Origin of the sequence: Methylobacterium sp. Leaf100 (assembly GCF_001422845.1) — a bacterium.
Classification (GTDB): domain Bacteria; phylum Pseudomonadota; class Alphaproteobacteria; order Rhizobiales; family Beijerinckiaceae; genus Methylobacterium.
In genome coordinates, this window is record NZ_LMMW01000005.1 from 1 (window position 1) to 55,998 (window position 55,998).

Genomic DNA, 55,998 nt, shown 5'->3' on the forward strand with positions numbered 1-55,998 from the left:
CCGCCCAGGCCGGGCGACGCTCAATCAGCGCAGGGCGCTCGTCTCAATCCGAAACCCTCGAAGCTGCCACCCATCCCGCGCAAGCGGGTTCGTTCATCCGCCCGACTCAGCCGTTCCATACGGTGAAGCTGGTCGGGTTTCGACCCTACGCGACCGCCCCGAATGCCTCGCAGCGAAAGGCCCCGTAATCGCGGCGGGCGAGGCGCTCGGCGAGCGCCGGCAGGAACAGCATCGCCTCCTCGGCGAGGGTCCAGGGCGGGTTGATCACGATGAGGCCGTTCCCGTTGAGCCGCGTCGGGTCGGGCTCGCTGACCAGCAGGTCGAGGCGCAGGGCCGGGCGGTTCAGGGCGCCGTGGAGGTCGGCCACCATGGCGTCCACCAGGGCCACGTCCTTGATCGGGTACCAGCCGAGGTAGGTGCCCGTCGGCCACTTCGCCACGGCCCTGGTCAGGGCCGCCCCAAGGCGGTCGATCTCGCCGAGTTCCTCGTAGGGCGGGTCGATGAGCACGACGCCGCGCCGCTCGGGCGGCGGGATCAGAGAGCCCAAAGCCGTCCAGCCGTCGAGATGCATCACCTTGGTGCGCGAATCCTGGTTGTAGCGGTCACGCAGGATTTCGGCGTCGGCGGGGTGCAGCTCGACGAACACCCCCTTGTCGGTGGGGCGCAGGAACTCGCGGATGAGGGCGGGCGAGCCCGGATAGGTGGTGGCGCCGTGGCGGGCCTGAACCGCCGCCACCGCCGCCCGGTAGGGGCCGAGCAGGCTCTCGACGGCCTCCGGGAACGGCGTGTCGAGGCGGCCCCAGCCCTCGGCCGCCTCGCCCGTGCGCCCGGCCTCGTCGCCCGTCAGGTCGTAGAAGCCGAGGCCCGCATGGGTGTCGATGGCCCGGAACGGCGTCGCCTTGGCCTGGAGATGCGTCAGCACCCGCGTCAGGACGAGGTGCTTGAGGACGTCGGCGAAGTTCCCGGCGTGGAAGGCGTGGCGGTAGTTCACGGGAGCACCTTCAGCGCGCTGCGTCGATGGCGACCTCGCCGGCCCGGCAATTCTGGCGCGCCACCTCGGGGCAGGGGGTGAAGCCGCGCAGATCCTTGGAGAAGCAGATCCGCACCTCCTGCAGCCGGCCGCGCACGCAAGCCACCGACATCATGTCGGGGCGCAGACCCCGGTTGGCCATCACGAACTGCCGGGCGATCTCGATGGGCGCGGCGCGGGTGTCGGCGCCGGGCTTCTGGAACGCGTCGGGGATCGTCACCGCCTCGCGCGCCGTGCGGGCCGCGCGAAAATAGGCCGCCGGATCGAGGCCCGAGCAGGTGCCGTGGCGGCGCCACTCGTGGCGGGCGAGGCCCTCGCTCGGATAGACGTCGCCGGCCGCCTCCATGGCCTGCCGGGTCGGGGACCGCTCGACGCTGGAGCAGTTCAAGGGGTAGCCCCGGGTGTATTGCGGCCACAGGCCGTGGACGACGAAGCCGAGGCCCCGGCCCGGACGGCACTGCCCGTCGGCCTCGCGCCGCGCGCCGTCCCCGTCGCAATAGGTCGGCGACCACGACAGGGCGAGGACGTAGAAGTCGAACGCCCCCGGCGTGCCGCGCTGGTCGTAGCCCTGGGCCTGGGCCGCCGTGGCGCTGCCCGCGAGCAGGGCCAGGGCCAGAACGGCCTTGCGAAAGAAGGTCACGGGCGGGCTTCGCGGCAGGCCGTGGCGTAGGCGTAGGCGAGGTTGCGGTCGAGGCCGTGGACGCAGAACTCGATGCCCCAGTCGGCGCCGATGATCCCGAGCCCGTCGCGCACGGAATAGTCGACCTTGCGCCGGACACCGTCCGAGGTGGTGGCCACCGCGCTGCAGTAGCGCCGGGGTACGAAGTCGAGGCCCCAGGGGCGCCAGGCCGTGCGCTCGATGCGCTCGTAGCTCACGATGGTGAGCGACGAGTTCCAGAACTTCGCCTCCTTCTCGGCGAAGTTCGTCGAGAGCCGCTCCAGCACCTCGGAGGCCTGGCAGCCGGGGATGTTGGCGTCGTAGTTGAACTCGCGCTCCTCGGCGGGGGTGATCTCCTCGCGGCCCGAGCGGGCCAACGCCGGCTGCAGGGTCGCGGCCAGGACGAGGCCGAGGGCGAAGGTCGTGAAGGATCGATTCGGGCGCATGCCGGCAATCTTTTGCTGGAGTCCGTACGGTTGCGCGGAACGATGGCCGCTGCCCCGTCGGAGTCAAGCTTGCCCGCCGCGCCGGCCGTCGGTTTCACGCCCCCTGGGGTACGGGGGGCACAGTCGCGGACCCGCCGGGTCGTCGGGGTTCAGTAGATCGGGCCGGACAGGCCGGGGGCCTGCAGCGACAGGGGCTCGCGCGCGAATCCCGTGGCCGGCTCGTCCAGGGGGCGCGTGGTGGCGAGGCGGGGCCGGGGGGCCGGCGCGGCGACGTAGGCGGACGGCGCGGACCGGGCGTGTGACGGGGCCTCCACCGGCGCACGGGCCAGATGTGACGGCGCGGCGCGCGGCGCATTCCGGTTCTGCGGCGTGGCCTGGGACAGGGGGGTAACGCCGTAGGGATCGTCCTCTTCTACGTCCACCGGAGCCTGGGGCGGCGCCGGCAGGCGCTCGACGGGACGCGGCCGCGCGACCGGCCGGGCCGTGGATTCGCCGCCGAGCTGGGGGGTGAACTTGATCAGCGGCTGGCAGATCCGGCGCAGGCCGCGTGGGTCGTGGCGCGCGAGATCGACGTGGATGTGGTCGTAGTGAAACACGTTGGAGCCGGGCGCCAGAACCGTCGAGAACCGCGCGCAGGCGCCCAAAAACACTTCGCGCAGAAAGCCTTGCTCGGCTTCCGTGCCGCGCCAGCCACCCTTGACGGTGATGACGTAGCCGTCGGCGAGCTTGAACGACATGATGTCGAGGGCATTGCCGAAGGAGTGCTCCGAAAGCTTGGCGCCGACCTGGTTGTTGCGGCCGCGGCAGGCGTAGGTGCCGGCGTTGATCTCGGCCACGGGCTGGCCGAAATACAGGGCGGCCGCCGGCTGGATCGTGTCGGCGAGCCAGGCTTCGGCCTCCGCCAGCGCCGGGCAGGCCAGGGTCATGCGCTGCTTGAGGGCGACGCTGCCCCCGCCCATCCGGGTGACCCGGTAGGGCTGCAGCATGCCGCAGACGCCCGGCCCCTCGATGGCCTTCACCTGGGTGATGAACTCGCCGGTCTCGACCAAGCGCTTGGCGTTGCAGGCCTGTTCGGTCTGGTCGCGCCAGGGCTCGCGCTGCTCAAACTTGTTGAGCGCACAGCCGGTGAGCCCCGCGCCGAACAGCGCAAGGGCGGAGAACGCGAGAACGCTACGCCACATGATGAGGACGATGCGCGACTTTGCGTAAACGCTCCGTCAACGCTGCGGATCGGAAGATCGGGATGTGGATACGTGTTGACAGATCGCGCGGCGGATCGGACTCCAGGGGCATGCAGTCCCTCGTCGACCTTCGCACCCGGCTCGGTGCCGGCACCCTCGATCCGCACGGCGCCATCGCCCGCGCGCGTGAAGCCATCGCGGCGCGCGAGCCGGGCCTCGGCGCCCTCGCGCACATCGCCGCCGATCCGGCGATCGTTCGGGATGGCCCCCTCGCGGGCATCGCGGTCGGCCTGAAGGACATCATCGACACCGCCGACATGCCGACGGAAATGGGCTCGGCCATCTATGCCGGCTGGCGGCCCAAGGCCGACGCCGCCATCGTCTCCCGCCTGCGGGCCCTCGGCGCCGTGCCGCTCGCCAAGACCGTGACCTGCCCCTTCGCCAGCCGCGACCCGTCCGCCACGGTGAACCCGCACGCGTCCGGCCACACCCCGGGCGGCTCCTCGTCGGGGTCGGCGGCGGCGGTGGCCGCCGGCCTCGTGCCACTGGCACTGGGCACCCAGACGGCGGGCTCGGTGATCCGCCCCGCCGCCTTCTGCGGGGTCGCGGCCATCAAGCCGTCGTTCCGCCTGCTGCCCACGGTGGGCGTGAAGACCTTCTCGTGGGCCCTCGACACCCTCGGGCTGTTCGGCGCCGGCATCCGCGATGTCGCCCACGCCCTCGCGCTCCTGGCCGATCGCCCTGGCATCGATCTGGCGGAGGGCGGCCTCGCGGCACCCCGCATCGGCCTCGTGCGCCAGGATTTCGCCGGGCCCGCCGACCCGGACGCCGTGGCGGCCCTGGATCGTGCGGCCCGCGCGGCGGAGGCCGCCGGGGCTACCGTCACCGATCTCGTCCTGCCAGGAGCCCTCGCCGAAGCCTGGGCGGTCCAGGCGATCATCCAGGCCTTCGAGGCACGCCAGGCCCTCGCCTGGGAATACGCCCATCACCGCGACGCCCTCGGGCCCGGGCTGCGGGCCGAACTCGACGGCGCCCAGGCCCTCACGGCCGACGCTTACGACGGGGCCCGCCGCACGGCGCACCGCGCCCGGCGCGTCCTCAAGGACGTGTTCTCGGAGTTCGACGCGCTGCTGACGTTCTCGGCCCCGGGTCGCGCTCCGGCTGGCCTCGCCAGCACCGGCGACCCGCGCTTCAACCGCCTCTGGACCCTCATGGGCGTGCCCTGCGTCAACCTGCCGGTCCCGGGCGACGGGCTGCCCCTGGGCGTGCAGATCATCGCCCGCTTCGGTGACGATGGACGGGCGCTCGCCGTGGCGCGGATGATCGAGGGTGCGCTGGACGAGTGAGGCCCGGGAAGGCGGCCCACTGTCGGCGCGTCGCTTGAGCCGGAACCGCCCGACGGCTATCGCCACGACTCACCCGATCCTGGAGTTCAGCCCTCGGCCCCGATGCGTTCCTGGAAGCAGGCTGTGGCCCGGGCCTTCGACGGGGCCGAGGGCTATGATGCCGCCGCCGGCATTCAGGCGCGGGTGGCCGAGGGCTTGGCCGCGCGCATCGCGGCCCTGCCCCTGGCGCCCGCGCCGCGGGTGCTGGAGGTCGGCTGCGGCACGGGTCTCCTCACGGCGGCCCTGCACCGCCGGATCGTGCCGGGCCCGTACCTCGCCACCGACATCGCGCCCGCCATGGCCCTGCGCTGCCGCGCCCGGCTCGGGCCGGGGCCCGGCTTCGTGGTCATGGACGGGGAACGGCCCTGCCTCACGCCCGGCTTCGACCTCGTCTGCTCGAGTCTGGCGGCGCAGTGGTTCGAGGACCTGTCCGGCTCCCTGGCGCGGCTCGCCGGACTGCTCGCGCCCGGAGGGCACCTCGCCGTGGCGACCCTGGCCTCGGGCACCTTCGCCGAGTGGCGCCGGGCGCACGCCGACCTCGACTTCGAGGCCGCGACGCCGGCCTATCCCACCGTGGCGGCCCTCGCCGCCCTGCGCATCCCGGGCTGCACCGTGGCGGTCTCGGACGAGCCCGTGGTCGAGGCCCATGCGGACGGGCGCGCCTTCCTCGCGGCCCTGCGCGCCATCGGCGCCGGCACGCCGGAGGGACGGCCGCCGCTGACGCCCGGGGGGTTGCGGCGGGTGCTGCGCCGGTTCGATGCCGGCGGAGCCCGGGTGACCTACGCCGTCGCGACTCTGACGATCCGGCGCATCTGATCCATCATCCGATCCACCATCCCTTGCATCATCCCTTGCCGACGCCCGAGGGCGGCTTCCAGGGCCGCGCGGGTCGGTGCCCGCAGGGGCGCCTCGTCGAGATGGTGGTCGCGCCCCCCTGCGCCTGCGATGAAGCGCGGCGCCACCGTCCCGTCGGGACCGAGCAGGGCATCGAACAGCGCGACGAAGCCGAAGCCCTCGCGCGCACACAGGGCGGACAGGCGGTCGTTGAAGGCACGGTGCAGGCGGGTGCGCTCGGCGAGGGACGGGACCTCCAGGGCCGCCACGGCCGCAGCCGTGGCGGTGCGGTCGCCCGCCACGCCTTCCAGGGCGAGGACGTGGGCGTTGCAGTATCCGTCCGCCCAGGATTCGTCCGACAGGGCCGGCGGGAACACCGACAGGACATGGACCGGGCCGAGGCCCGAGAACCAGCGGACGAGGAAGGCGCCGTAAGCCGCCGCCGTGCGGTCGCAGAAGGTTTCGAACCCCGTCTCGTCGAAAGCATGCTCCCCGTTCGCGATGCGCCGGAAGGCCGCGACGAACTCGATGTCGACCTGCCCGAACTGGAACAGGATCGGCAGGCCGCGGGCGGCCGGCACGCGGGCGAGGGCATCGGCCAGGCGTGCGAGGCGCGCGCCGTAGCCCGAGCGCGAGGCCGGGTTGTCCAGTCCCGCCGCCGAGCCCGCCGTGCACAGGACGTGGATCGGCAGGATCGGCCCGGACCGTTGCAGCCCCACCCGCCGGTAGAGCCGCGAGTGACTGTCTCCGACGAGAAGGTACGGCCGGCCGACGCGGGCGAGGGCCGGCAGGATTTCGGCCCAGAAATCCGGGTCCGCGACGACGTCGGGCCGTTGGGCGAGGTGGGCGTTCACGAGGCTCGCCGCGAGGCGGGCCCGCCCGCGCCGATGCCACAGGCGGCTGCGCGTCAGGGTGTCGAGCCCGGTCGGATCGAGGCGCAGCGGGTAGGTGACCTGCTCGTCGCCGCAGAAGCTCAGGAGGTGGAGTACGGCCGTGCGCGCATCCGGCACCGCCGCACCGAGGGCCGGCGATTGCGCGCGATACGCGTCGGGCGAGAACCCCGCCCCGGTCACCAGGGCGCAGAGGGCCTCGACCTGCCTCGGGTCGAGGTCGGGCGGCAGGAAGCGCAGGGCGGAGGGGGTCAAGGCCGCCAGGGCGGCGGCCTGGCCCCCGAACCACCGCCTCACGGGCATGGCGTGGGGGTCACGAGACCCGCGGGCGGGAGAACCATCGGCCGACCCGCTGCACGGCGTCGCTGCGCAGGGGCGCGGTGATCCGCCAGGACAGGGAGGCGCGCAGGCGCTCCACCCGGTCCTTGTGGTAGGCGAGTTCCGCCTGGGCCTCGGCGAGTTGCGAGCGGTGGGCCTCATGGCCGCCGGCCACGCGCTTGGCCCGGTCCGTCGCCTCGGAAACGAAGTCCGGATCGATCGGGGCTCCGCCGACGACGTTGCGCATGGGCTCCCGCGTGCGGATGTCGATGGGTTCACGGAACAGGATGTTGCCGTGGAACGGGTCCGAGAAGAACGGCGTGTAGTAGGCGCACCCGTCGAAGAAGTAGTGCGTCACCTGTGACCACCGGGTCCGGTCCGGATTGGTCTGGCGCGCGCCGCCGTGGAGGATGTTGGCGACCCAGATGAGCGCCTGCCCCTTTCGGGCGAGGAAGGTCTTGGGCTCGCGCTTGTGGGCGGAGAGGAGGGCGTTCCAGGTCGCATCGTAGGCGTTGCCGGGCTTCCAGGCGTTGCCGTTCTGGAAGTGCAGGGCCGTGACGCCGAGGTGCTCGTTGTTGATCACCGGCCACTTGTGCGTGCCGGGATAGTAGATCAGCGGCCCGGCATCGGCCTCGATGTCCTCCAGGGCGACCCAGACGCCGCACATGAACTTCTCCGGCACCGAGCTGAAATGCGAGGCGTCCGAATGGGTCTGCTGCTGGGTGCCGACGGGGAAGTTGAGGGTCTGGAACGGCTTGGCCTCGCGCCCGAACACCGCCGTCAGGAGATCGAGGACCGCGGGGTTGGCCGCGAGCGCCATCACGTCGGGCTGGGTCTTCCAGGCGTCCTGAACCCGCAATCCCTCGTTGGCGGCAAAGCCCGTGGCGCGCCACCGCGCCCAGTCGAAGCCTCCGTCCAGGGCGGCGCGGATCGCGGCGGCGCGGGCGTCGAAATCGGCGTCGGGAAAGTCGATGACCGCATAACCCTGCTCGCGCAGCTGGCGCGCGACGGACAGGTGCTCCGGGCTCATCGCCGGGACGAAGCCGTCGCAATCCAGGAACGGCGACTCGAAGGTGGGAATTCCGGGCAGGAGGGTGACGGCCCCCGCCGACGTCAAGGCCGCGTCGTATCCCATGGCTCTCCTCCTTGAATCGGGCCGCGCGGACGCGGGGCCACGGCTTTCACGGTTGCGGGGGCGTCTCGCCGGCGTCCAGGCTCAGCAGGAACACGCCTTGTGCGCCGATGAGGTTCCACACCCACCACGGCATGGAAAAACGCATGGGCCGGCCGCGCGCGTCGAGGGCCGTGGCCTTCTCGATCCGCGCGCCCACCGTCCGGCACAGGCCGACGAAGTCCCGGATGGTGCAGTGGTGGATGTTCTGGGTCTCGTACCACTCTTCCGGCATCAGGGCGGTGACAGGCATGCGGCCACGAAAGGCCAACTCCGCACGCACCCGCCAATGTCCGAAATTCGGGAAGGAGATCACCACCTGCCGGCCTATGCGCAAGAGGTGCTCGAGGACGATGCGCGGGTTGCGCGTCGCCTGGATGGTCTGTGACAGGACCACCACGTCGAAGGCGTCGTCGGGGTAGTTCGCCAGATCGGTGTCGGCGTCGCCCTGGATCACCGGCAGCCCGCGCGCGAGGCAGGCGTTGACGCCCTCGCGCGAGAGTTCGATGCCGCGCCCGTCGATGCCGCGCCGGTCGCGCAGGAGCGCCAGCAGGGTGCCGTCGCCGCAACCGATGTCGAGGACCCGGGCACCCGGGGCCACGAGGCTGAGCACCACGAGGTGATCGACCCGCGCGCTCCCGAGGTCGCCGCGCGGCAGGGAGGCTGCGGCATCCCACGGGGCCGGGGCGACGACGCGGTGGGACTTCACAGCGAGGTTCTCATAGACCGCGCGCCCGGGCGGCGGCGTCGATGAAGCCGCGCGCCGCGCCGAACATCACCGGCTCGTCGAGGAGGAATGCGTCGTGCCCCTTGTCGCTCTCGACCTCCACGAAGGCCACCGCCGCCGAAGCCGCGTTGAGGGCATGCACGATGGCGCGGGAATCGGCCGTGGGAAACAGCCAGTCGGAGGTGAAGGACATGACGCAGAAACGGGTCTTCGTACCCCGGAAGGCGTTGGCGAGCACGCCGCCATGGTCGGCGGCGAGATCGAAATAGTCCATGGCGCGCGTGAGATACAGGTACGCATTGGCGTCGAAACGCTCGACGAAGCTCAGGCCCTGGTGGCGCAGATAGCTCTCGATCTGGAAATCGGCGTTGAACGAGAAGGTGGGCGCCGACCCGCCCTGGAAGCGCCGTCCGAACTTCCGGTGCAGGGCCGGTTCCGACAGGTAGGTGATGTGCGCGCCCATGCGGGCGACGCCGAGGCCCTTGGCGGGACGGGTGCCGGCCTCGAGGTAGCGCCCCTCGGCCCAGGCCGGATCGGCCATGATCGCCTGCCGGCCGACCTCGTGGAAGGCGATGTTCTGGGCCGAGTGCCGTGCCCCCGTGGCGATGGGCATCGCGGCGAACACCCGCTCGGGGTAGAGGGCCGCCCATTGCAGCACCTGCATACCGCCCATGGAGCCGCCGATACACAGGAACAGGTTCTCGATGCCGAGGCGGTCGAGGAGCATCGCCTGCGCGCGGACCATGTCGCGGATGGTCACCAGGGGAAAATCGAGGCCGTAGGCCCGGCCCGTCGTCGGTTCGATGGAGGCCGGGCCCGTCGAGCCCATGCACGAGCCGACGACGTTGGAACAGACGACGAAGTACCGATCCGTGTCGACGGGCTTGCCCGGCCCGACGAGGGTCTCCCACCAGCCGCGCTTGCCCGTCACCGGATGGGTGTGGGCGAAATGCTGGTCGCCCGTCAGCGCGTGGCAGATGAGCACGGCGTTGGAGCGGTCGGCGTTGAGGGTACCCGCAGTCTGGTAGGCGATCTGGAACGGTGCGAGGGCCACGCCGGCATCCGTCGCCAGGGGCTCGTCCAGGCCGAATTGCGCCAGATGCCCCTGGGTGGCCTGCGCCTTGGCCTCGATCACCGGGGGGCCGTCCGTATCGGTCGCCTCGGCTCGGGTCTGGGTGGGAGGATCGAGCGACATGGTCATGAGGGGGAGATCTGACGGGGGAGGTCGCGGGACGAAGTGGGCGGTCGCCATGCGGAGGAGGGGAGGCGACATCCCGGCGGCGTGCGGAGCCGTCGCGTCGCAGATGGAGGTAGTGTGCGCCTCGCCGAGCGTCAACGAAACCATGCGTCATCGGGGTGTGCGTCATCGGGGGATGGACGCGCGTCGAACCCGCATACCGCGTCGAAACGGTGTAGACGTGAATCGACATCCTGCCAGGTCGAGGGGGTGTCGTCGTTGCGAAGAGATGTCTCGGCGTCGTCCACCCGACGAAGCGGTGAAGCGTTTTACGGCGGACGTCTTCGTCTCCGCTGCAACGCGCCGCCCTGTCCAAGGAATTCAAACCGTTGCCCGAGCCCGTGAACGCCCTGCCCGACGCTCTGATCGCCCTGGGCTGGTCCCCGTTCTTCGCCGATCAGATCGCCGACAGGCCGGGTATGCCGGCCCGCATCGGCATGGTCCATCGCTCGCGCATGAGCGCCATCGGGCCGGAGGGCTCCGTCAAGCTCGCCCTGGACCACAACACCAACACCGGCGCCTACGCCGTGGGCGACTGGGTGCTCATCGATCCCGCCGCCCGCACCCTCCTGAGCCGACTGGAGCGGCGAACGTTGCTGGCGCGCCGCGTCGAAGGCTCGAAGGTCCCGCAGCTCGCAGCGGCCAACGTCGACACCCTGTTCATCGTCACCTCGTGCAACGCCGACTTCAATCCGGCCCGGCTGGAGCGCTACCTGGCGCTGGCCAACCAGGCCGGGACCGAACCGGTGATCCTCCTGACGAAGGCCGACACGGCCGCCGACGCCGAGACCTACCGCCGCGCGGCCGAGGCCCTCCAGCGCGACCTGCCCGTGGTGATGATCAACCCCCGCGAGCCGGACGCCATCGCGGCCCTGGCGCCGTGGTGCGGGCCCGGCCGGACCGTGGCGCTCGTCGGCTCCTCCGGGGTGGGCAAGTCGACCCTGGTCAACACCCTGGCGGGCGACGGCGTGGAGGAGCCCCAGCTCACCGGGGGCATCCGCGAGCACGACGCCAAAGGCCGCCACACCACCACGGCGCGCTCGCTCCACGCCATCGCGGCCGGCGGCTGGGTCATCGATACGCCGGGAATGCGCACCCTTCACGTCAGCGACGCGGCGGACGGGATCGAGACCCTGTTCGCGGAGATCGTCGAACTGGCGCCACTGTGCCGGTTTCGCGACTGCACCCACGCGCACGAGCCCGGCTGCGCCGTCCAGGCGGCGGTGACCGAAGGCCGTCTCGATCCCGAGCGCCTGTCGCGCTGGCGCAAGCTCCTGGACGAGAACCGGGTGAACACGCCCGTTCTGACCGGCCCGCGCGGCAACAAGAAGCGCTGAGCCGCCCGTGAGCGCGTGGCCTCCCCTCGACCGGGACCGGTTCGCCAAGTGCCGGGCACTGATGGAGCGCGGTGCGACGCCGGGCGAGCGTGCGGCCGGCCGGGCCGCCGCCGCCCGCATCGCCGCCGCCGCCGGTCTGACCCTGGCGCAGGCGGAGGCGTTCGACGCACCGAGGACGCGGCCGGCGCCCTCCTATGCCTGGCGCGCATCCAAGACCGCCTCCACGACTGCGCCTGAGCCGAAGGCTCCGCCCGCCCCGATCACCGTGGAGGAGTTGCAGGCCCAGAAGCGTGCCGCCGAGGCGCGTCGGCGCAAGCTGGCGGCGCGGGAGGCCCGGCGCCTGCGGGCGCTTCATGCCGAGCAGGAACGGCAGAGCGCCGCAATCCGGACCGCGCAGGGCGAGCGCGACCGGGCCTGGGCGGAGGCACGAGCCGGCGGACCGACAAACGAAACCCATCCTGTAACCGGATCGCATCTTGGCTAGCCGCTACGGCCTCGAGATCCGTGCCACGAGCGCCGCCGATGCGCCCGGCCTCGCCGTGCTGCTCGCCGAGATCGGGCTTGCGATGCCGGCCGAAGCCCTGGCCGAGCGCCTGGAAGCGATACGGACCGGGCCGAGTGTCGCGCTCGTCGCACAGGAATGGGGGCCGCCGAGCGGCCTCGTGGTGCTGCACTGGTACCGGAGCGTCGCCGAGGCCCGTCCCGTCGCCCAGATCACCACCCTGTTCGTGGGAGCCGAGCAGCGCCGGCGCGGCATCGGACGGCTCCTGCTCAAGGCCGCTTCGCAGGCAGCCCGCATGGCCGAGTGCGACACCCTTCAGGTCGTGGCGTCGGCCGACTCCGCCGACCTTGCCGATTTCTGCCGCGCCACGGGCTTCACCCCGGGCGGCCCCGGCTTCGTCCGACCCCTGCGCAAGGGCCGCTGAACCGCGGCCTCGCCTCGTCAAGCCCGGCAAGCTTTGTTAGACGGTGCCCCTCGCGATCACCCCGGCCCGTTCCATGTCCTCCGCCCTGTCCCCCGAGACCCCCGTCTCCACCCGCCCGGTGCCCCGCCCGGGCGTCCTCGCCATCGAGGCCTATGTGCCTGGCAAGAGCGGCGTGCCGGGGGCGCACAAGATCCACAAGCTCTCGTCCAACGAAACGCCCCTGGGGCCGAGCCCGCTGGCCCTGGCCGCCCTGCGGGAAGCGTCGGGCAAGCTCGAACTCTATCCGGACGGCACCTCGGCGCGCCTGCGCGATGCCATCGGCCGGCGCTACGGCCTCGATCCCGCCCGCATCGTCTGCGGCGCCGGGTCGGACGAACTCCTGTCCTTCCTCGCCTACGCCTATCTGGGGCCGGGCGACGAGGGGATCTTCTGCGCCCACGGCTTCCTCGTCTACCGCATCGCCATCCTGGCCGCCGGCGCCACGCCCGTCGTGGTGCCGGAGCGCGACCTCACGGCCGATGTCGACGCGATGCTGGCCGCCGTCACCTCGCGCACGAAGATCGTCTACCTTGCCAACCCCAACAACCCGACCGGCACCTACCTGCCGTTCGACGAGGTCCGTCGCCTGCACGCGGGCCTGCCGCCGCACGTGCTTCTCGTCCTCGACGGGGCCTATGCCGAGTATGTCCGCGCCAACGATTACAGTGCCGGCCTCGACCTCGTGCTCGAATCCCAGAATGTGGTGATGACCCGGACCTTCTCGAAGATCCACGGTCTGGCCGCCTTGCGCATCGGCTGGATGGTCGCCCCGGGCGAGGTCGCCGACGCGGTCAACCGCATCCGCGGGCCGTTCAACCTGTCCGGCCCCGGCATCGCCGCGGGGGCGGCGGCCATCGCCGACGAGGTGCACGTGGCGGGGGCGATCGCCCACAACGACACGTGGCTCGCCCGGCTCGTCGAGGGTGTGACAACCCTGGGACTCACCGTGACGCCGAGCGTCGCCAACTTCGTGCTGGTGCACTTCCCCGATGAAGCCGGCCGCTCGGCGGCGGAGGCCGACGCGTTCCTGACCGCCCGGGGGATCATCACCCGGCGGGTCTCGTCCTACGGCCTGCCCCATGCCCTGCGCGTGACCGTCGGCAGCGCCGAGGCCAACGCGGCCTTCCTCGCCGCGCTCACCGACTTCCTCGGGGCCGCCCCACGTGCCTGAGCTCGCCACACCCGTCGTCGACACCCTCGCCATCGTGGGGCTCGGGCTGATCGGCTCGTCCATCGCCCGGGGCGCACGCCAGTACGGCCTCGCCCGGACCATCGTGGCCATCGACGGCAATCCGGGCGTGCTGGAGCGCGTTCGGGCCCTCGGCCTCGCCGATACGGCCACGGACGACGTCGCGGCCGGCGTGACGGGGGCGGACCTCGTGATCCTGTGCGTGCCGGTGGGCGCCGTCGGGGCCGTGGCCGAGGCCATGGGCGGCGCTCTGAAGCCCGGCGCCATCGTGTCCGATGTCGGGTCCGTGAAGGCCTCGGTGGTCGCGGCCGTGGCGCCGCACATTCCCGAGGGCGTCGCCTTCGTGCCGGCCCATCCGGTGGCGGGCACCGAGTATTCCGGGCCCGATGCCGGGTTCTCGACCCTGTTCTCGGGGCGCTGGTGCATCCTCACCCCGCCCGAAGACACGGACCCTGCGGCCACCGCGCGGGTTCAGGCCTTCTGGGAAGGGCTCGGCGCCATCGTCGAGTCCATGACGCCCGAGCACCACGACCTCGTGCTCGCCATCACCAGCCACGTGCCGCACCTCATCGCCTACAACATCGTTGGCACGGCCGCCGACCTCGAGGCCGTGACGCAGTCCGAGGTGATCAAGTTCTCGGCCGGCGGGTTCCGCGATTTCACCCGCATCGCCGCCTCCGATCCGACCATGTGGCGGGATGTGTTCCTGACCAACAAGGACGCGGTGCTGGAGATGCTTGGGCGTTTCAACGAGGATCTCGCCGCGCTCGCCCGCGCCATCCGCTGGGGCGACGGCGACGCCCTGCACGAGCTGTTCACCCGAACCCGCACCATCCGAAAAGGCATCGTCGCCATGGGCCAGGAGACGGCCGAAGCCGATTTCGGCCGTGCCCGGCCGGGGCCGGCACCCGAGAAGGTGCCGCCCGCCGCCTGAGGCTTCAGCCCGGGAAGGGCGGGCTCACACGAGCCCGAGCTTCTGCGCCAGGCCGATGCGCTGGAGCTTGCCGGTCGCACCCTTGGGGATCTCGTCCAGGATGAGGATCTTGGCCGGCACCTTGAAGGCCGCGAGACGTTCGAGGGCGAAGCCCCGCAGATCCTTCTCCGCCAGCGTCTGGCCTTCGCGCAGGACGATGGCGGCCGCGACATCCTCGCCGAGCTTGTCGTGCGGCATGGCGAAGGTCACGCATTGCGACACGGCCGGATGGTCCATGAGGATCTCGTCGACCTCGCGCGGCGAGATCTTCTCGCCGCCCCGGTTGATGATCTCCTTGAGGCGTCCGGTGAGCGAGAGGTAGCCTTCCGGGGTGAGCGAGCCCTGGTCGCCCGTGCGGAACCAGCCCTGCTTCGTGAAGGCCTCGGCGTTGGCCTTGTCGTTGTTCTCGTAGCCCGCCATCACGTTGTCGCCCCGGATGACGATCTCGCCGATTTCGCCGGCGGGAAGCGGCTCGCCGTCCTCGTCCACGATGGCGATCTCGGGGCCGGCGGCGAGGCCGACCGAGCCGGCGTAATGCGGCTTCGGGGGCAGGGGGTTCGAGGCCATCTGGTGGGCGGCCTCGGTCATGCCGTAGGCCTCGATCAGGGGGGCGCCGAAGGTGTCCTCGATCTCTTTCATCACCTGCGGCGGCATGGAGGACGAGGACGAGCGGATGAACCGCAGCGGGTTCGCCTCGATGACCTCCCGGTTGCGGGAGGCACGGCCGAGGATCGCCTGATGCATGGTCGGCACCGCCGTGTACCAGGTCGGGCGGACCTCACCCATCCAGCCGAAGAACTTCAGGGCGTTGAAGCCCGGGGTGCAGGAAACCTGACCGCCGGCCGAGAGCGGCGCCAGGATACCCGCGATGAGCCCGTGGATGTGGAACAGCGGCATGATGTTGAGGCCGCGATCCCCCGCCGTGAAGGCCACCGCCTGCCGGATGTTGCGGGCCGAGGCGCAGACGTTGGACTGCTTCAACGGCACGATCTTGGGGCGCGACGTGGTGCCGGAGGTGTGGAGCACCAGGGCGATGTCGTCGGGCTGCGCCGGACCACCGTTGGCGGCGGGCGCGACGGCTTCACCCGAGAACGCCAGGGTGAAGGAGCCGGCCCCTGCTTCCGGGGTCGGGCGCAGGCGCACCACCGGCACGCCGAGCTTCTCGGCGACGGCCACGGCCGGCGTCTCGGAGCCTTCGGCGACCACCAGCAGCCGGGCGTCGAGGTCGGAGAGGTAGAACGTGAACTCGTCCGCCTTGTAGCTCGGGTTGAGCGGTGCCGAGGTGGCGCCCGCCGCGATTGCGATGAAGGCGGCGGCCATCTCGGGACCGTTGTCGAGGACGATGCCGACGCGGTCGCCCCGGCCGATGCCCTGGGCGTTCAGGGCCGCGATGGTGCGCGTGGTCAAGGCGCGCAGGGCACCGAAGGTCAGGGGCACGCCGCCGGGGCTCGACAGGGCGGTGGCCTCGTCGGCGCCGGCCTGGATCAAGGCGTGGAGGGTGGTGGCGTTCTCGGCCATGGAAGATGTGTCCTTGAAATCGCTCGAAAAATTCAGGCGGCCGTGATGGACAGGCGTCCCTGCGCCCGGTCCAAACTCTGCGCGAGCAGGCGCATCAGGGCGTAGACGGTGCCGATATGCGGGGTCGGGGTGTCGGTCAGGCGCCCGAGCTCGATGATCGATCCGACCAGCGCCTCGAGTTCGATGGGTCGGCCCGCCTCGACGTCCTGCAGCATCGAGGTCTTGTGGGCGCCGACCTTCTCGGCCCCGGCGATGCGCTTCTCGATGCCGAGCTTGAACGTGATGCCGAGCTTGCCCGCGATCGCTTCCGCTTCGCGCATCATGTCGGTGGCAAGTGCCCGGGTCTCGGGGAACTGGCAGATGTCCACGAGGGTGGCGTGGCTGAGCGCCGAGATCGGGTTGAAGCTGAGGTTGCCCCAAAGCTTGAGCCAGATCTCCGCCCGGATGTCGGAGGTGACGGGCGCGCGGAAGCCGGCCTTGATGAGGCGTTGGGCCAGGGACTGGACCCGCGGGCTCATGGTGCCGTCGAGTTCGCCGAGACCGAAGCGGTGGCCCTCGATCACCTGCACCACGCCGGGCTCCGTCAGGATTGCGGCCGGATAGACCACGGAGCCGATGACGTGCTTCGGATCGAGGTGCTGGGCGATGAGGCCGCCCGGATCGGCCGTCTCCAGGTGGGTGCCGGTCAGGTCCCCGCCGTGGCCGCCGGAAAAGTACCACCACGGGATTCCGTTCTGCATGGTCACCACCATGGTCTCGGGTCCGATGAGGTGGTGCAGATCGGCGGCGATGGGGCCGACCTGATGCGCCTTGACGGTCAGCAGCACGATGTCGTGCACGCCGGCCTCGTCCATGGATTTCGTGGCCGATAGGTTCTTCACGTGGATCTCGGAGCCGTTCTCCTCGATCAGGCGCATCCCGTTGGTCTTGATGGCGTCGAGGTTGGCGCCGCGCGCGATGAAGGTGACGTTCTCCCCCGCGTTGGCGAGGCGTACGCCCAGGAATCCGCCGATGGCGCCGGCGCCGACAATGGCGATGCTCATGTGGGTGTCCTCAGATTCGTGTTCGTCAAATCCGTCACGCGAATGCGTTCGACAGTACGCCGATGCCCTCGATGTCAACTTCGACGGTGGCGCCCTTCGGGATCGGACCCGCACCGTTGGAGGTTCCGCAGGCGATGAGGTCGCCGGGCTCCAGGGTCATGCCCCGCGAGACCAGGGCGACGATCTCCCGCGGCTTGAAGATCATGTCGGCGAGCGGGTAGCGCTGGCGCTCGCGCCCATTGACCCGCACGGCGACGGAGAGGGCGTCCGGGTCGAGGCCGGTGGCGATGACCGGGCCGAACGGACCGAATCCGTCGAAACCCTTCGAGCGGGTCCATTGCACGAAGCTCGGATCGGCTTTCAGCACCTCCAGCGCCGTGACGTCGTTCACGCAGGTGTAGCCGAAGATGTGCTCGGCCGCCGCCTCGGGGCTGAGATCGCGTCCGCGCCGGCCGATGACGATGCCGAGCTCGCCCTCGAACAGGATGCGGCCGAGGCCGTCCGGGATCGTCACGGCCTGCCCGCTCGCCCGGTAGGTGTTGGGCGGCTTGACGAAGAACAGGGGAGCCTCCGGCCGCTCCAGCCCCTGCTTCTCGGCCGCCGCGTGAAAATTGTTCCACAGGGCGATGAGCTTCGACGGCCGGCAGGGAAGGTCGAGGGTGACGTCGGCGAGCGGCAGAGTCTCGCCCGTGGGAGTCGGAGTGGAGAAGAGATCGCCCTCGTGGACGGTGATGCTCTCCCCGTCGAGGCGGCCGAAGCCGTCTCGACCGCCATGGGTGTAGCGAAGCCAGCGCGCCATGGTTTCAGGCGTTCCGGGCGATATAGCGCGCACGCCAGGGCTTCAGCACGGCGATGGCTAGCAGCGAGGCGAGGATGTTGGCGCCGGCGGCGACGAGGAACACCCCGTCCCAGCTCGCCGAACTCTGCTGGAGATAGTTGGCGGCGGGGACCAGCAGGGCCGCCGTGCCCTTGGCGGTGTAGAGCAGGCCGGCGTTGGTGGCGGCGAACTTGGTGCCGAAGGTGTCGGTGCAGGTCGAGGGGAACAGCNGACCGGACGGCTCCGCCATCGAGGGGACCGGCACCAGCAGGGCCGCCGTGCCCTTGGCGGTGTAGAGCAGGCCGGCGTTGGTGGCGGCGAACTTGGTGCCGAAGGTGTCGGTGCAGGTCGAGGGGAACAGCGAGTAGATCTCACCCCAGGCGAAGAACACGAACCCCGAGAGCAGCACGAACCACAGGGGGTCGTGACCCCAGAGGTAGAGCATGTAGATGCCGAAGCCTTCCATGGCGAAGGCGATGAACATGGTGTTCTCGCGGCCGATCTTGTCCGACACCCAGCCGAAGAACGGGCGGGTCAGGCCGTTGAGCACCCGGTCGATGGTGGCCGCGAAGGTGATGGCCACCATGGTGATGCCCATGATCGTGACGGGCACCTTGTCGACGCCGATNCGGGTCAGGCCGTTGAGCACCCGGTCGATGGTGGCCGCGAAGGTGATGGCCACCATGGTGATGCCCATGATCGTGACGGGCACCTTGTCGACGCCGATRTCGGCCGCGATGGGCTTGAGGTTGGCGGTGATCATCAGGCCGCCGGCGCCCACGATGACGAACATGAAGTACATCAGCCAGAAGATCGGCTGGCGTGCGACCTCGCCGGGGGTGAAGTTGCGCCGGGTCTGGGCGACGCTGGCATTGCTCGCCGCCTCTGCGACCTGCCCCTTCTTCGGGGAGACCAGGAACGCCGACAGCACCATGACGATGAGGCCCTGGCCGATGCCGAAGCTGAAGAACGCGGATTGGAATCCGTTCTCGGCGATCATCCACTGGATCGGCGCGACGGTGAGGGCCGAGCCGGCGCCGAAACCGGCGGCGGTGATGCCGGCGGCCAGACCCCGCTTGTCCGGGAACCACTTCAGGGCCGAGCCGACGCAGGTGCCGTAGACGGCGCCCGCACCGATGCCGGCCACCACCTGACCGAGGTAGAACATGTTCAGGGTCTCGGCGTAGGAGTTGATGACCCAGCCGATGCCGCAGAGCAGGCCGCCGAACAGGACCACGACGCGCGGGCCGTACTTGTCGACGAACCAGCCCTCGACGGGCACGAGCCAGGTCTCGAACAGCACGAACAGGGTGAAGGCCCACTGGATCGCGGCGCGGTCGAAGCCGAACTTCTTCTGGATGTCGGGGACGAAGAACGTNCACGAGCCAGGTCTCGAACAGCACGAACAGGGTGAAGGCCCACTGGATCGCGGCGCGGTCGAAGCCGAACTTCTTCTGGATGTCGGGGACGAAGAACGTCCAGCCGTACTGGAGGTTGGCGATCATCACCATGCAGATGACGCCGATCACGAGCTGGCCCCAGCGGCCGAACGGGGGGGCGGCGATCGTCGGAGAGGCGGCGTAGGCGGTCCCACCTGGGACGGGCGCAGCGGTGCGCGCGGTCATGGCGTTGTCCTTGGATCAACTTTTGGTAATGCCGCACGGTTCTAACCGCAATTATTTTGAATTCAAGCAGCTTCGCCGTGACGCCATCTTGCGCTCTTCTGTAAATTTTTTTCGATACCCATGTAAAAAATTTGAGATAGCCATGACTGAATAGCGATACCGGACGGTGATCTTGCGATGCAAAGGACTAAGCGTGCGCTGCAGCAATCGACGGGGAGCTGAGCCGCCGGGGTGGGCCTGACCGGAACATTCTTGGGTGCTGCACGGTTGCGCTTGGCCTGTGGCAGACGGTCGCCTCCCTGGTCGTCGGCCCAGATCCTGGCCCATTCACGGAGAGTTCGATGAGCAGCACGACGGACAAGATCAAGGGTCTGGCCAACGAGGCCGTCGGCAACATCAAGCAGGGCGTCGGTTCCGTCACCGGCAACGAGAAGCTTCAGGCCGAGGGCAAGGCCCAGGAACTGAAGGGCGAAGCGCAGAAGACCGTCGGCGATGCCAAGGACGGCATCAAGAACGCGGCCCAGAGCGCGGCCGATGCCGTGAAGAAGATCTGACCGGAGCCCCATCGGCGGGCCGTGCTTGGCTCGGGGCATTCAGCGCCGCGGACATCGGGTCCGCTGCGGCAGAGAGGAACCGGAATGAACAGAGATCAATTCGAAGGCGGCCTGCGCAACCTGCGTGGGCGCGGCCGGACGGCCCTGGGCGCCGTGACCGGGCGTCCGCGTCAGCAGATCGACGGCGCTGTGGATCAGGTCGCCGGGACGCTTCAGCACGGGTATGGCCGGGCTCGCGAGACCGCGGACGGCCTGCATCGCGACGGCACGCAGTTCATCGACGAGGCCCGCAGCCGGGGTCGGGCCGTGGCGAGCGAGGTCCAGGATCGTGCCGAGGATCTGCGGGAGCGCGGACGCGGCTACCGTGACGAAGCGATGCGGCGGGGCCGGGATATCGCAGCCCGGGCCGACGACAACCGGAACACCACGCTGCTGGTGGTCGCCGCCGCCGCCTTCGCCACCGGGTGGCTCATGCGCCGGACACGCTGAGGCGAGCCGCACCAGTCTCGCTGGCGCTGTCTACGCCCCGGTGGGGACGTGGTGCTCAGCCTCGGGTGCCGGGCGCCGGGCCTTCGCTTCGTACAGGGCCGTATCGGCCCGGGCCAGAACCTCCTCCGGGCTTTCTGCGTTCGGTGGACAGGTGGCGATGCCGAAACTGGCCGCGATCCGCACCGAGGCTCCGTACACCTCGAACGGCTGTGCGAGGCCCGCTAGGGCGCGCTCGACGATGGTAGTGGCCAGTGCCCCGTCCGGCGCGACGATGACGAACTCGTCCCCGCCGAGGCGGAACATCCGCGCCGGTGCCGCCAAGCAGGCGATTCGGCCGGCGAGCAGGGTCAGCAGCAGGTCGCCCGCGGCGTGACCGAGGGTGTCGTTGATCGGCTTGAAATGGTCGAGGTCGAACAGGATCACGGCAAAGTCCGTCGCCGGCTCTGTCATGGCCTCGCTCAACCGCTCGCGCAGGGCCAACCGGTTGCCGAGCCCCGTCAGGTCGTCCCGGCGGGCGAGGTGATGCAATCGCGTCCGCTCCGTTTCCTGGGTGGTGACGTCCCGGTCGATCCCCCGATACCCCTGCAGCACGCCGCCGGCGTCAAAGAGCGGCACGCCGCTCGTCTCGAGGACGACGATGCGGCCGTCCCGGTGGCGGTTATGGTTGATCAGTCCGGCGAAGGAGCGCTTCTCGCGCACGATCTCGGCGAAGGCACTCCCCACCCGCTCGGCCTCGTCCGGCGGCATGAAGTCGAACGGCGTCCGGCCAATGATCTCGTGCGGCTCGTAGCCGAGAAGCACCAGGGAATGACGCGAGGCGTAGGTGTAGCGCCCCTGGGCATCCACCTCCCAGATCCAGTCCGAATTGGTGTCGAGCATCGCGCGCAGGCGAGCGATCTCCTGCAGCAGCCGTTCCGTATCGGCAGGTGCATCGATGAGTGCGCCGAATCTCTGGCGTCGGGCGTTTCGCTCCGGACTCGACCGATCTTTGGCCGGTCCGGGATTGCGCGTGCGAGATGTCGGGCTCATGCAGGACCGGTCGTGGCGTCGTTTCCATTAACCTTAGGTCACGCGACCATAAGGGTTCGTTACTGTACTGAGGATCTTACCGGTTCAGCCCGCTTTCCGGCGGAGGAATGAGACCGAGGAGACCAGCCAGATGTCCATTCGTCCATGGTCCGCTTTGACGACCGATGAGTTTCGGCATCGAGATATGTGCCGCACCATCGCCGTGCTGCCCGTGGCCGCCATAGAGCAGCATGGCCCGCACCTCCCCCTCTCCACCGATCTCGACATCGCCGAGGGCTACCTCGCCCGGCTCATGGCTCTGCCGGCCGACGATCTCGACGTACTCGTCCTGCCCGTGCAGGCCATCGGGAAGTCTGACGAGCACGACGCGTTTCCGGGGACCCTGAGCCTCACGAGCGCGACGGCGCTCGGTGCATGGGGCGAGATCGGCACCGGGATTCACCGGGCCGGCTGCACCAAGCTCGTCCTCGTCACCGCGCATGGCGGCAACAGCGGCCTCATCGATCTCGTGGCCGCCGACCTGCGCGCCCGCCTCGACATGGTCGCCGTCACCACCGCCTGGAGCCGATTCGGCTATCCCGAGGGCCTGTTTCCCGAAGCCGAGATCCGGCACGGCATCCATGGCGGGGGCATCGAGACCGCCCTGATGCTGGCGCTCTGCCCCGACCGCGTGCGGATCGACCGCATCGCCGACTTCACACCGCGCACCCTCGAGATGGAGCAGGCGTTCACGCACCTCCGAGCCGGGCGCCCGGCGGCCTTTGCCTGGAAGGCGGGGGATCTCAACCCGGCCGGGGCCATCGGCGATGCGCGCCTCGGGACGGCCGAGGCGGGACACGCCGCCCTCGATCACGGCGCCCGCGCGGTCCTCGAACTCCTGCGCGACGTCGATCGCTTCACCCTGGCGCCCTGAAGCTTGGCGAAGCCGAGAAACCGCGAAAAACTCAGTCTTCGGGGTCTTCGGTCTCGGGCGTGCGGGCCGGCCAGGTCACGATGCGGTCCAGGAGTTCGTCGGCGGTGAACTCCTCCTCGTTGCCCGACACGCGACCGCGGATGGAGATGCCGGCCTCGTGGACGCTGGCTGCCCGGCCGCTCACCAGGGGATGCCAGTCGGGCAGGTCCTCGCCGTCGCGCACGAGGCGGTACCCACAGGTCGGCGGCAGCCACGGGATCGTCCGCACGGCCTCCGGCGTCAGGCGCACGCAATCCGGCACCCGCTTCTGCCGGCGGGGATAATCACGGCAATGGCAACCGTGCCCGTCGAGCAAGGTGCAGCCCACATCCGTATGGTAGACCTCGCCCGTGTCCTCGTCCTCGAGCTTCAGGAGGCAGCAACGGCCGCAACCGTCGCACAAGCTCTCCCACTCGGCGGGCGTCATCGTGTCCAGCGTCTTGGTGCGCCAGAACGGTTCGGTGGAGGCCGGCGGCCCGGACGGGCGTGCGGGCGTGCGATCCCGCATTCGGGAACCCCAAGGTCAGGATGTGCGGTGGGACGGGCGAAGGGTTCCCTTGCCGCAACGCGTCCCAATGAGCAAGCGCCACCGGCGCGCCCCATTCCCGCGTCAAGGTTAATCCGATCTTGAGCCGGTGCACGCGGCGACGTGCCATGCCGCCGGCGCGTTGCGCATGGTATCGGGTGTCTCGCGAACCGATGCGCGGCTTGATAGATTGAATGCCGCGGTGCGGACCGGATCGGGCTGCCCTCCAGGGACGTGAAGAACAGATCGTGCGCTTGCCCAACGCCACTTCCCTGACGACGCGGTTCAAGCGTGCGGCCCTGGCTTTCGACGCCTGGGTGAACGCGGGTCTCTACGACAGCGGCCGCTCGGCCGGCGAGACCTACGAGCGTTTCCAGGAGCGTATGAACGTCTTCGCCGTGCGGGGCTGGAAGCGCGGTGTCCTCGACCTGACCAGCGAGGCGATGACGCTCGGCACCGGCGGCGCGGTGTTGATGCTGGCGCTGGCGCAATCCGCTTTCAACCAGACCAGCGACAACTGGCTCAAGACCCAGGATCTCGCCGTCACCTTCCTCGACCGCTACGGCGCCGAGGTGGGACGGCGCGGGATCAAGCACGACGATTCGCTGAAGCTCGACGACTTCCCCGATATCATGATCAAGGCCCTGGTCTCGACGGAGGACCGGCGCTTCTACGAGCATTGGGGCATCGACCCCATCGGCACCGCGCGCGCGCTGGTTTCGAATTCGCGCGGCGGCGGCAACACGCAGGGCGGCTCGTCCATCACGCAGCAGCTCGCCAAGAACCTGTTCCTGACGAACGAGCGCTCCCTCGAGCGCAAGATCAACGAGGCCTTCCTCGCCCTGTGGCTGGAAAGCCACCTCACCAAGAACGAAATCCTGAAGCTCTATCTCGACCGCGCCTATATGGGTGGCGGCACCTTCGGCGCCGTGGCGGCGGCCGACTACTATTTCGGCAAGCCGCTCAAGGACATCTCCCTCGCCGAAGCCGCCATGCTGGCCGGTCTGTTCAAGGCGCCGACGAAGTATGCGCCCCACGTCAACCTGCCCGCCGCCCGCGCCCGCGCCGTCGACGTGCTGCACAACATGGTCGAGGCCGGCTTCGTCACGGAGGGCCAGATCCAGACGGCCCTGCGCAACCCGGCCACTCCGGTGACCCGCACCCGCGACATCACGGCGGACTACTACCTCGACTGGGCGTTCGGCGAGATCAAGGGCATGGCCGATGCGGGCCGCTTCCGCAGCGACCGCGTGCTCACGGTCAAGACGCCGCTGGACCTCACGATCCAGAAGCGCGCCGACGAGGTGGTGCAGAACACCCTGCGCCGCTACGGCGATCAGTACGACGTCGACGAGGCCGCCATGGTGATCCTCGACCCGGATGGCGCGCTGCGTGCCATGGTGGGCGGGGCCGATTACGGCGAGAGCCAGTTCAACCGCGCCACCGACGCCCTGCGCCAGCCGGGCTCCTCGTTCAAGCCCTACGTCTACGCCGCAGGCCTCGCGTCCGGCCTGTACCGGCCCGACACCCGGGTCGTCGACCGCCCGGTCTGCCTCGGCGACTGGTGCCCGCAGAATTACGGCCGCTCGTTCTCCGGCCCGACCAACCTCACGGTGGCGGTGGCCAAATCCATCAACACCATCCCGATCCAGATCTCCATCGCCATCGGCAAGGGCATGGGCATCAAGGGGGATTTCGCGGCCGCCACCGCCGGCCGGGTCAAGATCGTCGAGACCGCCCACCGCATGGGCATCACGACGCCGCTGCCGACGAACTCGGTGTCCCTGCCCATCGGCTCGGCCGAGGTCAACGTGATCGATCAGGCCGCCGCCTACGCGGTGTTCGCCAACGGCGGGCGCAAGGCCAAGCCCTACGCCGCCATGGAGGTGAAGAACTCGTCCGGCGAGGTGATCTACCGCCACGCCGACGAGGCGGTCGAGCAGGTGCTCTCGACCCAGGTGGTCGCCGACATGAACTACATGCTCACCAAGGTGGTGGAGGAGGGCACCGGCAAGCGCGCCCAGCTCGAGGGCATCAAGGTCGCGGGCAAGTCCGGTACCACGAACGCGTATCGCGATGCCTGGTTCGTCGCCTACACGGGCAACTATGTCGGCTCGGTCTGGTTCGGAAACGACGACCACACCTCCACCAACAAGATGACCGGCGGCTCGCTCCCCGCCATGGCCTGGCACGATGTGATGGAGATCGCCCACCAGGGTATCGAACTGAAGCCGATGCCGGGCCTCAAGGAGGTCGGGCGCGCCGTGGCCCAGACACCGACTGCCGCCCCGATCAATCCGGCGGCCAGCGCCGCCGGCAAGCTGTCGCGGCGTTCCTTCGAGGTCATCGGCGGCGTCAACGGCCTGTTCCGCACCGTCGAGGCCAGCGGCGCGTCCCCGCGCGCGGCCGGCAACGTGGCCGACGGGACACGCCCGGCATTCGGCCGCATCGCCACTCCGTAAGCGTGAGAGCTCAGGTTCGATGAAAGCCGCCGACATGGTCGCGCCCGCCCGCCCGGAGGCCGGAAACGCCGGTGTGCGGACCGTCGGCGCGCGTATCGCCGCCGTGGCGCGTGACGGCGTACGCCGAGCCTCCACCGTCAGCCTCGTCCTCTACGCCCTCGCCCTCGGGGCAGGGATCGGGCTCGCCACCGCCGATTACGCCACCCGGGGCGGGTACCCGTTCGGGGGCGTCGCCGTCGGCGCATGGACGGCGTGGCCCCGCACCGGTTCCGTGGGGGCCGATCCCTATGCCCGGGCCGTGAACGCCCGCCGGGGCGAGATTCCCCTGGCGGTCGGCGAAGGGATGCTGCTCACCGCCGCCCAGGACGACGAGGGGCAGACCCTGGACGCCACCTGTACCTACAGCATCGCGGGCATCACACCGCCTGCCCGGGCCTGGACCGTGACGGTCGCCGGGCGCGGCCCACGCGATCCCGCCCGCACCATCGTACGCGAGGGCTACACCTCGACGGAGATCCTACGCGACCGCGACGGGCGCTTCGTCATCACCCTCTCGCCCGAGGTCCAAGCGGGCAACTGGCTGGCGATGCCGCGTGCCAGCGGGCCGGTGCGTCTCGCACTGCGCCTCTACGACACGCCCGTGGCCGCGAGCGCCGGGACCCTCGATCGCACGTCCCTGCCGGCCATCACCCGCACGGGATGCGCCGCATGACGCCCCGCGGCCGCTTCCTCCTCGCCACCGCCACGGGTCTCGTGCTGGCGGGGCTCGTCCATATCGGTGCCGTCCTCCTGATCCCCCGCCTGTCGGAAGCCGATGCCCTATCGCGGGCACGCACGGGCGAGACACTCGATCACGCCATGCCGGTCTACACGCTGGCCACCGGCGACACCCCCTCGCCCCCCGAGGCGTGGCTGCCCATTCCCGATCCGGCCGTGGCGGTCGGCATCTGCGGCTACGATCTCGCCGATGGCCCCATGCGGGTCTCTGCCCGCACGGGGCCGCTGATGCTGTCCCTCGCCGTCCACGGCCGGCGCGGCGCCTTCTACGCGGTCACCGACCAGGCGGCCGTGCGCGGTGCCCTCGATCTCGTGGTGCTCACCCGTGCCCAGTACGACGAGGCGCTCGCCAACGCCGACGAGAACGACGTCACCCGTGACGTCCGCATCGTGGCGCCGGACGCCAAGGGTTATGTGGTGGTGCGGGTGATTGCCGCCCTGCCGAGCCAGAGGCCGGCGGCCAACACGGCGGTGCAGGCCGTGTCCTGCACGGTGGACGTGCCCGCCGAGGACAAGGCCGGAGGCTGAGTGTCTCTCACAAAACTCCCGCTGCGCTGTCGGACTCAGGGTGAGAACCGGCGGTGATCGGGCGTTTTGTGAGGCGCTCTGAAAGCCCGTCAAGGGGGCGCCGCCGGCAGCACTCCGAGGCGGAAGACGGTGTACGCTCCGCCTTGCCCGAGGGGTTCCATCGACTGACCGACGCGTGCGAGGTCGGTGGCGAGGGTCGACCAGAACGGATCACCTGTCAGGCAGACGAAATACTCGGCTCCGGAGGATGCGAGGATTTCCGCGAGGGCGGGTCCCCGATCCTCGTTCCGGACAGGATGACGCACGAACGCGAGCGCACTGGACGGCGTTTTCAGGCCGACGACATCGGTCAGGCGGAGTTCGGGCAGGCGCCAGGCCACGTAACCCGCGTCATGCACCGCCACGCGCGCGTTCGCCGGGACCGTCGCGCGCAGGGTGGCCACCATCGCTTCGCGAGCCTGCGCCATCCGCTGCGTTTCCCAAGCTGCCTGAAGGGTCCTCGCCTGCAGGCCCACGAGGCACAGCACCGCGACGCAGGCCACCCGTCGCCGCTCGGCTGTGAGCAAGCCGGCCGCACCGAAGAGCAGGACCGGCACCGCTTCCGCGAGATACCGGCAGTAATTGTGCGACAGGCCGCCGGGGAAAACCCAGGTCGCGGACCCGAGCCAGGCGAGAAGGAATATGGCTCCACACCATCCCGCCCGCCTGCGCCACAACCCGATGCCGCCGATGGCGACGATCAGGAGCGCGGAGTGCAGGATCGCCGAGGACGCGATCATGAGCTTGTCGGCGAGGGGGAGGGGCGCCTCCGCGAAGAACGCGATCTTCGCGCCGCCCGTCGCCGGGACGAGACTGCCGGTCATCATCCATGAGAACGCCACCCAGGGGATCGCCGCTGCGGCCGCGAGGGCCGTGATCCGCAGCACCTGCGAGGGTGCCCCACGCACCAGCCAGCACTGCCGGACGAGGAGGGGCAGGGCCAGCAACGCGAGTTCCGGCCGGAGGAAGGGCAGAGTTCCGCACAGCACGGGCAGCCACCGCGCGTCGCGTAGAACGAGGCTCCAGGCGATGGCTGCCGCCGCAAGCCCGGTTTCAAGGCCGTTGACAAGGTGCAGCGTCTGGTATCCGGCCAGGAGTCCGAGGCAGATCAGCACCACACGGCTGCATCCCGCCTGCACGGCCATACGGTCGAGGCCGGCCACGTAGAGCAGAATGGCAAGGAGACCGACGAGATCGCTCGCGGTCTCCAGCGGAAGAAGAAGCCCGAGACCCGCGATCGCCAAGAGATGGACGGCGCTCGTCGCCCCCGTCAGCGCCGTGGAACCGGCATAGGCCGGGTCCGCGCCGCCGGCGAGCAGCGTTCGGGCGTTGTGGAGCGTGATGTACGCATCGTCGATCCTGAGATCGGGGCGGCCGACCACGACAAGGGCGGCGATCACCGTAAACATCAGCCACGCGAGCGCACGCCACCATCTCCCTGCGTCCGGCGCTCCGGCGTGCGGCGAACCTCGCCCGAGACCGTCAATGCCGCCCAACGGTTCGGCAGGTTGCAAACGCCCCATACTGTCCTCCCCGCCCAGGGATCGTGGAGAATCCGACTTGGACGCGTGTTCGGATCCGGATCGGTCTGGCCGAGGCGTCGCACGGGACGACGCACCTTCGACTCGGTCCTCAGTTCTTGACGACGAGGGGCCTCGGGGCGGGGGCAGCGTCTACCGCACGCTCCTCCCAGCCGCCGCAGCTTTCCTCCGTCGCCGGTGGGACCAGGGGCACGAGGAGGGGACGACGCTCCTCCAGGGCCCGCAGGATCCGCTCGACGAGGGCCGCCTCCGGCGAGGGAACGGCGACGAGGAGGTGTTCGAGGGCGTAGCGGTAGCGCGCGATCCGCAGGTCCGTCTCCGTCCGGACCCAGGCGACGAGGCAGCGGTTCTCGGCCACCCGCATGGCAGCCTGGCGCACGTCGCGGTCGTCCAGGGATTTGGCGAAGGGCAGGCTACGCAGACGGAGGGCGTCGGCCTGGTTCACCCGCGCGGCGATGGCGGCGAAGACCGGCAGCAGGCGCGCATCGATGCCGATATCCTCCGACAGACGGTGATAGCGCGATACGGGAGAGCGGAACGGACCATCCATGAGGGTGGCGTAGTACGCCGCCGGGTCGTCCGGGCGCCAGGATCGCGGCAGCACGCGGCTGCGGGTCAGGTTGGCGAGGGCGTCCGTGAAGGCATCGTGCCCCGCCGCCGGCATCAGGAGGCGCCAGGCCCGGTCGCGCAGGGTGATCTCGTCATCCGTGAAGGGAAAGGCCGAGGCCGGCTCCCCGCGCTCGCGCGCGGCCAGGGTGCCGGTGGTCTCGATCAGGCTGTTCCAGGCTCCCGGCTTCGGGCGACCGAAATCGCCTTGTTGGGCGCAGCCGGTGACGATCACGAGGATCGCCGTGATCGTCGCGATGCGACGGGAGAGAGGATCGGCCGCCATCGCCATCGCCATCGTCGGGTCCGGTCGCCGGGGACTCGCGAGGCCGCGCCTCAGGAGCGCCGACGCAGGCGGGGGGCCGGAGTCTCGGGTCCGATCGGGGTGCTGGCCTCGGTCATGCGCTCGTAGCGGATACCGGTGAACAGCAGAATCGCCCCGCGCGGGTCCTGCGCCGCGTCGGCGCTGCGCCGGAAGCGGCGGCGTCCGTCACGCGGGAAGGTCACGACGGTGGCCGTCGGACGCTCGGGACCCCCCGTATAAGATGACCTGTCGAAGTTCATCGGCTGCGATCCCGTCCCGTTGCTCTTGCGCGCCACGGGCTCCCCGTGCCGTCTCGACCGAAGGAGGAGACACCCTGCGGGGTCGTCCGATCGGCGTTCTCGTGGGCCGAGATCATCACGGGGTGGTTAACGGATTGTTGCCAAGGCGGGGGCGAGAGCGGTCGAACGGCTCGACCGACGCCGCCTTTCCATCACGGGCGTCCGGTGTGGCTCGGATGCCGCATGGCTTGGAAATTGGGTGGCGCATGGCTTGCATGAGCCTTGCCGCCCATGGCGGGCAATCCCTCCCTTGAACTCGGCCCCGCTTGCTCGCGCGAGCGGGGTTTTTTGTCCGGGCCATCAACTGCGGCCGTCCGACCATGTCGCGAGGCACGGGAACAAGCGTGGGCTTTCGCGCGCTTGCTAAGCGCCGGGGCGGCCCGATATGCCCCTTTCAATCTTTCCCCGAACGAAGGACACCGCAGGATGCGTGTGGTTACGTCACGACCCTTGAGCCTCTCGACGGCCCTGAAGATCGCGCCGCTCGCCCTGATGGTACTGGCGGCCGGTCCGGCCCAGGCCCAGCGCGAGGATCAGGGATTGCAGCTCGGCTGCGCGAACGACTATTTCCGCCTCTGCGCCGGTGTCGATCCCAACAGCAAGGACGCAGAGACCTGCATGGATCGCAACCGCGCCCGCCTGTCGCCCGAGTGCAAGGCCGCCATCGGCGACTACGACAAGCGCACCGGCGGCAAGAAGTAGCGTCCGGGGGCGGCTCTCCACCCTTTTCGAGATCCGGAGTTCGAGAGCCATGGCCCTGACCGTCGCGGTCCAGATGGATTCCATCCGGGCAATTCGTATCGCTGGTGACACCACCTTCGCCCTGCTGCTCGAAGCGCAGGCGCGAGGGCACCGGCTCCTGCACTACACACCCGACCGGCTGTCCCTCCAGGGCGGTCGGGTGACCGCACGGGTGGAAACCCTGACGGTGCAGGACGTCGAGGGTGCGCACGCCACCCTTGGTGTCCCCGAGCGCATGGACCTGTCGGAGGTGGACGTGGTGCTCATGCGCCAGGACCCGCCCTTCGACATGGCCTACATTACCGCGACCCACATGCTGGAGCGGCTGCCGGCCTCGACCCTGGTGGTGAACAACCCGGCCGAAGTGCGCAACGCGCCCGAAAAGCTGTTCGTCCTCGATTTTCCCGCCCTGATGCCGCCGACCCTCATCACCCGCGACAAGGCGGAGATCGAGGCGTTCCGGGCCGAGCACGGCGCTATCGTGATGAAGCCGCTCCATGGCCACGGCGGCGCGGCGGTGTTCCGGGTGCTGCCGGAGGACGCGAATTTCGGCTCGATGTTCGATCTGTTCTCGGTGACGTTCCGCGAACAATGGGTGGTGCAGCGCTTCCTGCCGCGCATCACCGAGGGGGACAAGCGCATCATCCTCGTCGACGGCGAACCCCTGGGCGCCATCAACCGGGTGCCGGCCCTCAACGACATCCGCTCCAACATGGTGCGGGGCGGGGCAGCGGCGGCCTCCGACCTGACACCGCGTGAACTGGAGATCTGCGCCGCCATCGGTCCCGAGTTGCGGCGGCGCGGCCTGATCCTCGTCGGCATCGACGTGATCGACGGCAACCTCACCGAGATCAACGTCACGTCTCCCACCGGCATCCGGGCGATCAAGCGCCTGGGCGGCCCCGATCTGGCGGTGTCCGTGTGGGACGCCATCGAAGCCCGCGTGAGCACGGTGCTCTCCGCCTGAACCTCACCGCTCGGCGCGCGGCGTCGCGTTGAGCTCGGCCCAGTCGAACTCCTCCTCCAGGACGTAATAGGCGTCGTCGCCGATCTCGCCCGAGCGGCGCAGGGCGAGCACCCGGTCGCGGGCGGCCTCGATGGTACTGCGCCGTGCGGCGTCGGCCGGCAGGGTCTCGGAGGCGAACCCGTCCTCTTGCCTGCCGGCCTGGTCGAGGGCCGCGCGGAACTCCTCCCGCAGGGCGTCCACATGGGCGCCGGTCTCGCCCTCGAGGCTGTGGAGCGCCGCGCCGTAGGCCTGGGTGCGGCCGTACCCGATCTCGCGGCCCACCGGATCGTCGTCCTTGAGGCCGAGGCGTCCCAGCAGCGGGCGCAGGGTCAGGCCCTGGACCGTGAGGGTGCCGATGATGACGCAGAAGGCCGTGAGCACGATGAGGTCGCGGTAGGGAAACCCCGGATCACCCTCGGGAAGCGCCAGCGCCGTCGCGATGGTGACGATACCGCGCATGCCGGCCCAGGCCACCGCCGTCGCGGCGCCCGGGCCGCGGTCATCACTGGTTTCGCCCTCGGCCCCCAATCGTGAAAAGTGGTTGGCCGACAGCACCCAGACGATGCGGACCACCACCACGGTGAGGAACACCGCCCCGCCCACGAGCGCGTAGGAGATCTGCTGCTCCCGGGGCAGGCGCTCGAGGATCGGGCCGATCTGCAGGCCGATGAGCACGAAGGCGAGCACGTTGAGGACGAACACCGCCGTGTCCCACACGGCGTAGGAGACGATGCGGGTGCGCGGCGGCGTGCGCCCGGCCGTGAGGCGCGCCGCCGTGATGGCGAAGGTGACTACGGTCAGCACCCCCGACAGGTGGACGTGCTCGGCCCCGATCCAGATGCCGAAGGCGGCGACGAATTGCAGGACGATGACGCTCGGCGCGTCGGTGACCGGCCGCATGGCCCGGGTGTAGGCGTAGGCCAGGATCGGGCCGACGACGACGCTGCCGAGGATGCCGATGAGGAAGGCCGGGCCGATCTCGGCGATGGAGAATGTCCCGGTGACGGCCGCGGTGACGCCGAGGCGGTAGATCAGCAGGGAGCCGGCGTCGTTGAGCAGGCTCTCGCCGCGCAGGATCGTGGTGAGGCGGTGCGGCAGTTCGACGTGGCGCAGCACCGACAGCGCCGCCACGGCATCGGGCGGGGCGACGATGGCGCCGAGCACGATGGCGGCCGCGATGGGCATGTCGGGAAGGAGGAGCTTCGCCACGAACGCCACGGCCAGCGTCGAGGCCACCACGGCGCCGAGCGCCAGGCCGGCGATGGGGCGCCAATGGGTGCGCAGGTCCCGGAGCGAGGTGGCGTAGCCGGCGTCCAGCAGGACGGGGGCGAGGAACAGGGCGAGCGCCAGTTCCGGGTCGAGGACGAGGTTCGGTACCGCCGGGATGAAGGCCAGGGCGATGCCGCCGAGCGCCAGGAACACCGGATACGGCGCGCCCACGCGCCGGGCGAGGGCGGCCAACAGGACGGCGCCGAACAGGACGCCGACGATCCACTCGAAAATCATCATGTGAAGGGGAGATAGGGCCGGCGCGCCCGAAACGCAGATCTCCCCTTCGCAGATCTCCCCTTCGGGACTCAGCCCCGCGTGTTCGAGACGGACAGGTCCGGCTTGTGGTTCAGGGTCTGGAACACGACGCAGTAGCGCTCCGTCAGCTTCAGGAGCTGGTCGAGTTTGTCTTGGGGCGCGTCGGTGTCGAGGGCGAAGCTCAGGCGGATCGCCCGGAAGCCCACGGGGGCTCCCTTGTCGACGCCGAGTGTCCCGCGGAAGTCGAGATCGCCCTCGGCGCTCACGGTGCCGGCGCGCAGCTCGATCTCCAGGGCGGTCGCCACCGCCTTGAGGGTGACGCCCGCGCAGGCGACGAGGGCCTCCAGCAGCATGTCGCCCGAGCAGAGTTCGGCGCCGGACCCCCCCGTGGCCGGGTGCAGGCCGGCCACCGCCAGCGCGCGTCCGGTCTCGACCTTGCAGGCGATGGATGTGTCGTCGAGGCTGCCCCGGGCGCGCAGGGTCACCAAAGCGGAGTCGGCGTCGGTGCGGTACTGATCCTTCAGCGGAGCCTGGAGCGAGCGCAGGGCCGACGAGTCCATGGGCGTTTCCTCGTGTGTTTTATGAGTGTTGGTCCCGAACCTAACGCCTTCGTGCGATGGCGGCCAGATCGAGGGAACGCGCGGCTCCGCACGCGGCGATCGGCGCGGTTTGGCCGCGCATTCGCACGATGGGACCCGGTTTCCGGCTCGGAACAGCCCCGCGCCCGATGCTGGGCGATCCCGCGCCCCACGCCCGGCCTCCGCGAGGCCCCTGGCGCCGATCGGCCAACGTGCTAACGGGATTGACTATGTTCGACGCCGTTGCCGCCCTCGCCGATGTTCTCGAGACGCTCGACCGCGACGCCCGGGAGGCGACGCGGCTGCGGGCCGTCCTCGTGCCCGAATTGCGGCGCGTGATGGACCTCGGGCGCGCCGATGCCGAGGCTCGCCTCATCGAGGAGCGCGACGGCCTCGCCTGTGCCCAGCGCCTGAGCAACCTCACGGACGCGGTGATCCGCGCAATCCACGACGCCGTGGTCTGGCGGCTTTATCCGAACGACAACCCCTCGACGGGCGAGCAGCTCGCGGTGGTGGCCACGGGCGGCTACGGCCGGGGCACCATGGCGCCGGGCTCCGACATCGATCTCCTGTTCCTGCTGCCCTACAAGCAGACGGCCTGGTCCGAGAGCGTCGTCGAGGCGATGCTCTACGTGTTGTGGGACCTCAAATTGAAGGTCGGCCATGCCACGCGCTCGGTGGAGGAGTGCCTGCGCGAGGGCCGCGCCGACATGACCATCCGCACTTCGTTGCTGGAGGCGCGGTTCCTGTTCGGCACCCGGGGGCTCTACGAGGAGCTCGTGACCCGGTTCGATACCGAACTCGTGATGTGGACGGCGCCCGAATTCGTCGAGGCGAAGCTGCGCGAGCGCGACGCGCGGGTCACCAAGGCGGGCGCCTCGCGCTACCTTGTCGAGCCCAACGTCAAGGACGGCAAGGGCGGCCTACGCGACCTCAACACCCTGTTCTGGATCGCAAAATACACCTACCGGGTTCGCGATCAGAGCGAGCTCGTGCCCGCCGGGCTGTTCACCCCGGAGGAGTACCGGGTGTTCGAGCGCTGCGAGGAATTGCTGTGGCGCGTGCGCTGCCACATGCACTTCATCACCGGCCGCTCGGAGGAACGCCTGTCGTTCGGATTGCAGCCGAAGGTCGCCGAGCGCTTCGGCTACGAGCCACGCGGCGGCCTGTCCGGTGTCGAGCGCTTCATGAAGGCCTATTTCCTGATCGCCAAGGATGTGGGCGACCTCACCGCCATCGTGTGCGCCGCTCTCGAGGCGCGCCACGCCAAGCGGACGCCGGTCCTCGACCGCTGGATCGGACGTTTCCGCGACCGCTTCCGTGCCACCGCCATCGAGGCGGAGGATTTCGTGGACGACAACGGCCGCATCAACCTGCGCGACGCCGATGCCTTCGTGAAGGATCCGGTGAACCTGATCCGGCTGTTCTGGCTCGCCGACCGCCACAACCTGCCGATCCACCCGGATGCGACCCGTGCGGCCAACCGGAGCTTGCGCCTCATCGGCCATTCCCTGCGGGCCGACGAGGAGGCCAACCGGCTGTTCCTCGACATCCTGACTTCGAAGAATTCGCCCGAGACCATCCTGCGGTTGATGAACGAGGCCGGCGTGCTCGGCCGCTTCATCCCGGATTTCGGCCGCATCGTCGCGATGATGCAGTTCAACATGTACCACCACTTCACCGTGGACGAGCACCTGCTGCGCGCCCTCGGCGTCCTCACCGCCATCGAATCCGGCCGCACGGAAGAGGACCATCCGCTGGCCTCGCGCCTGATCGACTCGATCTCCAACCGGCGGGCCTTGTTCGTGGCCGTCCTCCTGCACGACATCGCCAAGGGCCGCCCGGAGGACCATTCCATTGCGGGTGCGGCCATCGCCGAGAAGCTCGGGCCGCGCTTCGGGTTGAAGCCCGCCGAGACCGAGACGGTGGCTTGGCTGGTGGAGCATCACCTGCTCATGTCCATGACGGCCCAGAGCCGCGACCTCTCGGACCCGAAGACCATCGAGAAGTTCGCCGGGATCGTGCAGACCCTGGAGCGGCTGAAGCTCCTGATGATCCTGACCGTGGCCGACATCCGTGCCGTGGGGCCGGGCGTGTGGACCGCGTGGAAGGGCACCCTGCTGCGTACCCTCTACGACGAGACCGAGGTGGTGCTTTCCGGCGGCCATTCCGAGATCGCCCGCACGGACCGGGTCCGCATGATCCAGATGGGTCTGCGCGAGCAGCTCGCCGACTGGGGGTCCGAGGCCTTCGATGCCTATGCGGGCCGCCACAACCAGGCCTACTGGCTCAAGGTCGATGCGACGCGCCAGTTCAAGCATGCGGGTTTCCTCGAGACCCTGATGGAAGAAGGCCGAACCGTCGCCACCGCGGACGAGACCGACCCCGTGCGCGGCATCACCGAGCTGACGATCTACTCGCCCGACCATCCGCGGCTGCTGGCCATCGTCACCGGGGCCTGCGCGGCGCTGGGCGGCAACATCGTCGATGCACAGATCTTCACCACCACGGACGGCTTCGCCCTCGATTCGATCCTGCTGTCGCGGGCGTTCGAGCGGGACGAGGACGAGTTGCGCCGGGCCAAGCGCATCACGACGGCCATCGAGCGGGCGCTGCGTGGCGAGATCCGCATCGCCGACCTCGTCGCCGACCGGCATCCCCCGGACAAGCGTACGCCGACGTTCCTGGTGCCACCGGACATGTCCATCGACAATGCCCTGTCGAGCCGCGAGACGGTCATCGAGATCACCGGCCTCGATCGGCCGGGCCTGCTCTACGAACTGACGGCGGCGCTGGGGCGGCTGAGCCTCAACATCACCTCGGCCCATGTGGCGACCTTCGGCGAGCGCGCCGTGGACGTGTTCTACGTCACCGACCTCACCGGCACGCGGGTGACCCAGCCCGATCGGCAGGTGGCGATCCGCTCCGCCGTGATGGAGGTGTTCGCCAGCGACGTCGCCGCCATGCGGGCCGAGGGTCTCGACGCCCTCCTCGAATCCCCGCCGCCGCGCGAAGCGTAAGGCCTGGGCCCGGGAACGGGATCCCCCGCACGCTGCACGGTTGATTTCGTGGCGCGCGCGCCTGATATCAGCGCCAATCCCCGGCAACCCCGATCCGACGAAAAGTGACGATGGCGAACGACATGGAGAACGACCCCACGGTCGAGACCACGCAGACCGAAGCGACGCCGGAGGGCGCCCCTGAGGCTGCGGCGCTGGCCACCCTCGTGGCCGAGCGCGACGAGTTCAAGGACCGCGTCCTTCGGACGCTCGCCGAGATGGAGAATCTGCGCCGGCGGACCGAGCGCGAGGTCGCCGATGCACGGACCTACGCCGTCACCAATTTCGCGCGCGACATGCTCAACGCCGCCGACAACATCCGGCGTGCCCTGGAGAGCGTGCCCGAGGCCGAGCGCACCGGGGCCACCGGTGCGTTCAAGGCGCTCCTCGATGGGATCGAACTGACCGAGCGCGACCTCGGCAAGACCCTGGAGCGTCACGGCGTGAAGAGCATCGATCCGAAGGGACAGCGCTTCGACCCGAACCGCCATCAGGCCATGTTCGAGGTTCCCGACGCCGAGGTGCCGAGCGGCACCGTGGTTCAGGTGATGCAGTCCGGCTACGTGATCGGCGACCGCACCCTGCGCCCGGCCCTGGTCGGCGTCGCCAAGGGAGGTCCGAAGCCCGTCGCCGCCAACCCGGCCGACGCGGCCTGACACGCGCCTCACGACGGGGCTCGACCGACAGGGCGACGGTGCCGAGGGCGCCGTCGCCTTTTTTACGACCCTCGAACGCCTACTTGATCTGCACGCTGTCGACGACTTCGCGGAAGCGGGCGAGGACGCCCTCGCGGTGGTCGGCCCGCACCACGCCGACGGCCCGGAGATACCCGTCCGGGGCGAAGCGGATGGTCTGCGAGACCACCACGGGGATGCCGGACGGCGTATCCGTGGCCCGCGCCACGATCTCGTGCCAATCGACGCCCTTCTGACGGTAGCTCTGCGACCGCTCGACGATGAAGTCCTTCATGGTCTGGTTGGAGGCCAGGGCCGTGCGGGCGAAGGCCTCGCGCTGCTCGGCCTGGGGCGGGGGCTGCACGGCCTGGGCGAGGACCAGGATCGGCTGTTCCAGGGCGGCCATCTGGTCCTTGGGGCCCTGGGTCATCAGCACGGAATTGCCGGCGAGCACCCGCACGGGCCGAAATCCCGCCGGGTCGCCGATCCGGAACGGCAGGGCTGCGACCTGCTGGTCCAGGGTGAGTTCGGGGCGGATTCGGACGCCCGTGAGCATCGACACCATGCTCTCGTCGGTCTCGGCGTCCGGTGTGGTCTGGGCGATGATGATGCCCGTCACCGTGGGATCGCCGACGAGCAGCATCCACTTCTTGATCGCCGGTCCGGCACTGGGATCGGCCGCAGGCTGCTCACCGGTGAACAGCACCGCATCGACGTCGCCCGCGACCTTGATCGCCTGCCGGTTGGACACGATGAAGCCCTGCTGCTTCAGGTTCGCGTCGGTGAAGCTCTGTTCCAGTTCCGCGAACGCGTTGGGCGGCAACTCGACCACCGAAACCGTGGCACCGCCCTCCACCCGCTCGAAGCCGGAGAACCGCTTCGAGGACACCATGTCCGGCGGTGGCTCGAAGCCGAAACGTGAACTCGCGGGGAAGATCGGATCGGCTGCCAGGCCCGCCTGCGTCAGGCCGAGGAGGAGGGCCAGGATCGTGGCCGGACGGGCGAGGCTACGCAGACGCATCGAGCTGTTTCTCCGCGGGGTGCCCGGTCTCGTCGCGCCGGGCATTCTGTCGTCCGTAAACCGGACCGATCAATCCCGATGGGTCGGCCCCAGTCCTGTCCGTGTCAAGCCGTCGGCGCATCTCCGGGCCGCGTCACGCGGCGCAAGGTGAGATTGCATCGCCCGTCCTGAGGGAGGAAGCCCGGGCCGGGTTCGGCGGAGGCCAGGAGATCCGGCGCGGGTGGCAGGATGCGGTCGATGCCGTGGTGGATGAGACGCGCGGCCCCGCCCATGATCAGGGCGTCGCCCGCGTGCAGGCGGACCGAGCGCGTCGGGTCGCTCCGGTTCGGGCCGCCGTAGCGGAACAGGGCGGAGGCACCGAGCGACAGGGACAGGACCGGCGCGTCGAGGGCCGCCTCGTCGCGGTCCTGATGCAGGCCCATGCGCGCGTCGGCGTCGTAGAGGTTGACGAGGCACGCCTCGGGCGGGGCCGGATAACCCGACAGGTCGTCCCAGGCGCGCAAAGCGAGGTCCGGGATCGCCGGCCACGGTTTGCCCGTTTCGGGATGGTGGGCCTGATAGCGGTAGCCGGACCGGTCCGAGACCCAGCCGAGGGCGCCGCAATTGCTCATGGTCACGGAGAAGGGCCGGCCGGTGCGCGGCATCCGGGGCCGGTAGGGGGGAGCGTCCGCGAGGCGGGCGGCGAGGTCAGCCGCCAGCCGGCTCCGCGCCGGTCCGTCGAGGTAGCCGGGGTAGTGGATCAGTCCCGGCAGGAGTTCGACGGGCCGGAGCTCCGCCGGCAGCCCCATCACTCGTCGTGGTCGATGTCGCGTTCCAGCACCGACTTGCTCTCCACCGTGGTGTCGGCCTTGAGCTGGTAGACCAGCGGAATGCCCGTGGCGATCTCGAGGCTGGCGATGGTCTTGGTGGTCAGGCCGTCGAGCACCATCACGAGGGCGCGCAGGGAGTTGCCGTGGGCCGCCACCAGAACGCGTTCACCGGCCATGACGCGGGGAAGGATGGTCTGGATGTAGTAGGGCAGCACGCGGGCTGCGGTGTCCTTCAGGCTCTCGCCGCCGGGCGGCGGGATGTCGTAGGAGCGGCGCCACTGGTGCACCTGGGCGTCGCCCCAGCGCTCGCGGGCGTCGTCCTTGTTCAGGCCCGACAGGTCGCCGTAATCCCGTTCGTTGAGGGCCTCGGCGCGGATCGTCTCCACGTCGGGCTGGCCCATCTCCTCCAGCATCAGTGCGCAGGTGCGCTGGGCGCGGCGCAGGTTGGAGGTGAAGGCGACATCGAACCGGTGGCCCTGCTGCCCGAGCCAGCGCCCGGCCGTGCGCGCTTCGGAGATGCCGAGCTCCGTCAGCTCCGGATCGCGCCAGCCCGTGAACAGCTTCTTGAGGTTCCATTCGCTCTGGCCGTGGCGAGCGAGGACAAGCAGGCGCTCCATCGCGGATCGATCCCCTGAATCTGATTCTCTTGCAGCGCAGCATCGGGCTGGGCCGGGCGGTGTGTGCGCGCCGCAAGCTGAACGCGCAATGACGACGGGGCCTTATCAGAGCCCGAGGACGTCGGCCATGCCATAGAGGCCCGGCGGCCGGTCGAAGGCCCATTGCGCTGCACGCACTGCGCCGCGGGCGAAGATCGCCCGATCCTCGGCGTGGTGGCTCAGGGTCAGGCGCTCGCCCGCGCCAGCGAAGACGACGCTGTGGTCGCCCACGACCGTGCCGCCGCGCAGGGTCGCGAAGCCGATGTCGCCCGGCCGGCGGGCCCCCGTATGCCCGTCCCGGGTCGAGACACGCGCGTCGGCCAGCGCCACCCCGCGTCCCTCCGCCGCCGCCTCGCCCAGCAACAGGGCGGTGCCGGAGGGCGCGTCGACCTTCATGCGATGATGCATCTCGACGATCTCGATGTCGAATTCCTCGCCCAAGGCCGCGGCGACCTTGCGCACGAGGCCGGCGAGGAGGTTGACGCCGAGGGACATGTTGCCCGACCTCACGATGCGGGCATGGTGGGCCGCCGCCGCGAGCTTGGCGAGATCCGCCTCCTCCATGCCGGTGGTGCCGACCACGTGGACGATTCGGGCCTGCGCGGCGAGTTCGGCGAAAAAGGTGGTGGCGGTGGGCGTCGTGAAGTCGAGAACACCCTCGGCGGCGGCGAAGACCGGCAGGGGATCGTCGGTGACGGCGACGCCGAGGGGCGCCAGACCGGCGAGCACCCCGGCATCCTGGCCGAGCACAGGGGCACCCTCGCGTTCGATGGCCCCCGAGAGGGTGCAGTCCTCGGCTTCCGCCACCGCGCGGATCAGCATCCGCCCCATGCGCCCACCGGCGCCGACCACCACGAGCCGCATCCCCGTGTCCTTCCCGAACGATTGGAGCCCTGCGGTACAGCCTCGGGCCAGACCTGCCAAGGCGCCCAGACCTGCCAAGGCGAAGGCCGCCGGGGCGGACCGGCCTCGGCCTCAGCGGGGCGGAAGCAGAGGTCCCAGCACGTCCGTGACGCCGTTCACGGTGATCTGCGTGCCCACGCAGAGAAGAAGAAAGGCGAAGAGCCGCCCGAGTACCCGAGCGCCGACGGGGCCGATCAGCGTCACCACCCGGTCGGCCGAGCCGTAGACGAACCGTACGATCACCGCGATGGCGAGGGCGGCGAGCGACATGCCGAGATAGAAGCCGATGCGGTCCGGCCCCGCCTCCGGACGATTGGAACCCAATGCGATGGCCACCGCGATGGTGCCGGGGCCGGTGGTGAACGGCAGGGTAAGGGGAAAGAACGCGAGTTCGGCGAGGTTGTCGGGCGTGCTGCCCTTCGCCTCGGCGTGCTTGCGGGCTTCGCGCGCCTCCGGAGCCGTCAGCAGGGTCCAGGCCGAGGCCGCCACCACGAGGCCGCCGGCAATGCGGAGTGCTGCCAGGGAGACTCCGAAGAAGTTGAGGATCGGCGCGCCTGCCCAGAGCGCCGAGAGCATGATCAGCGCCGCGTAGAACCCGATGCGCTTCGAGAGTTCCACCCGGTCGGCATGGGAGTTCTGTGCGGTGACCTGGGCGAAGATCAGCGCCGACCCAATGGGGTTCACGATGGAGAACAGGCTCGACAGGGCCAGCACGAAGCTCTGCAGCGTCGCCTCGGGAGCGAAGATGGACAGCATGGATCAACCGGGGGAGGGGGCCGGCACCAGGGCGCGGGCCGGGGCGAGGCGGGTCGCCCGCCGGACCCGCCGGACGGCGACGGGTCGATACAGCTGCTTGGTCGCGTCCACCACGTGCAGGCCGGCAAAGGGCAGCGACAGGCCGGTGCCGAGGCGCTCCCAGGCCCCGGCCGTGCGCAGCCAGACGCGGCTCTGCACCGGCGGCAGGTACAGGGCCTCCGCCCAACCTTCGGGGGAGAACTGCGTCGTTCGCATCAGCCGCGCGAGCTGCGAGCGGCTGTAGGGTTGGCCGTGGCCGAAGGGCGTCGCGTCGCGCCGGGCCCAGACACCGCGGCGGTTGGGGACCACCAGGATCATCCGCCCCCCCGGCGTCAGCACCCGCCAGACGTCCTGGAGCAACTCGGTGGGACTCTCGACGGATTCGAGGGCGTGAACCAGGATCACCCGGTCGACGGCGGCTTCGGGCAGGGGCATCATCGTCGGGTCGGCCAGTGCCGAGCACGAGCGCCCGCTGCCGGGCCAGTTCACCACGCCTTGGGTCGCCGGCATGAAGGCGAGCGTCCGCTCGGCGATGACGTGGACGGGCCCGAGATAGGGCGTGGCGTAGCCGAGCCCGAGCACCCGCAGGCCCGAGACCGAGCCGAGAAAGCCGTGGATCGCGCGGGCGACGATGCGGTGCGTCACCCCGCCCAAGGGGCTGGCGTAGAAGGCGCGCAGGTCGGTGACGTCGAGGCGCATGAGCGAGGGTCCGGCGCGGCCGGTGTGCTTGATTTGAGGGAACGGCAGCGCGCACCCGCATCAATGGGGTCCTGAGGCGACTCCGGCAACCCCGCCAAGCTCAATCCGCCAAGCTGAATGCGCCGGGCCCGATCCGCGAAGGCCGGCCGGGCATTCCGGCCGGAACCGGACCGCACCCGGCCCGGTTCCCCGCCGACATCGGACCCCTAAGCCGAGGACAATGCCATGCCCGCTCCCCGACCGGACATCCGGACCTTTCTGTGCCGCAGCGACAACATCGGCGTGCTCCTGCATGACCCCGAGACGGGCGCCTGTGCAGCCATCGACGTGCCGGAAGCGGGCCCCGTGCTCGCCGCCCTCGATGAGGCGGGCTGGACCCTGACCGACATCCTCGTCACCCACCGGCACGCGGATCACATCGAGGGGATCGCCGAGGTGAAGCGGCGCACGGGCGCTCGGGTGACGGCTCCGGCCAAGGCAGGCGCAGCCGTGCCGGAGGTGGACGTCGCCGTATCCGAGGGCGATGTGGTGCGGGTCGGAGCGCTATCGGCCGAGGTCTGGGAGACGCCCGGGCATTGCGCCGACCACGTCACGTACTGGTTCGAGGCGGCCGGCCTGGTGTTCGCCGGCGATACCCTGTTCACCCTGGGCTGCGGCCGGGTGATGGAGGCGGAACCCAGCGTCCTGTGGCGCTCGCTCGCTCGCTTCGCCCGCCTGCCCGATGACACGCAGGTCTACAGCGGGCACGATTATGTCCTGTCCAACGCCGGATTCGCGCGGGCCGTCGATCCCGACAACGCGAAGTTGACGGCGCGGATGGAGGAGGCCGAACGTGCCAAAGCCGAAGGCCGCTTCCTGATTCCCACAACCCTGGGAGAGGAGCGGGCGACCAACCCGTTCCTGCGGGCAGGAGAGCCCGCCTTGGCCCATGCGGTCGATCTTGCACCCGGAACCGAGCCCGTACACGTCTTTACTGCATTGAGGGCCTGGAAGAATAAGTTCTGACCCGTTAAAGGGCTTGGCCAGTGTCTCGCACCTGCGAGACATCGGGGCTCGCGAATGTGCACGTCGTGGTGAGCGACGCTGGCGATTTGGTGAGGGGCCCCCGCTCCCTCTCGAACCGTGGTCGGTGTTCCCGAACGATGCAGCCTCCCGGCCCGCCCTTCGTGTTTGGGAAAGGTCTTGCCGCAGGCGACGCTCTCGAGGACGGGCTCCTCGACGACGTGCCCCGGAAGCCATCCTCCGATCGCTCCTCGGCCAGCCGAGCCGGTCGCTCCGTGCCGCGTACGGCACCGATCGCCGTCGATGCGCGCCTCCTGGCTGTCGCCACCGAGCACCTGCGCCGCCTCGGTCCGAAGCGGGTGACGGTGGTGGCCGTGGCGGCGGAGGCCGGGATGACCCATGCCAACGTCTACCGCTACTTCCCCTCGAAGGACGCGCTGCTCGACGCCGTCGCGGGCCGCTGGCTGCGCGACGTCGAGGCGGAACTCGCCCGCATCGCCGACGCGCCCGATCCCGCCGACGACAAGATCGAGCGGCTGCTCTCCGCACTGGCCTCGGCCCAGCGCCTGACCCTGGCCAACGAGCCGAACCTGTTCTCCGTCCATCTCGATGCGGCTGTCGGCGCGCGCCCCATCGCCCGGCGCCATCGGGTTCGTCTGCGCGGGCTCGTGGAGCGGGTGGTGGAGGAAGGCATGGCCACGGGTGCCTTCGTGGCACGGGATCGGGAGCGGGCCATCGCCTACATCTTCGACGCGAGCTACCGCTTCACCCATCCCCTGGCGATCCAACACGATGCGGATCTGCCGGCCGACCTGATCGAGGCGCGTCTCGGCGCCGTGATTCTCGCCATTCAGCGGGTCCTTCGAACGGGTGCGCTCTGAGCCTCCGTGACAGAACGTTTTTCCTGTCACCGAAGGAATCTTCCCGCACGGTGCGGGACTTCGAACTCCTAACGCCTTCGAACATCTGTGTTTTCGCCGATGCTCCCGAACTGCATTGTCGGGAACGTGTGGCCCGAACCGTGCAATGCCGATCCAGCATCGGTTGAAGCTCTGGGCCTTTTCCGCCACACACCGCCGCAGCGCACAGAACCCACACGAAGGCTTGGCGGTGCGATCCTGCCGCCGCAGGTCGGACCCCGTCACACAAGCGGAACACCGCCCACTTATCCCGATCACCGGAGGCTCGTTTTACCCATGGCACGCAGCAAGATCGCGCTCATCGGCGCCGGACAGATCGGTGGCACCCTCGCGCATCTGGCCGGGTTGAAGGAACTCGGCGACGTCGTCCTGTTCGACATCGTCGACGGCGTGCCTCAGGGCAAGGCCCTCGACATCGCCGAATCCGCCCCCGTCGACGGCTTCGATGCGGCCTACTCGGGCGCCAGCGATTATGCCGGCATCGCCGGGGCCGACGTGGTGATCGTCACCGCCGGCGTACCGCGTAAGCCCGGCATGAGCCGCGACGACCTCATCGGCATCAATCTCAAGGTGATGGAAGCCGTCGGCAACGGCATCAAGCAGCACGCGCCCGACGCCTTCGTGATCTGCATCACCAATCCCCTGGATGCCATGGTGTGGGCGCTCCAGAAGTTCTCGGGCCTTCCGACCCACAAGGTCGTGGGCATGGCCGGCGTTCTCGACTCCGCCCGCTTCCGCCACTTCCTCGCCGACGAATTCAAGGTCTCCGTCGAAGACGTCACCGCCTTCGTGCTCGGCGGGCATGGCGACGACATGGTGCCGCTGGTGCGCTACTCCACCGTCGCCGGCGTGCCGCTGACCGACCTGGTCAAGCTCGGCTGGACGACCCAGGAGAAGCTCGACGCCATGGTCGAGCGCACCCGCAAGGGCGGCGGCGAGATCGTCAACCTGCTGAAGACCGGCTCGGCTTTCTACGCGCCCGCCGCGTCCGCCATCGCCATGGCCGAGAGCTACCTGCGCGACAAGCGCCGTGTCCTGCCCTGCGCCGCCTATCTCAACGGCGAGTACGGCATCAACGGCATGTATGTCGGCGTCCCCATCGTCATCGGCGCGAACGGCGTCGAGCGCATCCTCGAAGTTACGTTCAACGACGACGAGAAGGCGATGTTCGATAAGTCGGTCGGGGCCGTGAAGGGCCTCATCGAGGCGTGCAAGGGCATCAATCCGGCGCTCGCCTAACAACGCATAAGATTCGGCGGCGGGTCGTGCGAGCGGCCCGCTCAAGCCGAGCTATAAGGAAACCGGGAGGCCCGGTCCGGCCGGGACGAGGGAGGAGTTTGGCATGAACATCCACGAATACCAGGCCAAAGCGGTTCTCAAGGAGTTCGGCCTGCCCGTCTCGCGCGGCGTGCCGATCTTCAAGGCCGAAGAGGCCGAGGCGGCGGCACGCGAACTCGGCGGCCCGGTCTGGGTGGTGAAATCGCAGATCCACGCGGGCGGCCGCGGCAAAGGCTCGTTCAAGGGCGCGCCCGCCGGCGCCAAGGGTGGCGTGCGCGTCACCAAGTCCCTCGACGAGGTGAAGCAGTTCGCGGGCGAGATGCTCGGCCAGACCCTGGTCACGATCCAGACCGGAGAGGCCGGCAAGCAGGTCAACCGCCTCTACATCGAGGAGGGCGCCCAGATCGAGGCGGAATTCTACCTCTCGATGCTGGTGGACCGCGAGACCGGCAAGGTCGCGTTCGTCGTCTCCACCGAGGGCGGCATGGACATCGAGACGGTGGCGCACGACACCCCGGAGAAGATCGTCACCTTCTCGGTCGATCCGGCCACCGGCGTGATGCCCCACCACGGCCGCCTCGTCGCCAAGACGCTCGGCCTGTCCGGGACCCAGGCCAAGGAAGCGGGCGACCTCACCACCAAGCTCTACGAGGCGTTCACCGCCAAGGACATGAGCATGCTGGAGATCAACCCCCTGGTGCTCACCGGCGACGGCCATCTCAAGTGCCTCGACGCCAAGATCTCCTTCGATTCGAACGCCCTCTACCGCCACCCCGACATCGTTGCGCTGCGCGATGAGACCGAGGAGGACGCCAAGGAGATCGAAGCCTCCAAGTACGATCTCGCCTACATCGCCCTCGACGGCACCATCGGCTGCATGGTCAACGGCGCCGGCCTCGCCATGGCGACCCTCGACATCATCAAGCTCTACGGCGAGGAGCCGGCGAACTTCCTCGATGTCGGCGGCGGCGCGAGTGAAGAAAAGGTCACGGCGGCGTTCAAGATCATCACCGCCGATCCGCAGGTGAAGGGCATCCTCGTCAACATCTTCGGCGGGATCATGAAGTGCGACGTGATCGCCAACGGCGTGATCGCGGCGGTGAAGGCGGTCGGCCTCGAAGTGCCCCTGGTGGTGCGCCTGGAAGGGACCAACGTCGAGAAGGGCAAGGAGATCATCCGGAATTCCGGCCTCAACGTGATCCCGGCGGACGATCTCGACGACGCTGCACAAAAAATCGTCGCCGCCGTGAAGAAGGGCTGAGAGTACCCATGTCCATCCTGATCGACGCGAACACCAAGGTCATCTGCCAGGGCTTCACCGGCAAGAACGGGACCTTCCATTCCGAGCAGGCCATCGCCTACGGCACCAAGATGGTCGGCGGCACCAGCCCCGGTAAGGGCGGCTCGAAGCACCTCAACCTGCCGGTCTTCGACACGGTGGCGGAGGCGCGCGAGGCCACCGGCGCCGACGCTTCGGTCGTCTACGTGCCGCCGCCTGGCGCGGCCGACGCGATCTGCGAGGCGATCCAGGCCGAGATCCCGCTCATCGTCTGCATCACGGAAGGAATTCCCGTGCTCGACATGGTGCGCGTCAAGCGCGCCCTGGAAGGCTCGAAGTCCCGCCTCGTCGGCCCGAATTGCCCCGGTATCGTCACCGCCGGCGAATGCAAGATCGGCATCATGCCGGCCAACATCTTCAAGCCGGGTTCGGTGGGGATCGTCTCCCGCTCGGGCACGCTGACTTACGAGGCGGTGTTCCAGACCACCAACGCGGGGCTGGGCCAGACCACGGCCGTGGGCATCGGCGGCGACCCGGTGAAGGGCACGGAGTTCATCTCCATGCTCGAACTGTTCCTCGCCGACGACAGGACCGAGTCCATCGTGATGATCGGCGAGATCGGCGGCTCGGCGGAGGAGGAAGCGGCGCAATTCATCGCCGACGAGGCCAAGCGCGGCCGTAGGAAGCCCATGGTCGGCTTCATCGCCGGCCGCACGGCGCCCCCGGGCCGCCGCATGGGCCATGCGGGCGCGATCATCTCGGGTGGCAAGGGCGGCGCCGAGGACAAGATCGCCGCCATGGAGGCGGCCGGCATCCGGGTTTCGCCCTCGCCGGCCCGCCTTGGCAGCACCCTCGTCGAAGTCCTCAAGGGCTGACGCTTGCGGTGCGCGGGCCTGTGTTGCGCCGCATTCAGGCTCGGGCACCCATATGAGATCCGACGGGCGCGGCTCACCCTGCGTCCGACTTTCCAAATCCGATCCCCGGCGCCCGGCGCCGGATCGGGCGGCGGTCGCCCCGGATGGGGTGGCCTTGAGCCAAGCGGTAGGATGACCTGAACGATGGCACGCCAGGACGCGCTCGAAACCTCGTTCCTCTACGGCGGTAACGCCGCCTACATCGAGGAACTGCAGGCCGCTCATGCCCGCGATCCGAATTCGGTGGATCCCGCGTGGCAGGACTTCTTCCGCTCCCTCAACGAGGACAAGGGCGCCGCCGAGAAGAATGCCGCCGGCGCCTCGTGGCAAAAGCCGAACTGGCCGGTTCACGCCAACGGCGAGATCGTCTCGGCCCTCGACGGCAACTGGTCCACCGTCGAGAAGGCGATGGGCGATAAGATTCGCGCCAAGAGCGACACCGCCAAGGAGCCCGTCAAGGGCGTCGTCGTCGCCTCCGCTCCCGGCATCTCGGTCGAGCAGGCGACCAAGGATTCGGTCCGCGCGATCATGCTGATCCGCGCCTACCGCATGCGCGGCCACCTGCATGCGAAGCTCGACCCCCTCGGTCTCGCCCCGCGCGGCGACCACGAGGAACTGCACCCGCAGCATTACGGCTTCGAGGAGAAGGACTGGGACCGTCCGATCTTCCTCGACAACGTGCTCGGCCTCGAATTCTCGACGGTTCGCGAGATCGTCGAGATCCTCGAGCGCACCTACTGCCAGACGCTTGGCGTCGAGTTCATGCACATCTCCAATCCGGAGGAGAAGGCCTGGATTCAGGAGCGCATCGAGGGCAAGGGCAAGGAGATCACCTTCACCCCCGAGGGCAAGCGCGCGATCCTCAACAAGCTCATCGAGGCCGAAGGCTTCGAGAAGTTCCTCGACTTGAAGTACACCGGTACCAAGCGCTTCGGCCTCGACGGCTCCGAGGCCATGATCCCTGCGCTGGAGCAGATCATCAAGCGCGGCGGGGCGCTCGGCGCCCACGAGATCGTGCTGGGCATGGCCCATCGCGGCCGCCTCAACGTGCTCTCCAACGTGATGGCCAAGCCCTTCCGGGCGATCTTCAACGAGTTCAAGGGCGGCTCCGCCAATCCGGCCGAGGTCGAGGGCTCAGGCGATGTGAAGTACCATCTCGGTGCATCCTCGGACCGCGCCTTCGACGGCAACAACGTCCACCTGTCGCTCACCGCCAACCCGTCCCACCTCGAGATCGTCGATCCGGTGGTGCTCGGGAAGGTCCGCGCCAAGCAGGACCAGCGCGCCAACCCGCATGTCCACCGCACCAGCGTCGTTCCGCTGCTCATCCACGGCGACGCCGCCTTCGCCGGACAGGGTGTGGTCGCCGAGTGCCTGGGCCTGTCGGGCCTGAAGGGGCACCGTACGGGTGGGTCGATCCACTTCATCATCAACAACCAGATCGGCTTCACCACCGATCCGCGCTTCTCGCGGTCTTCGCCCTATCCGTCGGATGTCGCGAAGATGGTCGAGGCCCCGATCTTCCACTGCAACGGCGACGACCCCGAAGCCGTGACGTTCGCGGCCAAGATCGCCATCGAGTACCGGCAGAAATTCGGCAAGCCCGTCGTCATCGACATGCTGTGCTATCGGCGCTTCGGCCACAACGAGGGCGACGAGCCGGCCTTCACCCAGCCGAAGATGTACCAGCGCATCCGCAAGCACCCGACGGCGCTGGAGACCTACGGCAAGAAGCTCGTCGCAGAGGGCGTCCTCTCCCAGGAGCAGCTCGACGGTCGCAAGGCGGAGTTCCGCGCGATCCTCGACGGTGAGCTCGAAGTCGCCAGCAACTACAAGGCCAACAAGGCCGATTGGCTCGATGGACGCTGGTCCGGCTTCAAGGCCGTGCGTGAGGATGTCGACGATCCGCGCCGGGGCAAGACCGGTGTGCCGACGGAGATCCTGCGCGAGATCGCCCAGCGCATCACCACGCCGCCACCCGGCTTCCACCTCCACCGCACCATCCAGCGTTTCTTCGACAACCGCGCCAAGGCGGTGGAGACCGGTCAAGGCATCGATTGGGCGACCGCGGAGGCACTCGCCTTCGGATCGCTGCTTTTGGAGGGCCACCGGGTCCGCCTCTCGGGCCAGGATGTCGAGCGCGGCACCTTCTCTCAGCGCCACGCCGTGGTGATCGATCAGGAGAACGAGCAGCGCTACACGTCGCTCAACTCCATCCGCGAGGGGCAGGCCAGCCTCGAAGTGATCAACTCGATGCTGTCCGAAGAGGCGGTGCTCGGCTTCGAGTACGGCTACTCGGCGGCCGAGCCCAATGCCCTGGTGCTGTGGGAAGCGCAGTTCGGCGACTTCGCCAACGGTGCGCAGGTGGTCATCGACCAGTTCATTTCGAGCGGCGAGCGCAAGTGGCTGCGCATGTCCGGCCTGACCCTGCTGCTGCCGCACGGCTACGAGGGCCAGGGGCCGGAGCATTCCTCGGCGCGTCTGGAACGCTTCCTGCAGATGTGCGCCGAGGACAACATGCAGGTGGCCAACTGCACCACGCCGTCGAACTACTTCCACATCCTGCGGCGCCAGCTCAACCGCGAGTTCCGCAAGCCGCTGATCCTGATGACGCCGAAATCGCTCCTGCGTCACAAGCGGGCCGTGTCCGGCATCGACATGATGGCGGAGGGATCGAGCTTCCACCGCGTGCTGTGGGACGATGCCGAGCGCGAGGACGACGCCACCAAGCTCGTCAAGGACGACAAGATCCGTCGTGTCGTTCTGTGCTCGGGCAAGGTCTATTACGACCTCTACGACGAGCGCGAGAAGCGCGGCTTGAACGACGTCTACATCCTGCGGGTCGAGCAACTCTATCCGTTCCCCCTCAAGGCGTTGGCCGGCGAGATGTCCCGGTTCCGCAATGCCGAGGTGGTGTGGTGCCAGGAGGAGCCCAAGAACATGGGCCCCTGGGCCTTCGTCGAGCCCTACCTCGAATGGGTGCTCGGCCAGGCCCAGTCCTCGGTGAAGCGCGCGCGCTACGTCGGTCGGCCTGCTTCGGCCTCCACGGCGGTGGGCCTGCTTTCGAAGCATCAGGCGCAGCTCCAAGCCTTCCTCAACGAGGCGCTGGCGGTCTGACGCCGGTCCCTCGCAGCCCTTCCTGATCTGAGGGCGCCCGCCAACGGCGCCGTGACACCACCCGGACGGACAAACACCATGGCAACCGACATCCTCGTCCCGACGCTCGGCGAATCCGTCAGCGAGGCCACCATCGGCCGCTGGTTCAAGAAGCCGGGCGATACGGTTGCCGCCGACGAGCCCCTGGTGGAACTCGAGACCGACAAGGTCACCCTCGAAGTCAACGCACCGGCGGCCGGTGAACTCGGCGAGATCCTGGTCAAGGACGGCGAGACCGTGGAGCCGGGCGCCCTGCTGGGCTCCATCGTCGAGGCCACCGGCGGTGCCAAGGCAGCGGCTCCGAAGAAGACCGAGCAGAAGGCCGAGACCCGCTCCGAGGCGCCCGCCGAGGACAAGGGCGAGCAGAAGCCTGCCGAGGCCCCGGCCGAGAGTTCGTCGGCCGGTTACGGCAATCACGGTGACGGTGCCCCGGCCCAGGCTCGTGAATCCGGCGACAACGGCCCGGCGGTCTCCAAGATGGCCCGGGAATCCGGCATCGATCCCGCGACCCTGAACGGCTCGGGCAAGGATGGCCGCGTCACCAAGGGTGATATGCTGGAGGCCAAGGCGAAGGGGCCGTCAGCACCGGCGGCGGCCCCCGCCCGGGAGGCCAAGCCCGCCGCCCCGCGCGTCCCGTCGAAGCCCGACGATGCGGCCCGCGAAGAGCGCGTGCGCATGACCAAGCTGCGCCAGACCATCGCCCGCCGTCTCAAGGACGCGCAGGACACGGCCGCGATGCTGACGACGTTCAACGACGTCGACATGTCCGCCGTGATGGCCATGCGCAGCCAGTACAAGGACATCTTCGAGAAGAAGCACGGCACCAAGCTCGGCTTCATGGGCTTCTTCACCAAGGCGGTGATCGGCGCGCTCAAAGACGTACCGGCGGTCAATGCCGAGATCGACGGGCAGGATCTCGTCTACAAGAACTATTACCACATCGGCATCGCGGTCGGCACCGATAAGGGCCTCGTCGTGCCGGTGGTGCGCAACGCCGACGACCTCTCCATCGCGGGTATCGAGAAGACCATTTCCGGCTTCGGCAAGAAGGCCCGCGACGGCAAGCTCTCCATCGAAGAGATGCAGGGCGGCACCTTCACCATCACCAACGGGGGCATCTACGGCTCCCTGATGTCGACCCCGATCCTCAACGCGCCACAATCGGGCATCCTCGGCATGCATCGCATTGAAGAGCGACCGGTGGTCCGGAACGGGAAGATCGAAGCCCGGCCGATGATGTACCTCGCCCTGTCCTACGATCACCGCATCGTCGACGGGAAGGAAGCCGTGACCTTCCTCGTGCGCGTCAAGGAGGCGCTTGAGGATCCGGCACGCCTCGTGCTCGACCTCTAAGGCCCGGCAGCTAACCGTCCGCCGGCCGCGATCCACGCGGCCGGACGCTTCCGCGCGCTTCGTATCCGATGGTGGGGCATGACCCGCCGCCCACTTCAGCGAGTCAGAATCCCATGTCCTACGATCTCGTCGTCATCGGCACCGGTCCCGGCGGCTATGTCTGCGCCATTCGGGCGGCTCAGCTCGGCCTCAAGACTGCCGTGGTGGAGAAGCGGGCAACCCATGGCGGCACCTGCCTCAACGTCGGCTGCATCCCGTCGAAGGCCCTGCTCCATGCTTCGGAGGCCTTCGAGGAGGCGGGCAAGCACTTCGCCGACATGGGCGTGATCGTCAGCCCGCCGCAACTCGACCTCGCCAAGATGATGACGTTCAAGCAGGACGGCGTCGACGGCAACACCAAGGGCGTTGAGTTCCTGCTGAAGAAGAACGGCATCGACGCGTATCGGGGCACCGCGCGCCTGGCGGGTGCGGGCCGCGTCGAGGTGTTGTCCGAGGATGGCGGCAACCAGCTTCTCGAGACGAAGAACGTCGTCATCGCGACGGGTTCGGACGTCACCAGGCTCCCCGGGGTCACCATCGACGAAACCATCGTCGTCTCCTCCACCGGCGCGCTTGCCCTGGAGAAGGTGCCGGGCAAGCTTCTCATCATCGGGGCCGGCGTCATCGGCCTCGAGCTCGGCTCGGTCTGGCGCCGCCTCGGCTCCGAGGTCACGGTGGTCGAGTATCTGGACCGTATCCTGCCGGGCATGGATGGCGAGGTCGGCAAGCAGTTCCAGCGCATCCTCGGCAAGCAGGGCGTACAGTTCAAACTCTCGTCCAAGGTCACGGGCGTCGAAGTGGCGGATGGCGCCGCCACCGTCACGGTGGAGCCCGCCGCCGGCGGCGAGGCCGAAACGCTTCAGGCCGACGTGGTGCTCGTGGCTATCGGCCGCGTACCCTACACCGAAGGCCTCGGCCTGGAGACGGTGGGGGTCGGCCTCGACAACAAGGGCCGCATCCAGACGGACAGCCACTACGCCACCAACGTCACGGGCATCTATGCCATCGGCGACGTGATCAGCGGGCCGATGCTGGCCCACAAGGCGGAGGACGAAGGGGTCGCCGTGGCCGAGCTCCTGGCCGGCCAGTCGGGCCACGTGAATTACGGCGTGATCCCGAACGTGGTCTACACCTATCCGGAGGTCGCTTCGGTCGGAAAGACCGAGGAAGAGTTGAAGAAGGACGGCATCGCCTACAACACCGGGAAATTCCCCTTCACCGCCAACGGCCGCGCCAAGGTGAACCATACCACGGACGGCTTCGTGAAGATCCTGGCCGACGCCACCACCGACCGGGTGCTCGGCGTGCATATCGTCGGTGCGGATGCGGGCAATCTCATCGCAGAAGTCGCTGTGGCGATGGAATTCGGCGCCTCCGCCGAGGATGTCGCTCGCACCTGTCACGCCCATCCGACCCTGACGGAAGCCGTCAAGGAGGCCGCCTTGGCAGTCGCCAAGCGCGCGATCCACATCTGAAAGCGACGCGGCGGTCTCGCTGCCCGCGAGCCCGCCTCGCTCAGGTTTCCGTCGGGACCAACGGCGGAAGGCGCGACAGATGCAGCGCGATGACGAGCGCCAGCCCGTAGAGGGCTGCGAAAAACGCGACCACGCCGACCCAGCCCGAATGCGCGAAGAACCAGCCCCCTGCCGTGCCGAGCACCGACGAGCCGAGGTAGTAGAGGCATAGGTAGATCGAAGAGGCCTGGGCGCGGTCCCGGAGGGCCCGGCGGCCGATCCAGCTGCTGGCGACGGAATGGGCGCCGAAGAAGCTCACCGTGACGACGACGATGCCGAGGATGATGAGCCAGAGGCGGTCCGAAAGGGTCAGGGCGATGCCGGCCAGGCCCAGCAGGATGGCGAGCCAGAGGACCTTGCGTCGGCCGAGTCGGCTTGCGATCTCACCGGTCGCTGCCGAGGAGAAGGTTCCGAACAGGTAGACGACGAAGATCGCCCCGATGGCGGTCTGGCTCAGGTCGAACGGCGGGTCGAGCAGCCGAAAGCCGATGTAATTGTAGACGCTCACGAATCCGCCCATGAGCAGGAACGCCTCGGCGAACAGCCATGGCAGGCCGGGATCGCGGAAATGCTGGCCGAAGGTGCCGGGCACTTCGCGCCACCGCATCCGGTTGGCTCGAAAACGCTGCGAGTCCGGCAGGCTCATGAGAAACGCGATCGCCGCGACCAGAGCCAAAACGCCGATGGTGCCGAGCCCCCAGCGCCACGACGCATGATCGGCGATGATGCCGGCGACCAGCCGGCCGATCATTCCCCCGAGGGCATTGCCTCCGATGAGAAGGCCCATGGATAGGCCGATGGCGCGTCCGTGCATCTCTTCGCTCAAATAAGCCATGGCCACGGCCGGCAGACCGCTCGCGGCCAACCCCGTCAGGGCACGGAGAGCGAGGAAGCCGTGCCAACTCGGCACCATGACCGCGACGATGGTGAGGATCGCCGACGCAAACAGGGACGCGACCATGACGGGCTTGCGTCCCCACACCTCGGAGAGGGGACTCACCACGAGCAGCGCGAGGGCGAGGGTGGCGCAGGGAAGCGACAGGGCCAGGCTGCTCTCGGCCGGCGATACGTGAAATTGATCGGCAAAGACCGGCAGCAGCGGTTGCACGCCGTAGAGCACCGCGAAGGTGGAGAACCCCGCTGCCGCGAGCGCCAGGGTGGTGCGCCGGAAAGCCGGCGTACCGGCCTCGATCAAGCGAGGCGTTGCCTCGTCCATGTCGGCTCCTATGGGAGGCGATGGTCTGCGGTGCTGCGGCGCGACGAACGGAGCCGACGCTATCCGAAGACGACCGCGCCGGACGATGCCCGGCATGTGGGGGAGGAACAGTACACGCGTACTTCCGTGAAGGCGAAGCTCGGGGAGACGGGCCGTGCCAGGGATGACACGGCCCGTCGGATCGTCACCGCGGCGGCGTGCCGCCGCCGGCCTGCTGCTGGATCAGCGGGGTGATCCGCCGCACGGTGACCCGGCGGTTCTCGCGGGACGGCCCCTGTGTGTTCACCTTGAGCGCCTGTTCGCCGTAGCCCTGGGTCGTGAGGTTTTCGGGCGGAACCTGGAAGTTCTGAGTCAGGACCGTCGCCACCGACTGCGCCCGCCGATCCGACAAGGACAGGTTGTCGACATCGGAGCCCACCGCGTCGGTGTAGCCCTCCACGAGGAAAACTTCCTGCGGATTGGCCCGGATGGCCTGGTTCATCGCCGCCGCGATGGTCGCGAGGCGCGACGCCTGATCCGGCGTCACGGTGAACGAGCCGGTCTCGAAGGTGATGGTGTCGATGTCCACGCTGCGCATACGGGCCCGCAACTGCGGACTGTAGCGTACCTGATCGAGGGTATAGCGCCGGTCCAGGGGCACGACCGGCGGGGCCGAGAGGGCTTCATAGACACTGCGCTCGTCGGCTCCCTCGTAATCCACGACGTAGCGCTCGCGCGGAATGCGGATATCGGGCGGAGGCAGATCGACGACATCCTCGTAGATCGGGCGTCGCGGACCGCTGAAGCTGTTGTCGATGATCACGACCTCTCGACCATCGCGGAACCGGCGTGAGCGCCGCACGAGACGGCCGTCGTCGTCGACGATGGTGACGATCTGTGCGCCGTCCGGTCGATCGAGATAGGTCACGGTGTCGCCGCCACGGCGCTCGCTGCGGTAGCCGCCGCGGCCCAGATCGCGGAACCGCTCGTTCTCATCGTGGCGGATGAAGGTGCGGTCGCGATCGCGCACGATGATGCGGCCGGGCTCGCGGATGTAGGTCCGGCCATCCTCCTGAAATTCACGCCGGTCCCGCCGGACACGGTCGAAGTCGCGGGTCTCATCGTCGTCGCGGAAGCCACCTGGAATGTAGCCGGGGCGACCCGGCGCGTTGAAGCCCTGGCGCGGACCGCCGCGCTCGAACGCGTCGCGTCGCTCGCGATCCTGGCGATCATCATCGACACCGCTCCGGCGGTCGCCTCCGCGCAAACCGTCGTCGCGCAGCCCCGGCTGGTCGCCACGGTCACGGGGATTGCTCTGGTCCCGGGTCGCATCTGGATCGCGCGGGCCACGGGGGGCAATCCGATCCGGCGCCGTATCCTGCCCGCGTTCGTTCGAACGCCCGGTACCGGTCGGCTCGTCTCGACCCTCG

The 55,998-nt window shown here is 69.3% G+C and carries 52 protein-coding genes and 3 pseudogenes (1 of these 55 only partly in view); 26 read left to right on the top strand and 29 right to left on the bottom strand.

All coding sequences use genetic code 11. The features are described 5' to 3' along the window. Positions 1 to 145: 145 nt before the first annotated feature. From rlmJ to ASF25_RS05230, 4 genes are all read right to left on the bottom strand, one after another. Positions 146 to 991, bottom strand: a complete 846-nt coding sequence (gene rlmJ / locus ASF25_RS05215) for a 23S rRNA (adenine(2030)-N(6))-methyltransferase RlmJ (protein WP_056303720.1) — start codon at positions 989 to 991, stop codon at positions 146 to 148. A gap of 10 nt (positions 992 to 1,001) precedes the next feature. Next, complete coding sequence (locus ASF25_RS05220) at positions 1,002 to 1,646, bottom strand: ribonuclease T2 (protein WP_056303823.1); 645 nt, start codon at positions 1,644 to 1,646, stop codon at positions 1,002 to 1,004. 20 nt (positions 1,647 to 1,666) lie between these two features. Further along, entirely contained in the window at positions 1,667 to 2,134 is a 468-nt protein-coding gene (locus tag ASF25_RS05225) for a hypothetical protein (protein ID WP_056176244.1), read from the bottom strand. A 149-nt stretch (positions 2,135 to 2,283) separates the two neighbouring features. Next, on the bottom strand, positions 2,284 to 3,315 hold the full coding sequence (locus tag ASF25_RS05230) for an extensin family protein (RefSeq protein ID WP_056303722.1): 1,032 nt from the start codon (positions 3,313 to 3,315) through the stop codon (positions 2,284 to 2,286). Between the two features lie 110 nt (positions 3,316 to 3,425). Here ASF25_RS05230 and ASF25_RS05235 point away from each other — a divergent pair, with 110 nt between their 5' ends. Beyond that, the gene (locus ASF25_RS05235; protein WP_056303724.1) at positions 3,426 to 4,661 is read left to right on the top strand and encodes an amidase; all 1,236 of its coding nucleotides are present in this window, start codon (positions 3,426 to 3,428) and stop codon (positions 4,659 to 4,661) included. Positions 4,662 to 4,784: 123 nt separating this feature from the next. Further along, positions 4,785 to 5,516, top strand: coding sequence for a methyltransferase domain-containing protein (locus ASF25_RS05240; protein ID WP_244472903.1), 732 nt, complete (start codon positions 4,785 to 4,787; stop codon positions 5,514 to 5,516). On the opposite strand, the gene ASF25_RS05245 is transcribed toward ASF25_RS05240, so the two are convergent. Genes ASF25_RS05245 through ASF25_RS05260 form a run of 4 tightly spaced genes read right to left on the bottom strand, consistent with a single transcriptional unit; the run spans position 5,480 to position 9,841 of the window. After that, positions 5,480 to 6,727, bottom strand: coding sequence for a hypothetical protein (locus ASF25_RS05245; RefSeq protein WP_056303726.1), 1,248 nt, complete (start codon positions 6,725 to 6,727; stop codon positions 5,480 to 5,482). The two genes, ASF25_RS05240 and ASF25_RS05245, sit on opposite strands and share 37 nt — an antisense overlap. 10 nt (positions 6,728 to 6,737) lie before the next feature. After that, positions 6,738 to 7,877: a phytanoyl-CoA dioxygenase family protein gene (locus ASF25_RS05250; protein WP_200927278.1), complete on the bottom strand. Its 1,140-nt coding sequence runs from the start codon at positions 7,875 to 7,877 to the stop codon at positions 6,738 to 6,740. Between the two features lie 46 nt (positions 7,878 to 7,923). After that, entirely contained in the window at positions 7,924 to 8,622 is a 699-nt protein-coding gene (gene metW, locus ASF25_RS05255) for a methionine biosynthesis protein MetW (RefSeq protein ID WP_056176260.1), read from the bottom strand. Between the two features lie 10 nt (positions 8,623 to 8,632). Further along, on the bottom strand, positions 8,633 to 9,841 hold the full coding sequence (locus ASF25_RS05260; RefSeq protein WP_156368867.1) for a homoserine O-acetyltransferase: 1,209 nt from the start codon (positions 9,839 to 9,841) through the stop codon (positions 8,633 to 8,635). 365 nt (positions 9,842 to 10,206) lie between these two features. On the opposite strand from ASF25_RS05260, the gene rsgA reads away from it, so the two are divergent. From rsgA to ASF25_RS05285, 5 genes are all read left to right on the top strand, one after another. After that, entirely contained in the window at positions 10,207 to 11,214 is a 1,008-nt protein-coding gene (rsgA, locus tag ASF25_RS05265) for a ribosome small subunit-dependent GTPase A (protein WP_244472904.1), read from the top strand. A 7-nt stretch (positions 11,215 to 11,221) separates the two neighbouring features. Continuing rightward, a complete protein-coding gene (locus tag ASF25_RS05270; RefSeq protein WP_244472905.1) occupies positions 11,222 to 11,698 on the top strand; it encodes a hypothetical protein in 477 nt (158 codons plus the stop codon). Next, the gene (locus tag ASF25_RS05275) at positions 11,691 to 12,140 is read left to right on the top strand and encodes a GNAT family N-acetyltransferase (RefSeq protein ID WP_056303730.1); all 450 of its coding nucleotides are present in this window, start codon (positions 11,691 to 11,693) and stop codon (positions 12,138 to 12,140) included. The genes ASF25_RS05270 and ASF25_RS05275 overlap by 8 nt, the downstream gene beginning before the upstream one ends. A gap of 73 nt (positions 12,141 to 12,213) precedes the next feature. After that, the gene (locus tag ASF25_RS05280) at positions 12,214 to 13,350 is read left to right on the top strand and encodes a histidinol-phosphate transaminase (RefSeq protein WP_056303732.1); all 1,137 of its coding nucleotides are present in this window, start codon (positions 12,214 to 12,216) and stop codon (positions 13,348 to 13,350) included. After that, on the top strand, positions 13,343 to 14,302 hold the full coding sequence (locus ASF25_RS05285) for a prephenate/arogenate dehydrogenase family protein (protein ID WP_056266581.1): 960 nt from the start codon (positions 13,343 to 13,345) through the stop codon (positions 14,300 to 14,302). Before ASF25_RS05280 ends, ASF25_RS05285 begins: the two co-directional genes overlap by 8 nt. A 24-nt stretch (positions 14,303 to 14,326) precedes the next feature. Here ASF25_RS05285 and ASF25_RS05290 read toward each other — a convergent pair whose 3' ends face one another. The 6 genes and pseudogenes from ASF25_RS05290 to ASF25_RS23505 all read right to left on the bottom strand — a co-directional run. Further along, entirely contained in the window at positions 14,327 to 15,859 is a 1,533-nt protein-coding gene (locus tag ASF25_RS05290) for an acyl--CoA ligase (protein WP_056303734.1), read from the bottom strand. A 32-nt stretch (positions 15,860 to 15,891) separates the two neighbouring features. Continuing rightward, positions 15,892 to 16,902: a 2-dehydropantoate 2-reductase gene (locus ASF25_RS05295; protein ID WP_056266575.1), complete on the bottom strand. Its 1,011-nt coding sequence runs from the start codon at positions 16,900 to 16,902 to the stop codon at positions 15,892 to 15,894. A 34-nt stretch (positions 16,903 to 16,936) separates the two neighbouring features. Beyond that, entirely contained in the window at positions 16,937 to 17,701 is a 765-nt protein-coding gene (locus ASF25_RS05300) for a fumarylacetoacetate hydrolase family protein (RefSeq protein WP_056303738.1), read from the bottom strand. A 4-nt stretch (positions 17,702 to 17,705) separates the two neighbouring features. Next, positions 17,706 to 17,949, bottom strand: a pseudogene (locus ASF25_RS23500) (oxalate/formate MFS antiporter); the annotation flags it as partial. 399 nt (positions 17,950 to 18,348) lie between these two features. Next, positions 18,349 to 19,097: pseudogene (oxlT, locus tag ASF25_RS21795) on the bottom strand (oxalate/formate MFS antiporter); the annotation flags it as partial. 100 nt (positions 19,098 to 19,197) lie between these two features. Further along, positions 19,198 to 19,344, bottom strand: a pseudogene (locus ASF25_RS23505) (oxalate/formate MFS antiporter); the annotation flags it as partial. A gap of 341 nt (positions 19,345 to 19,685) precedes the next feature. On the opposite strand from ASF25_RS23505, the gene ASF25_RS05310 reads away from it, so the two are divergent. Both ASF25_RS05310 and ASF25_RS05315 read left to right on the top strand, forming a co-directional pair. Next, entirely contained in the window at positions 19,686 to 19,898 is a 213-nt protein-coding gene (locus ASF25_RS05310) for a CsbD family protein (RefSeq protein ID WP_056266563.1), read from the top strand. 84 nt (positions 19,899 to 19,982) lie between these two features. Next, on the top strand, positions 19,983 to 20,387 hold the full coding sequence (locus ASF25_RS05315; RefSeq protein ID WP_056303740.1) for a CsbD family protein: 405 nt from the start codon (positions 19,983 to 19,985) through the stop codon (positions 20,385 to 20,387). Positions 20,388 to 20,417: 30 nt separating this feature from the next. Here the strand turns inward: ASF25_RS05315 and ASF25_RS05320 are convergent, their stop codons facing one another. Next, positions 20,418 to 21,416: a sensor domain-containing diguanylate cyclase gene (locus ASF25_RS05320; protein ID WP_244472906.1), complete on the bottom strand. Its 999-nt coding sequence runs from the start codon at positions 21,414 to 21,416 to the stop codon at positions 20,418 to 20,420. 130 nt (positions 21,417 to 21,546) lie between these two features. On the opposite strand from ASF25_RS05320, the gene ASF25_RS05325 reads away from it, so the two are divergent. After that, positions 21,547 to 22,329 (top strand): creatininase family protein, encoded by a 783-nt coding sequence (locus ASF25_RS05325; RefSeq protein WP_056176294.1) that lies wholly within the window; start codon positions 21,547 to 21,549, stop codon positions 22,327 to 22,329. Positions 22,330 to 22,360: 31 nt separating this feature from the next. Here the strand turns inward: ASF25_RS05325 and ASF25_RS05330 are convergent, their stop codons facing one another. Further along, positions 22,361 to 22,876 (bottom strand): YcgN family cysteine cluster protein, encoded by a 516-nt coding sequence (locus ASF25_RS05330; protein WP_056176297.1) that lies wholly within the window; start codon positions 22,874 to 22,876, stop codon positions 22,361 to 22,363. Between the two features lie 266 nt (positions 22,877 to 23,142). Here ASF25_RS05330 and ASF25_RS05335 point away from each other — a divergent pair, with 266 nt between their 5' ends. Genes ASF25_RS05335 through ASF25_RS05345 form a run of 3 tightly spaced genes read left to right on the top strand, consistent with a single transcriptional unit; the run spans position 23,143 to position 26,661 of the window. Next, the gene (locus ASF25_RS05335) at positions 23,143 to 25,356 is read left to right on the top strand and encodes a PBP1A family penicillin-binding protein (RefSeq protein WP_056176913.1); all 2,214 of its coding nucleotides are present in this window, start codon (positions 23,143 to 23,145) and stop codon (positions 25,354 to 25,356) included. A gap of 19 nt (positions 25,357 to 25,375) precedes the next feature. Continuing rightward, positions 25,376 to 26,068, top strand: a complete 693-nt coding sequence (locus tag ASF25_RS05340) for a DUF1214 domain-containing protein (protein WP_244472907.1) — start codon at positions 25,376 to 25,378, stop codon at positions 26,066 to 26,068. Next, positions 26,065 to 26,661 (top strand): hypothetical protein, encoded by a 597-nt coding sequence (locus ASF25_RS05345; RefSeq protein WP_056303830.1) that lies wholly within the window; start codon positions 26,065 to 26,067, stop codon positions 26,659 to 26,661. The genes ASF25_RS05340 and ASF25_RS05345 overlap by 4 nt, the downstream gene beginning before the upstream one ends. Positions 26,662 to 26,750: 89 nt before the next feature. Here ASF25_RS05345 and ASF25_RS05350 read toward each other — a convergent pair whose 3' ends face one another. The 3 genes from ASF25_RS05350 to ASF25_RS23180 form a co-directional block, all read right to left on the bottom strand. After that, on the bottom strand, positions 26,751 to 28,100 hold the full coding sequence (locus ASF25_RS05350) for a hypothetical protein (RefSeq protein ID WP_156368868.1): 1,350 nt from the start codon (positions 28,098 to 28,100) through the stop codon (positions 26,751 to 26,753). Between the two features lie 232 nt (positions 28,101 to 28,332). Further along, positions 28,333 to 29,145 carry a hypothetical protein gene (locus tag ASF25_RS05355; protein WP_200927279.1) on the bottom strand — a complete coding sequence of 271 codons (813 nt, stop codon included), beginning with the start codon at positions 29,143 to 29,145 and terminating at the stop codon, positions 28,333 to 28,335. A gap of 38 nt (positions 29,146 to 29,183) precedes the next feature. Beyond that, positions 29,184 to 29,411, bottom strand: coding sequence for a hypothetical protein (locus ASF25_RS23180; RefSeq protein WP_056267064.1), 228 nt, complete (start codon positions 29,409 to 29,411; stop codon positions 29,184 to 29,186). Between the two features lie 465 nt (positions 29,412 to 29,876). Here ASF25_RS23180 and ASF25_RS05365 point away from each other — a divergent pair, with 465 nt between their 5' ends. Both ASF25_RS05365 and gshB read left to right on the top strand, forming a co-directional pair. Next, positions 29,877 to 30,152, top strand: a complete 276-nt coding sequence (locus tag ASF25_RS05365; protein WP_056176304.1) for a hypothetical protein — start codon at positions 29,877 to 29,879, stop codon at positions 30,150 to 30,152. A 49-nt stretch (positions 30,153 to 30,201) separates the two neighbouring features. Beyond that, positions 30,202 to 31,158, top strand: coding sequence for a glutathione synthase (gshB, locus tag ASF25_RS05370; protein ID WP_056303744.1), 957 nt, complete (start codon positions 30,202 to 30,204; stop codon positions 31,156 to 31,158). A 3-nt stretch (positions 31,159 to 31,161) separates the two neighbouring features. On the opposite strand, the gene ASF25_RS05375 is transcribed toward gshB, so the two are convergent. Beyond that, complete coding sequence (locus ASF25_RS05375; protein WP_056176311.1) at positions 31,162 to 32,706, bottom strand: sodium:proton antiporter; 1,545 nt, start codon at positions 32,704 to 32,706, stop codon at positions 31,162 to 31,164. Positions 32,707 to 32,774: 68 nt separating this feature from the next. Further along, positions 32,775 to 33,284 carry an OsmC family protein gene (locus ASF25_RS05380; protein ID WP_056176314.1) on the bottom strand — a complete coding sequence of 170 codons (510 nt, stop codon included), beginning with the start codon at positions 33,282 to 33,284 and terminating at the stop codon, positions 32,775 to 32,777. A 248-nt stretch (positions 33,285 to 33,532) separates the two neighbouring features. Here ASF25_RS05380 and ASF25_RS05385 point away from each other — a divergent pair, with 248 nt between their 5' ends. Next, on the top strand, positions 33,533 to 36,322 hold the full coding sequence (locus ASF25_RS05385; RefSeq protein WP_056176316.1) for a [protein-PII] uridylyltransferase: 2,790 nt from the start codon (positions 33,533 to 33,535) through the stop codon (positions 36,320 to 36,322). A gap of 110 nt (positions 36,323 to 36,432) precedes the next feature. Continuing rightward, positions 36,433 to 37,017 carry a nucleotide exchange factor GrpE gene (gene grpE, locus ASF25_RS05390; protein ID WP_056176319.1) on the top strand — a complete coding sequence of 195 codons (585 nt, stop codon included), beginning with the start codon at positions 36,433 to 36,435 and terminating at the stop codon, positions 37,015 to 37,017. Positions 37,018 to 37,096: 79 nt separating this feature from the next. Here the strand turns inward: grpE and ASF25_RS05395 are convergent, their stop codons facing one another. The 6 genes from ASF25_RS05395 to ASF25_RS05420 all read right to left on the bottom strand — a co-directional run bounded on the left by ASF25_RS05395 (position 37,097) and on the right by ASF25_RS05420 (position 41,918). Beyond that, positions 37,097 to 38,056: a hypothetical protein gene (locus ASF25_RS05395; protein WP_056303746.1), complete on the bottom strand. Its 960-nt coding sequence runs from the start codon at positions 38,054 to 38,056 to the stop codon at positions 37,097 to 37,099. A gap of 104 nt (positions 38,057 to 38,160) precedes the next feature. Next, positions 38,161 to 38,844, bottom strand: coding sequence for an alpha-ketoglutarate-dependent dioxygenase AlkB (locus ASF25_RS05400; RefSeq protein WP_056303748.1), 684 nt, complete (start codon positions 38,842 to 38,844; stop codon positions 38,161 to 38,163). Further along, positions 38,844 to 39,482, bottom strand: coding sequence for a 2,3-bisphosphoglycerate-dependent phosphoglycerate mutase (locus ASF25_RS05405; RefSeq protein ID WP_056176327.1), 639 nt, complete (start codon positions 39,480 to 39,482; stop codon positions 38,844 to 38,846). Before ASF25_RS05405 ends, ASF25_RS05400 begins: the two co-directional genes overlap by 1 nt. Positions 39,483 to 39,587: 105 nt before the next feature. Further along, positions 39,588 to 40,385 (bottom strand): 4-hydroxy-tetrahydrodipicolinate reductase, encoded by a 798-nt coding sequence (gene dapB, locus ASF25_RS05410; RefSeq protein ID WP_056303750.1) that lies wholly within the window; start codon positions 40,383 to 40,385, stop codon positions 39,588 to 39,590. A 111-nt stretch (positions 40,386 to 40,496) separates the two neighbouring features. After that, positions 40,497 to 41,180, bottom strand: coding sequence for a MarC family protein (locus tag ASF25_RS05415; RefSeq protein WP_056176332.1), 684 nt, complete (start codon positions 41,178 to 41,180; stop codon positions 40,497 to 40,499). A 3-nt stretch (positions 41,181 to 41,183) separates the two neighbouring features. Next, positions 41,184 to 41,918, bottom strand: a complete 735-nt coding sequence (locus ASF25_RS05420) for a methyltransferase domain-containing protein (protein WP_056303751.1) — start codon at positions 41,916 to 41,918, stop codon at positions 41,184 to 41,186. Positions 41,919 to 42,143: 225 nt separating this feature from the next. Here ASF25_RS05420 and gloB point away from each other — a divergent pair, with 225 nt between their 5' ends. The 8 genes from gloB (at position 42,144) to lpdA (ending at position 53,334) form a co-directional block, all read left to right on the top strand. Then, entirely contained in the window at positions 42,144 to 42,923 is a 780-nt protein-coding gene (gene gloB, locus ASF25_RS05425) for a hydroxyacylglutathione hydrolase (RefSeq protein WP_056266536.1), read from the top strand. Between the two features lie 272 nt (positions 42,924 to 43,195). Beyond that, positions 43,196 to 43,801, top strand: a complete 606-nt coding sequence (locus ASF25_RS05430; RefSeq protein ID WP_244472908.1) for a TetR family transcriptional regulator — start codon at positions 43,196 to 43,198, stop codon at positions 43,799 to 43,801. Positions 43,802 to 44,116: 315 nt separating this feature from the next. Beyond that, on the top strand, positions 44,117 to 45,079 hold the full coding sequence (gene mdh, locus ASF25_RS05435) for a malate dehydrogenase (RefSeq protein WP_056176341.1): 963 nt from the start codon (positions 44,117 to 44,119) through the stop codon (positions 45,077 to 45,079). A gap of 103 nt (positions 45,080 to 45,182) precedes the next feature. After that, entirely contained in the window at positions 45,183 to 46,379 is a 1,197-nt protein-coding gene (gene sucC, locus ASF25_RS05440) for an ADP-forming succinate--CoA ligase subunit beta (RefSeq protein ID WP_056176342.1), read from the top strand. Between the two features lie 8 nt (positions 46,380 to 46,387). Beyond that, positions 46,388 to 47,272 (top strand): succinate--CoA ligase subunit alpha, encoded by an 885-nt coding sequence (gene sucD / locus ASF25_RS05445; protein ID WP_056176345.1) that lies wholly within the window; start codon positions 46,388 to 46,390, stop codon positions 47,270 to 47,272. Positions 47,273 to 47,455: 183 nt separating this feature from the next. After that, the gene (locus tag ASF25_RS05450) at positions 47,456 to 50,428 is read left to right on the top strand and encodes a 2-oxoglutarate dehydrogenase E1 component (protein WP_056266531.1); all 2,973 of its coding nucleotides are present in this window, start codon (positions 47,456 to 47,458) and stop codon (positions 50,426 to 50,428) included. A gap of 78 nt (positions 50,429 to 50,506) precedes the next feature. Continuing rightward, the gene (gene odhB, locus ASF25_RS05455; protein WP_056303754.1) at positions 50,507 to 51,820 is read left to right on the top strand and encodes a 2-oxoglutarate dehydrogenase complex dihydrolipoyllysine-residue succinyltransferase; all 1,314 of its coding nucleotides are present in this window, start codon (positions 50,507 to 50,509) and stop codon (positions 51,818 to 51,820) included. A 113-nt stretch (positions 51,821 to 51,933) separates the two neighbouring features. Continuing rightward, on the top strand, positions 51,934 to 53,334 hold the full coding sequence (lpdA, locus tag ASF25_RS05460) for a dihydrolipoyl dehydrogenase (protein WP_056303756.1): 1,401 nt from the start codon (positions 51,934 to 51,936) through the stop codon (positions 53,332 to 53,334). A 40-nt stretch (positions 53,335 to 53,374) separates the two neighbouring features. On the opposite strand, the gene ASF25_RS05465 is transcribed toward lpdA, so the two are convergent. Further along, positions 53,375 to 54,589, bottom strand: a complete 1,215-nt coding sequence (locus tag ASF25_RS05465; protein WP_056303758.1) for an MFS transporter — start codon at positions 54,587 to 54,589, stop codon at positions 53,375 to 53,377. A gap of 184 nt (positions 54,590 to 54,773) precedes the next feature. After that, positions 54,774 to 55,598, bottom strand: coding sequence for an OmpA family protein (locus ASF25_RS23975; protein ID WP_338011720.1), 825 nt, complete (start codon positions 55,596 to 55,598; stop codon positions 54,774 to 54,776). Between ASF25_RS23975 and ASF25_RS23980 the strand changes: the two genes are divergently transcribed. Beyond that, on the top strand, positions 55,566 to 55,998 hold the 5' portion of the coding sequence (locus ASF25_RS23980; protein WP_348271323.1) for a hypothetical protein. 116 nt of this gene lie beyond the right edge of the window; only the first 433 of its 549 coding nucleotides appear in the window; its start codon is at positions 55,566 to 55,568; its stop codon lies off the right edge, out of view. The genes ASF25_RS23975 and ASF25_RS23980 overlap by 33 nt on opposite strands.

What these genes read in the sequence shown, in the direction of transcription:
- ASF25_RS05225 (WP_056176244.1), bottom strand. Translation starts at nt 2,134, where the DNA reads ATGCGCCCGAATCGATCCTTCACGACCTTCGCCCTCGGCCTCGTCCTG.
- ASF25_RS05230 (WP_056303722.1), bottom strand. Translation starts at nt 3,315, where the DNA reads ATGTGGCGTAGCGTTCTCGCGTTCTCCGCCCTTGCGCTGTTCGGCGCG.
- ASF25_RS05235 (WP_056303724.1), top strand. Translation starts at nt 3,426, where the DNA reads ATGCAGTCCCTCGTCGACCTTCGCACCCGGCTCGGTGCCGGCACCCTC.
- ASF25_RS05245 (WP_056303726.1), bottom strand. Translation starts at nt 6,727, where the DNA reads ATGCCCGTGAGGCGGTGGTTCGGGGGCCAGGCCGCCGCCCTGGCGGCC.
- ASF25_RS05250 (WP_200927278.1), bottom strand. Translation starts at nt 7,877, where the DNA reads ATGGGATACGACGCGGCCTTGACGTCGGCGGGGGCCGTCACCCTCCTG.
- ASF25_RS05260 (WP_156368867.1), bottom strand. Translation starts at nt 9,841, where the DNA reads ATGACCATGTCGCTCGATCCTCCCACCCAGACCCGAGCCGAGGCGACC.
- ASF25_RS05280 (WP_056303732.1), top strand. Translation starts at nt 12,214, where the DNA reads ATGTCCTCCGCCCTGTCCCCCGAGACCCCCGTCTCCACCCGCCCGGTG.
- ASF25_RS05290 (WP_056303734.1), bottom strand. Translation starts at nt 15,859, where the DNA reads ATGGCCGAGAACGCCACCACCCTCCACGCCTTGATCCAGGCCGGCGCC.
- ASF25_RS05295 (WP_056266575.1), bottom strand. Translation starts at nt 16,902, where the DNA reads ATGAGCATCGCCATTGTCGGCGCCGGCGCCATCGGCGGATTCCTGGGC.
- ASF25_RS05300 (WP_056303738.1), bottom strand. Translation starts at nt 17,701, where the DNA reads ATGGCGCGCTGGCTTCGCTACACCCATGGCGGTCGAGACGGCTTCGGC.
- ASF25_RS05310 (WP_056266563.1), top strand. Translation starts at nt 19,686, where the DNA reads ATGAGCAGCACGACGGACAAGATCAAGGGTCTGGCCAACGAGGCCGTC.
- ASF25_RS05315 (WP_056303740.1), top strand. Translation starts at nt 19,983, where the DNA reads ATGAACAGAGATCAATTCGAAGGCGGCCTGCGCAACCTGCGTGGGCGC.
- ASF25_RS05320 (WP_244472906.1), bottom strand. Translation starts at nt 21,416, where the DNA reads ATGAGCCCGACATCTCGCACGCGCAATCCCGGACCGGCCAAAGATCGG.
- ASF25_RS05325 (WP_056176294.1), top strand. Translation starts at nt 21,547, where the DNA reads ATGTCCATTCGTCCATGGTCCGCTTTGACGACCGATGAGTTTCGGCAT.
- ASF25_RS05330 (WP_056176297.1), bottom strand. Translation starts at nt 22,876, where the DNA reads ATGCGGGATCGCACGCCCGCACGCCCGTCCGGGCCGCCGGCCTCCACC.
- ASF25_RS05340 (WP_244472907.1), top strand. Translation starts at nt 25,376, where the DNA reads ATGAAAGCCGCCGACATGGTCGCGCCCGCCCGCCCGGAGGCCGGAAAC.
- ASF25_RS05345 (WP_056303830.1), top strand. Translation starts at nt 26,065, where the DNA reads ATGACGCCCCGCGGCCGCTTCCTCCTCGCCACCGCCACGGGTCTCGTG.
- ASF25_RS05355 (WP_200927279.1), bottom strand. Translation starts at nt 29,145, where the DNA reads ATGGCGATGGCGATGGCGGCCGATCCTCTCTCCCGTCGCATCGCGACG.
- ASF25_RS23180 (WP_056267064.1), bottom strand. Translation starts at nt 29,411, where the DNA reads ATGAACTTCGACAGGTCATCTTATACGGGGGGTCCCGAGCGTCCGACG.
- ASF25_RS05365 (WP_056176304.1), top strand. Translation starts at nt 29,877, where the DNA reads ATGCGTGTGGTTACGTCACGACCCTTGAGCCTCTCGACGGCCCTGAAG.
- gshB (WP_056303744.1), top strand. Translation starts at nt 30,202, where the DNA reads ATGGCCCTGACCGTCGCGGTCCAGATGGATTCCATCCGGGCAATTCGT.
- ASF25_RS05375 (WP_056176311.1), bottom strand. Translation starts at nt 32,706, where the DNA reads ATGATGATTTTCGAGTGGATCGTCGGCGTCCTGTTCGGCGCCGTCCTG.
- ASF25_RS05380 (WP_056176314.1), bottom strand. Translation starts at nt 33,284, where the DNA reads ATGGACTCGTCGGCCCTGCGCTCGCTCCAGGCTCCGCTGAAGGATCAG.
- ASF25_RS05385 (WP_056176316.1), top strand. Translation starts at nt 33,533, where the DNA reads ATGTTCGACGCCGTTGCCGCCCTCGCCGATGTTCTCGAGACGCTCGAC.
- grpE (WP_056176319.1), top strand. Translation starts at nt 36,433, where the DNA reads ATGGCGAACGACATGGAGAACGACCCCACGGTCGAGACCACGCAGACC.
- ASF25_RS05395 (WP_056303746.1), bottom strand. Translation starts at nt 38,056, where the DNA reads ATGCGTCTGCGTAGCCTCGCCCGTCCGGCCACGATCCTGGCCCTCCTC.
- ASF25_RS05400 (WP_056303748.1), bottom strand. Translation starts at nt 38,844, where the DNA reads ATGGGGCTGCCGGCGGAGCTCCGGCCCGTCGAACTCCTGCCGGGACTG.
- ASF25_RS05405 (WP_056176327.1), bottom strand. Translation starts at nt 39,482, where the DNA reads ATGGAGCGCCTGCTTGTCCTCGCTCGCCACGGCCAGAGCGAATGGAAC.
- dapB (WP_056303750.1), bottom strand. Translation starts at nt 40,385, where the DNA reads ATGCGGCTCGTGGTGGTCGGCGCCGGTGGGCGCATGGGGCGGATGCTG.
- ASF25_RS05415 (WP_056176332.1), bottom strand. Translation starts at nt 41,180, where the DNA reads ATGCTGTCCATCTTCGCTCCCGAGGCGACGCTGCAGAGCTTCGTGCTG.
- ASF25_RS05420 (WP_056303751.1), bottom strand. Translation starts at nt 41,918, where the DNA reads ATGCGCCTCGACGTCACCGACCTGCGCGCCTTCTACGCCAGCCCCTTG.
- gloB (WP_056266536.1), top strand. Translation starts at nt 42,144, where the DNA reads ATGCCCGCTCCCCGACCGGACATCCGGACCTTTCTGTGCCGCAGCGAC.
- mdh (WP_056176341.1), top strand. Translation starts at nt 44,117, where the DNA reads ATGGCACGCAGCAAGATCGCGCTCATCGGCGCCGGACAGATCGGTGGC.
- sucC (WP_056176342.1), top strand. Translation starts at nt 45,183, where the DNA reads ATGAACATCCACGAATACCAGGCCAAAGCGGTTCTCAAGGAGTTCGGC.
- sucD (WP_056176345.1), top strand. Translation starts at nt 46,388, where the DNA reads ATGTCCATCCTGATCGACGCGAACACCAAGGTCATCTGCCAGGGCTTC.
- ASF25_RS05450 (WP_056266531.1), top strand. Translation starts at nt 47,456, where the DNA reads ATGGCACGCCAGGACGCGCTCGAAACCTCGTTCCTCTACGGCGGTAAC.
- odhB (WP_056303754.1), top strand. Translation starts at nt 50,507, where the DNA reads ATGGCAACCGACATCCTCGTCCCGACGCTCGGCGAATCCGTCAGCGAG.
- lpdA (WP_056303756.1), top strand. Translation starts at nt 51,934, where the DNA reads ATGTCCTACGATCTCGTCGTCATCGGCACCGGTCCCGGCGGCTATGTC.
- ASF25_RS05465 (WP_056303758.1), bottom strand. Translation starts at nt 54,589, where the DNA reads ATGGACGAGGCAACGCCTCGCTTGATCGAGGCCGGTACGCCGGCTTTC.